Raw genomic sequence first — 57671 nt, 5'->3', positions numbered from 1 at the left:
CGCGGCTGATGCAGGCGCTGCTTGACGCTGCCTTTTCCGACACGACCGGGCCGGACAAGGTTGAGCTGGTGGCACGGCTGATGCTGCATGAACTGACCGAGACGGCGCACGCCCCGACCTTTCTGCCCCTGCCCGTCAGCCAGATTGGCAAACGGGTGGCGGATCTCGCCCTCGAGGACCGCCGTAATCAGTTGAACATTGATGAGCTGGCGGCACGGGCGGCAACCTCGGTGCGCACGGTCAGCCGGCTTTTTCCGGAGGAAACCAGCATGACGCTGAAATCCTGGCGGCAGCGTGCCCGCATCGTGCAGGCTATGGACCAGCTGGGCCGAGGTTATGCCATTGCCCGCGTTGCCAGTGAGTTCGGCTTTTCCAGCACAGCGTCATTCTCCTGCGCCTTCCGGCAGGTCACGGCCATGACACCGACGATGTTTCTTGATTATCCCGGCTGAACTCGACCACCTGGCGTAACGCAACCTCACGCAACGGCAGCCATATCTCACCCATTGCCGATATCGCGGCTTTTGCTAGGATCGACTTATGGCCAACCTCGATCCGAAAGATTTGTCCCACGCCAGAGACCGTCTGCTTGATGTAGCCACGGATCATTTTTGCGCCAATGCGGATGTACTTGGCCTGTTTGTGTCCGGGTCGCTGGCGGCGGGCAGTTTTGACGCCTATTCCGACATAGACCTGCGGGTTGTCGTGCGGCCTGAACGCCACGGCTGGTTCGTGCAAAACAGGCGTAATATTCCTATGGAATGGCCGGGTTTCCTGTTCAATGAATGGATGCCCGGCACCCGCCACTGTGTTTCGCATTTCGCACCATTCAACAAGGTCGATATCTTTTATCTTGATGCAGCGAAACTGGTGCCATCGCCATGGTATCGGCTTCCGGTGATCGTTCTCCACGATCCGGAAATGATCGTGGCTGGGCTAGTTGAGGCATCGCGGGAATTGCCGTTTACCGTCACTGCCGACGAGGTAGATATCTCCATCAGCAAAGGCATTGCGGCCGCGCATGAGACATTCCGGCGGGCAAAACGTGGCGAGCTGGTTTACGCCCAGACCCTGCTGGATGAACTGCGCCACCATATGATCCTGGCCGATGACTGGCTTCATGAGCGCACGGCAGAAACGACTGTGCTCGCCAAGTTTGACCAGCGTGGCAGTGCAGATGTATTGCAGGTGCTTGGCAACTCCTACTGCGCGCTTGAGGCCGACAAGATTTTGACTGCACTTAGTGAATTGGTGGCGAACTATCGATTGCAGGTCCAAGGCCTGCATGCACATTTCAAGCCTCGCCGCCCGATCGACAATGATCTGGCGGCGCTGGATATCATCAGTCAGTGACCTCCGGTTTTCATGTTGTCACTTACCTCCTTGGATATTCTTTATTCTGCGAAACAGGGCAGCACGTCCTCTTCGAAATAGGGCTGCTGGTTGACCCAGAACATGTAGTTCACTTTGAGAAAATCTGCTGCGAAGGCGTGCAGCATCGGCACCAGATTTTTGCGCTTCTTGACGACCTTTTCAGTGCCGGTTTCGCCGATGTAATTGCCATCCTGCACGGCAATGCCAAGCGGCACGGTGAAGCTGTTTTCATGCATCATGGCAAGGGCGTGGTTCAGCTGGTTCTTGCGGGTTACCATCAGGTCGGGTGCGCCAAGGCCAACGCCGATCTGGTTGCCAAAATCATAGATGCCGCGCAGATATCCCTTGTCGTCCCACGGCAGCCACTCATCTGGCATGAAGTTGGCATAGATCATGGTTGTTGATTTTGGGAATGCGGTCTTCAACGCCTGCATGTTGGCCTTAATGCCCTCAATGTAACGAGTGGCCGAGAAGGAATGATCGGACTTGGCGGTGACGCCAATTGCGGTTTCCTGCAGGTTTATGCCTTCAATGCGGCCATCGAATTCCTTGCCGAGTGCCAACAACAGGCTCTCGAAGCGCGCCTGAACAGCGTCGTTCCAGCGTTTGGCCACCCAGCCCTCAAGCTTGCCGTCATCGGTATATTGGCCGGTAACGCCTCCGTCGAATTTGTCTGTCAGCAGGTAGTTCGGCACCGGCTTGTATTCGGGGGAGAATGACGCATCCTGCAGCTGGATGAACAGCTTCTTGCCATGTTGGGCAAGGTAATCGACATCGGCCTTGATGTCGGAAAAGTCATATTGACCTTCGCTTGGTTCAAGGTTGCGCCAGGAATACATGATCTGTGCGCCGGAAAAACGTGCGTTGGTCAGCAGCGGATGGCCCTGGATTGCTTCACGGTCGCGGCTGAAATAGACGAAGTTGCTGATACCATCCGGTTTCACCGGGCATGTGGCCTTTGAATAGGGCTCAGAGGCTTTCAGGTACCGGTTGGCGATGTTGTCAGCGGCGCTGGCAGGCGTGGCGATAAGGGCAGATATTGGCGAGGCAAGCGCAATGGCAAGGCCAAACAGGAGCTTTACGTTCATTGGTTTTCCTATCGAATGAGCAGGCTTTGTGGTGCCTGCCTGGCCTGTCTAGCGTGCATCACCCGCTGGTTCGCCTGTGGTGTCGTGCAGCTTTGGTGCAGATTGTGTGCAGAGATCAGTCGCTTGAAAAGTCTATCTCGAAGCGTGCGCCCTCTTCGTGGCGCATCGGACGCAGCGTTGCGCCGTAAAGATCCAGAATGGCAATAACGATGGCAAGCCCTAAGCCTGTGCCGCCCTCTTCGCGCCGCGTTGTGAAAAACGGCTGGCCAAGCCGGGTCAGATCAACATCGGCAAAACCGCGACCATTGTCGGTGATGATCAGTTGCCTGCCATTGCAATGCAACAACAGCCTGTCGGCACCGTGGTGGCGGGCATTTTGCGCCATGTGGGACAGAATGGTGCGGCCATGCAGCAGTGAAAGCGGCAATGTCGCCTGATCGCTGTTGACGGAAATTTCCAAGCCATCTTCCGCCGGTAACATCTGGGATAAGCGGGTTGCCACATGGCTGGATTGACCTGAAACCTGCTGCCGTGCCCGTGTTATCTCCCGCAACTGGTCCAGCAATCTGGTCATACGGCCACCCTGCTCGCGGATTGTGGCGGCCAGCGAGCGCTGCGTTTCCGGTGGCAGGTCGCCGTCTTCAAGCAGTTCGGCAGCCCCGACGATGGAGGTGACCGGTGATTTAAGTTCATGCGTGACATGATTGGTGTAGATGGTGATTTCTTTGGAGCGTTGTGACAGGCTGCTGGCCATGGTTAGCAAGGCGTCACCTAGTTGCGCTATTTCGGCAATGCCGTAATGGGCAAGCGGCGCAAGGTCGGTATCATCGCCATTTGCAACCCGCCGTGCCTGGTTGCGCAGCGCCAGCAGCGGCCGCAGCACTGCCCACACCAGAAACGACCCGATGATCAGCGCGCCGAGCACCGTCACCGCGGCCAGCGTGAGGAAGGCGGTTGCTTCCTGCGAGGAATAGTTTTCAAGTGGGCGCGGCGTGCGCGAAATATAGACCGCGCCAATTACCCGGTTGGCGCTGATGACGGGGTATGTGATCAACACACGAAAGCCCGTGCCGCGACTGACAGATAAAAACGGCCAGCGGGCATCTGCATCGCTGCGCCAGCGAAGTGCTGCACCCACCTCACCCCGCAGTGCCTTTTCGACCTCTGGCACACTGGCAAAGCTCATCGGTGTGGCCGCTTGCAGATCAAGCCCCTGAAAATCCACAAACACCACGCTGGAAAGCGTTGTGCGACCGGCCCGTTCCGCCAAAGTCTTCAGTCCGTCTGCTATCTGTCGATAGCGTGGACCGAGCGTCTTGTCGGTAGGCATCGCATCCGGCCGGGTCGGTTCAATGGTGTTGACGCGCAGATCCAGCAGCGAATTGAAGGTGCGTGCTTCGGCATTCCAGAAAACGCGCATTGGCGGCGGCAGGTAGTACCCCGGTGTGGCGGCGGCGCCTTCGGTCCTTGTCGCCTCAAAGGCCTGCGCATAGGCGCCAGCATAGATGGCGGCCTGCTTGAGCAAGGCGGATTCAGTCTCGCGCATGAACCAGTTGGTGCCAAGTTGCAGGGCAAAAATTGCCACTGATGGCACGGCCAGCAGGCTGGCGCAGACCAATGTCACGACCAGTGCCATGCGCGGACGCCACTTGTTCGGCACACGGCGGATCAGCGGTCTTGTCATGTGTTTTGCCCATTCGGGCCAATTGTGCAGGGACCAAGCCGCAGGCCGACACCGCGTACCGTCTCGATGATGTCTGCGTAACCAAGTGCGGCGGCTTTTGCCCTGATGTTTCTGACATGGCTATCAAGTGTGCGGCCCGACAGGCTGGAGTTGTTGCCATAGGCTTCTTTGATCAGCATGTTGCGATCCAGAACGAAACCCGGTCGAGCCAGCAGAATGCTGAGGACTGAAAATTCGGTCGCTGTCAGGTCAAGTGCCTGGTGGCGCAATGTGCAGGCATGGCGGTTGAGATCAACCACCAGATCGCCATGACTGATGACTCGGGGACTGACGACGTGGTCCTGCACGGGCCTGACCCGTGCCAATATGGCCTTGATGCGCAGCACCAGTTCGCGCGGCGAAAAAGGTTTGGTGACGTAATCGTCGGCACCCAGTTCAAAACCCAGCACGCGGTCTATTTCGTCATCCTGCGCGGTCAAAAACAGCACCGGCACGTTGGAATTTGCGCGGATGGCGCGGCAACAGGCAAAACCATCCATGTCGGGCATGCCGACATCAAGCACAACCAGATCACAATGATTTTCAGCGATTGCCTGCAGCGCGCCGCGTCCATCGCGGGCTTCCGCCACAGTCATGCCCGCCTTTTCCAGCGTCACCCGTACCACCGAGCGGATGGCGGGATCGTCATCGACAATCAAAATGTCCGGCTTCATCATGCCTCCCGGAACGCGTATTTATAGAGGCATCGCTGCCAGTGCGCCTGATATAACAGGCCGCCTTGCCGCTGGCGAGTTTGAAGGATGGTGCTTTGCTGTTTCAGCGGGTTAGCAGGACTGCGCTGTGCAATTACCCGTCAAAACCAAAGGGCGGCGCATGAAATGCCCCGCCCCTTGTCTCAAAATGTTTGTGCTAAAATAGTCTGAAGCGTTTCCAGCGAAACCGGTTTCCAACTTCGCTGGAGATTCTCTAGTGATGCGAGGCGATCTCGTTCAGGCCCTTGTGACGCGCCATGGCGTTTTGCAGGTCCTGGAGGTTTCTGTTGCCCTCACGGTAGAGATTGAGGCAGATCTCGGCGGCTATGCTGACATCGGGATCATCCTTTGCCAGTGCATAATGACTGCGCCATGCCTGCAATGCAGTCTCGATGATTTTAAAATCCTTGGGTCCAAATGTGGTTTCCAGGAAGGACGACATTTTACTGCTATCTCCACGACGCGCGGGTCAAAAGCCGCTGTGTCGCACTGCCAATGATATGTTGTTGCTTAATCCGTGATGGCATTTAAATTACCGACGGCGGTGGGTAAGCGAAAAGCGGTGGCCAAGCTGGGCGGCAATCATCGGTACGGCTGTCGCACCGGCGGCACCCAACCGGAAACGGTCTACGATGCGACCGAGCACGAAGGTTGCAGCGACCGTTGCAGCAATGCGCATCCATGGGCGATCCTGGCCGATGGCAAGAAAGGATTCCGGTTCTTTGCGGGATTTCAGCGTGGCAAGCTGCTTGCTGAGGTCTGCTACCTGCTTTTGCAGCTGGGCAATTTCGCTCTTCAACTGCGTAGGGGTGAGTGATTTCGCGCGGGTTGTTGTCGTGGTTTTCATCCCTAATTCCTTTACCTTGAGTACGTAAGCGAAACAGCGAAAGCGGCAAGAAGTTCCACACGCTGCGGTATATGTTGGCTTGACGCTACTGGTCCGCTTGATGTTGCCGTCTGCGTGGCCAGGTGTTCGATTCGGCGACGGGATCAGCGAGCGACAGCCCCCGCCTCACATGTGAGACAGGGGCTGCCTTCTTCAGGGGGAGCTTGGTTACTTTCTGTAGGCGAGACCGCCCCAGATGCGACCTTCGTCGCGGTGACGACCACCGTGAACGGCACCAATGTAGGCGGCAACCGCTGCAACAAGGGCAGATGCACCAAGCAGGAAGGCTGTGAGAATGCCGGTGATACGGGCCTTCTCGGCAGCATCAGCTGCTGCAGTCTTGGCATCTTCGACGGCTTTTTCTGCCTGTGCCCGGACTTCAGTCAACTGTTTCTGGGCTTCGTCGATCTTGGCCTGCGCTTCGGTACGCACCGTCTTTACACGCTCTACGGTTTCGGCAACGCGAACTTCTGCATCGGTTGGGCTAAGACCTGTGCGGGCAACGATCTGGTTTGTCAGCCAGATGCGGTCACCATCACTGATTTCACCTGTCGACAGCAAAGTGCCGAGGATACCGCTGACCTGACGCTGGGTGTAGGCCATGTTCTGGGTATCATCCATCTGTGAAATCTGCGGGTCTGTGCGCAACAGAACATCAGTGAAGTAGTCAACCGGGTTGGCCTTGAAGCCGCCTGGCAACATGTCATTGACCGTAGGGGCTGCAGCCTGACCAACGCCCTGTGCAACACCGCCAACGGCACTGCCTGCACCGGAAATGACGCCACCGGCAAGCTGTCCAGCACCCTGTGCCGCGCCGCCGACTGCTGAGCCGGTTGCTTCGATTGCGGTGGCTGCAACATTGCCTGCTGCCTTGACGCCGCCAGACACCAGACCAACCGCCAGAAGCGTTGAAATGATGGTGCCAATGCCCCAGACTACCAGACCATTGATGCCATCACGGAAGGTCAGTTCATCGCGCGATGTCTCTACAGATGGGTGACGCATGCGCCCGGTTACGTAGCCGCCCAGCATGTAAGAGCCAACCATGGAGACAATGACGAACAATGCCGTCAGTACCAGCCATACGGTGCTGATATCGCCGCCATCATCAGCCGTGATGGAGCTAAGTCCCAAAGCGCCAGCAAACGTCGTCAGAACGGCCATGGAGCCGGACGCGATGACGGCGCCAGCAAAAATGGCCGGCCAATCGACATAGCTACGGTTTGGCGTTTCCACCGGGGGAGTTCCCACTGCGGGAGTTTCAACAATGGTGTGATCGGTCATCAGCGTAGTCCCAGGAACGAGAGAATGAACATGACGATAACAACGAGGCCGACTAGATAGATAATGGAGTTCATAGGGTTATCTCCTCTCCTGAACGAGCCTGACCCTCCGCTTGGAAGGCGGATCGCGAACAATTGAAGTGCGAGCAATTCGCTCCCTGCCTAAACTCCCAGATGGTGAAAAGGTTTCAGCATTGTTCAAAAATGCGTGACTGTGCGTGATGACGGACCGTCATTGTCCGCTATCAGACAAAACGTCCTGACATCCTAGAAGTCTATGACAACAGATGGTGCACTGCGTTTTGCCTCACCGTGGAAGACGGCTTCAATATTATTGCCGTCAGGATCAAGCACGAAAGCGGCGTAATAACCGGGATGATAATTCTCGCGCTCGCCGGGCGCGCCATTGTCCTGCCCGCCGTGGTCAAGTGCTGTTTTGTAAAACGCATCCACCGTGGCGCGGTCCTTGGCCTGAAAGGCCAGATGGTGCCGGCCGGTCAACACGCCCAGTGCCGCCGGACTTTTGGCTGAAGATACGACCAGTTCGTCGGCCCAGAAAAAATCCTCTGCCGTTTCGACAACCGGAATGTCGAGTACAGCAAGAACGGCGGTGTAAAAATCCTGACTGACCTTCAGGTCGCGCACGACAAGCTGGATATGGTCGATGAGCCGACCGCGATGCAGTTGGTTGGTTTCCATGCTCATTTCCACCTTTTGTTATCCTCACCAGTGAGAATGCGGCATCTGGGCGTATCCGGCAAGGTGAAAGAGTTGGGCCTGAAACAGAAACGGGCCGGAATGACCGGCCCGCACTGTCTTAATTTTATCCGGCGAAATAACCGAAAGTGATCACCGGGTCTGCTGCGGTTTCCACCCAGATGCTCTTGGTCTGGGTATAGGCCAGAAGCGCGTCGCGACCGCTGGAGCGGCCATAACCGCTTTTGCCAAAGCCACCGAATGGCGACATGACGCTGATGGTCTTGTAACCATTGATCCAGAAAGTACCGGCACGTACCTGGGAGGCAACGCGGTGGGCGCGGGCCACATTCTGGGTCCACACGGCACCGGCCAATCCGTAAGGATTGTCATTGGCCAGCGCGATTGCTTCTTCTTCGCTGTCGAATGGTGTGACGCCAACCACCGGGCCAAACACCTCTTCCTTTGACAGTGTTGCCTGTGGCGCGACATTGTCGAGAATGGTTGGGGCGAAATAATAACCGCCCGTTGCTTCCAGTTCTGATGGTTTGCGGCCACCGGTGGCAAGCGTTGCGCCTTCCTTGAGGCCGGTTTCAACCATTTCCGTGATCTTGTTCCACTGGCGCAGGTTGTTGATCGGGCCGATCTGGGTGGTGTCGAGGAAGGGGTCGCCAACCGGAATGCGCTGGGTGGCCTCGGTATATTTCTCGACAAATTTCTGGTGGATGGAGCGGTGGACCAGAAGGCGCGAACCGGCAACGCAGCTTTGGCCGGCACCGCCGAAAATGGCAGACTGTGCGCCCAAGATGGCGCGGTCTATATCAGCATCGTCAAACACGATGTTTGCAGATTTGCCACCGAGTTCCAGAATGCATGGCACGACATTCTTGGCGGCTTCTGCCGCGATGATCGAACCGGCAAAGGCCGAACCGACAAACACCACGAGGCCGGTCTGCGGATGGGCAATGGCGGCCTGACCGGCCGTTGTGCCCTGCCCTGCGATAACATTGACCAGGCCGCGCGGTGCGCCGCCCTTTTCACACAACACACCCAACAGAATGGTGCTGAGTGGTGTCAGTTCCGATGGCTTGATGACCACGGCATTGCCAGCGCAAATGGCCGGCGCAATCTGCCAGCCGCCGGTGTTGAGCGGCGCATTCCACGGGGTGATCTGCACCACAGTGCCAATTGGCTCATTGCGGGTGTAATTGAGGTGGGTTGTCGGCACCGGAATGACATCGCCATGCAGCTTGTCGCACCAGCCGGCATAATATTCGAACATTTCGGCGACCTTGGTCACCTCGCCCCTGATATCGCGGATCGGGCGACCGGCAGAGCGGCTTTCTACCTCGGCAATCACGGCGGCATTGGCGCGGATCTGGCGGGCGATTTCAAACATCACCCGGCCACGGCCAGAGGCCGTCAGCTTCATCCATTCCTTCTGGGCGGTGGCTGCAGCATCCATGGCGGCGTTGATGACCGCCTTGTCGGCATCCTTGTACTGCGCGAAAACCTTGCCGGTTGCCGGGTCTGTCAGCGCCAGTTCGGTGCCGGAACCGGTGATGAATTCGCCGCCGACGAAGCTGGCAATGTCTTCCGTACCGGTAATGGTTTTGTAGATTTCGCGGATGCGGGCGCCGGGCTCATTTGTCATGTTCAGATTATCCATTGCTATCGCTCCTTAATTGCCTGCTGCCTTGAAGGCGCCCATACGTGTGAAATCATCGCCATCCGTAAACTCGGTGGTACCGGCCCACAGGTTGGCAACGGTTTGTGCGACAGGCAGATCGGCGCCGGTGCTGGCGGCCAGTTCACTGGCAAGGCGCACGTCCTTGCGCATCAGACCCATGGAAAAACCGCTGTCGAAGCGGCCGGACATCACCCATGTCGGGAAATGCACTTCGGAGATCATTGAGCGGCCGGACGCAGCGTTTACGACGCGCAAGGCAGCTTCGGGATCGATACCGGCGGCCAGCGCCAGTTTCAGGCCCTCGCGGGTGGTGACCATGTGGGCTGCGGCCAGCATGTTGTTGACCAGCTTTGCCACGTTGCCAGCGCCGCTTGCGCCAACATGCAGTGCCTTGGAGGCCATGGTTTCAATGGCAGGGCTGGCCAGTGCCACGTCTTCGGCCGTGCCGCCAATCATCATTGTCAGTTTGCCGGACGCTGCACCGGCCGGGCCGCCGCTGACCGGGGCATCGAGAAAGCCATGACCAAGGGCGCTCAGGCGCTTGGCAAGCTCGCGGCTGACATCCGGCTCGGACGTAGAGGTGTCAATAATGACCACCTTGCCGCCCTGGCGTGCTTCCAGCACATCGACATGGTCATTGACCACACCGGCCACATCCTTGGCGGTTGGTAGGGAAAACACCAGAAAATCACATTTTTCAAACAGTTCGCGGATGGCGGTAACTGGCACGATGCCGGACTTTTCCGCCATTGCGCGGCGCTCTGCCGACAGGTCAAAACCCAGCGTGGCAAACCGCGCCACCAGGGTTTGTGCCATGCCCAGCCCCATGCTGCCAAGGCCGACAACCCCGACCGTTTGCCTGTTTTCTTCTGACATTATTCCACCTCGTTTATCCGTTTTTCGCCGCTTGTGCGGTCGATCCGTCGGCAAAGAGGCTGTCATCAAACAGGGCGTTACGGTAGTTGGGCAACCGGGAACAAAGTGTTGCCGGTGAAGCAACACGGGAAGGAAATCAGGCTAAGAGGACGGTGTTATTGCTGGAAAGCGGCCATTTCGGCGGCCAGAAAACTGCTGAGACGTTCCACCGAATTTGGCAGGCGGCGGCGTGCCTTGACCATGAGGTGGGCACTGGCCTGCACCAGCAGCGGGTCATTCAGTTCCACAATGCCAAGTGCACCGCGGTTCAGTTCTGTCGAGACGGCAAAGCGCGGCAGGAAGGTCACGCCAAGGCCCGCCATGACAAAGCGGCGCAGCACGTCGATCGACGGCGTGTCGATGAGTGGCGCGACCGCAATGCCGTGGTCGACGGCGACGCGCGACACCAGCTGGGTGACGCCATGGCCCTTGATCAGCAGCGAATAGGGAGACTGTGTTATGCACTGCGCCAGCGACACCGACTGTTCTTTCAACAGAGGATGGTCGAGCGGCGCAACAAGGCACAGCGGTTGGCGGGAAATGGCCAGCGAGCGGATGCGGGTATCGATGACGGGATTATAGGCAATGCCAATATCGACATCACCATTGGCAACCTCGTCCTGCACCTGATCGGTGCTGCCAAGTTTCAGGTAATAGCTGATGCCGGGATAGACTTTCACGAATTTCGACAGTGCGTGTTCGATAAGGTCGCCCAGAAACCCCTCGCCGCAGCAAATGCGCACCCGCGCCTGCTGGATGCCGCGCAGCTGGTCCAGCTGTTCGGCCAGCACGCCGCTGTCTTCCAGCACACGCTGGGCATGTTCATAAACCAGCCCGCCAGCATCCGTTAGGCCTACACCACGGCTGGTGCGGTCAAACAACGGCAGGCCGACGTTCTTTTCGGTATCGGCTATCTGCCGGCTGACGATAGAGGCTGCCACGCCGAGATGATCGGCGGCACTTCTGATCGATCCGCAGCGGACGACAGCGATGAACATGCGCAAGGCTTTTGCGTCGAGCGTTTCCATAAGTGTATTTTCGTCAAAACGTTAGGCCAGTCAACGTGGGTTCTGTCCATTGCGCCCCGCACGCATAAGCACGAGGCGCTGCTGGCTTAGGCCTTTGCCAGTTGCCCTTCAATCAGTGCACCCCACATGGCCACACCGGTGGGCAACAGTGCATCGTTGAAGTCGAAATAGGCAGAATGCAGGCCGGGGTTACGTCCTTCGCGCTTGGCGCCCAGCCAGAAATAACAACCGGGCTTTTCACGCAGCATGAAGGCGAAATCTTCCGCCGCCATGCTCGGTGGAACCTCCACCACATCCAGTCCCAGCGCAGACTTGGCCGTGGCACGCACGATCCGGGCGCTTTCCGGGTCATTGATGGTGGCAGGGTAACGATATTCGTAATTGAGCGTTGCTTCGCACTCGAAACCTGCGGCAACCGCAGTGGCCAATGTTCTGATACGGTTTTCAATCTTGTCGCCAACCGTTTCTTCAAACCAGCGGGTGGTGCCGCGAATGACCACCTCTTCCGGAATAACGTTCCAGGCGTCGCCGCCATGGATCTGGGTGGCCGAGACAACGGCCGATTCCAGTGGTGAAACATTGCGGGCGGCAATGGACTGCAGCGATGAGACAATCTGCGAGGCCGCAACAATCGGGTCTGCACCTTCATGGGGCATGGCGCCGTGGGCACCGCGACCGACCACCTTGATTTCAAAGGTGCCGAAGGCCGCCATCATGCGGTCATCGCGTGCCACGCACTTGCCCAGCTCCAGTGCCGGCCAGTTGTGCAGGCCGAAAATGCGGTCCATCGGGAAATCTTTAAACAGCCCCTGCTCCACCATGGCGCGGCCGCCGCCTTCATTTTCTTCTGCTGGCTGGAACACGAAATGCACCGTGCCGTCAAAATCCGTCTTGCTGGCAATACGAGCTGCCGCCAATGCCATGGCGACGTGACCATCATGGCCGCAGGCATGCATCTTGCCCGCCACCTTGGAGGCGTAGGCAACGCCGCTCTGTTCAAGAATGGGCAAGGCATCAATATCGGCGCGGATGCCGATGGCCTTTGCTGAGCTGCCCTTGGACAGCGTGCCGACAACGCCGGTTTTGCCGTAACCTGTGTTGACCTTGAAACCCCAGTCGGACAGGTGTGCTGCGATGAAGGCCGCGGTATTGTGTTCCTCAAAGCCGAGTTCGGGGTTTTGGTGGAGGTGGTGGCGCCACTTGATGGCTTCCTCGATGTGTTCGCCCTGCATGATCGGCTCCAGTACACGTGTTTCATTCAAAAAGGCCGCCCGTTGCGGGGCGGCCAGATGTGATTCAAAGGGTGAGCTTACATGCCGGTGAGGCGCAGCGAAATATCCGCAATGATAACAGAGCCGATATAGGTGCCGAACATCACGCAAATGGCGACGATGACGATTTTCCAGCCGGACCGGCGGGCAATGTCAAACTCGCCCTTGGTCAGCGCCAGACCACCATAGGCCAGTGCCGGAGTGGCGAGTGCCAGGAAGTTCAGCGCCTCCACCTGCGCCAGCACCCAGGCGGAACCGGGAATGGCTGGCACCGTGACCAGAATGGCCAGAAGCGACGTCCAGGCAACGCCTGGCAGGCTGAGCGGGATGAACCGCGCCATCACGATGCCGGCGACCGACAGCAGGTACAGAACGACCATGCCGGGCAGCGCCGTCAGCGGGCTTGTGCCGGTTCCGACCCAGTTGGAGATGAGACCGATGACACAGGCAACCAGAAGCAGGACGGCGTAACGTGCCACATTGACCTTGCGTTCATCTTCACCGTGCTGGGGAATGACGTCTTCCATGGATGTTGTGTGCGCCGTGCTCATGCTGCGATCTCCTTGGTCTTGTAGTTCGCCGGGTCATTGGGGCGTGCCTTGCGGTACAGCCAGTCGGTCAGCGGCAGGGCCACGAACAGGCCAACATAAAGGCCGGTGGCGTAGGTCAGGATGTTGCTGGCGGCAGCAAGGGCCAGAATGACGTCCTTGTTGTCAGGCATGATGGTGACGAGGCCGCCGGTGCAGGCGGCAAGCATGCTGCCGGAACCAACGCCGCAGGACATCGCAAGCGCACGGAAATCAAACCAGCCAAGCGAGTGGATCAACGGCGGCATGATGGCAAAAACGAAGGTGCCGATCAGCGTGCCGGTGGCGTAAACGCCCATGGCGCCAGCGCCTTCCGGGCTGTTGAGGCCGTAACGGTCAGCAATCAGCGCAATGTTTGGCTCGCGGTCGATCGAATAGGTCGCACCGATGGATTCGCGGCCCATGCGCAGCAGAAACACCGCAACCGGGAAAGCAACGGCGATGGTGCCGAGGTTGCCGAGTTCCTGAATGACCAGTGCCGGACCAGCTTCGATAATGGCATCGATCTGCGGGCCAACGGTGGTACCGAACTTGGCGATGAAGGGCATGATCGCAATGGTGATCATGGTGCCCGACAGCTTGACCGCGCTTGGCGGAATAAGGGCTGCGGTCTTTTTGAGAATATGGGGGTTAAGGATGATGCCCATCGCAAAGGCATACAGAATTGGCAGGAACACCACCGTGCCAATACCGATCGGCAGGCGTTGTATGCCAATTATTTCCGCGATGATGACAATGCCGATGACCACGCAATGTAGCCACCAGCCATTCCCGGCTGCTTTACTCATGTCTTGTTCCTCTCGTCGATCACGCCGATCTTCTAGTTTTTTGGAGGCGGATAGTCGAGGATTATGGGCGGGGGTTATTTGATTGGTAGTCGGCGTCAGAGCAACGATGCGTTGTTAAGACAGCAACGCCAAAGCCCCTGTGCCGACGCGTGATGCCTGCTGCAAAAGGCTTTTTGCGTCATCCGCCGCGCGGTTGCGCACTCCAGCGGCGCCACTGAAAATTCCAATATCATCAGGCGATTTTTCCACAGGTTCAGGTTTGCCTTGACTCTCCTGTAAATGGGAACATAAATAGAACAAATAGGTGCTGGGGCATCGATCATACGGTCAACATATCAGGTGAAATTTGGCTCTTAAGCAGGAGAACGGGACCGTGCGCCCTGAAAAAAATATCGACGTTGCCGACTATATCCTGTCCTGCCACGACGGTGATCCCAAGGCGGCCATCGAAGCGATGATCGAGGAGATCGAACATCTGCAGCACCAGTTGAACATTGCCGTGGCGGCCATGGGCCATGGTTACACACGCGGCTGGAAACCGGAGGCATCACGCGGGCCGGAACAGGCTTAAAACCCCTGCCCGGCCGTTTGCAATGCCCGCTGGAGGACGAGATTGGTTGCGATTGCAGCCACGGATGATCGACATTTTTCGCCAATAGCGCGATTTGCGTAGCGTTTTACTTAATCGTTTAACGTGTAGGCTTGTTCGCAGTGCTACATATTAGGCGAAGGAATCGCATAGGGGCGGTGCACATGGCACCTGCCTGACAATTGGGGGCTGGATCGGGTGTTTCTGCGTTTAATGCTGTGGGCGGTTGTCGCCTGTCTTTGCTGGTCGAGTAGCGTCCGCGCCGAGATGACATATGAGGTCAGACCAATCAAAGGCGATGCGCCTTATTTGCTTGTCTCGGGCACGTTCGAGCCGTCTGATAATGCCGACCAACTTGCGCTTGAGGTCGCCGCCAGCGGTGCAGAAGGCATCGTTTTTGACAGTGCGGGCGGCGATGTCGCAAAGGCGATGGAGTTTGGCAGGGTAATCCGGTCTCTCGATCTGATGACAACACAGGTCAAAAATGTGGAATGTTATTCCGCTTGTGTCTACGCATTTATGGGTGGTGCCTATCGCTATGCGGGAGAAGGCTCACTTGCCATCGACAGGGCGATGTTCGACGGGAATGACAGCCTCACGACGAAAGAGTCTCTCCACGAGTTTGGCGGCAGTCTTGTTGATTATAGCGTTGAGATGGGTGTCGATCCGAACGTATTAAAACTCGCCGGATCGGTACCAGACGGTAATCCGCACTTTTTGACCGAAAGCGAGATGAAACAATATCTGGTAACAACACTTTTTATCGATGACGATGGCAAGGTTCAGCCGGCACTGGAAACCACACCCAAAACAGCACAAACGCAACGACCCGGCATTGCTCCTTTGCCAGAAACACCAGTCCGTTCTGCAACGCCAGAACAACGGGCTCAGGACATGATGTTGGCCTATCTGCATGCACTGCGCCGGGGAGACGATGAGGCGCTGGATTTTCTGCAAAGGTCCTACGCAGACAAGGTCAAGACCGATGATGGCATGACATCAAAAGCGGGCTTGCTGAAAAAGAAACAGGCATTTTTCAAACAGTGGCCAGTACGGTTTTACAGTTCAGACCTTGGTTTGACGAAAACTGAGTGTAAGGCAACCTGTGCGGTTAGCGCCTTCGTCATGTGGTATTGGAAAAACGCTGCGACTGGAGAGGCCCGCTCCGGAATGTTAGCGACTGTTTTGAACTTTGATCCCAAGACAAACAAAATAATCGGAGATGTTGCCCAACTCAGTGGTGAGCGAGAGGAAAAATTCGGGCCAACCCATATGATCGCTTCCTGGGGTGTTGTTGAAGGAGACTGCCGTCTGCAGTCCGGTGACCCTGCAGAACTCAAGATCGCATGCCAGGTTCAGCAGGAGATTGAAGCGTTTTTAGCGGATATTGGCTGGTGTTACGGCATCGCAGGCAAAGCACGTAACGAGCGCTGGCATGAATGTGCCGTTGGTGGCGCAAACGGGCAGATCAAGGTGCCGCAGCTTTCGGATTATCCTGCAAGCCAGTACAAGGGAAAGTCCGTGTCGCCTGATTTCAAAGGGCGAGACGTCAAGTTTCGTAATGCCGCCACCATCATTCGTGACGAGATGCGTGAAGGGCCAAATTTTGCCGGGCATTACAGGCTTATAAAAATTGATTGCAACAACGAAGGCTGCCCGATGTACTTTGTTGTCAATCACAAGACAGGCAAACCGATTGCCCTGCCGAGACACAGTGATCGGGAGGGAGTGCGTGTCGGTTACCGCCCTGACAGCAGACTTATGTTCATGCAATACATATCTCCGGATAGTGCTGGCTGCATGATTGATGCTGTTGAAATCGCTGAGAGACAGGATGCCAGTTCGAACTGGAGGCTCATTGATAGGCTTGATATTGGTGATGCCAAGGCCTGCGATCGTCCAATCATGAAAAATCTGACGCAATGACATGGACCCGCGACCTCTCGCTTTAGGTTGCGGTTCTCGTAAATTTTGGTCGTGGTAGCGACGTGATCGACGCCATGTTGAATGAGAGAAATTACCGGGTAATTGGGGGCTTGGTCTGGTGTTTGTGCGTTTCATGCTGTGGGCATTTGTCGCCTGTTTTTGCTGGTCGAATAGCGCCCGGGCCGAGATTACCTATGAACTGGTGACGACAGACGGCTTTTCACCCTACCTGGTGATCAGTGGCGAATTTGACGAAGAATATGATGTCGAGCAATTGAAGCTTGATTTCGCCGGATACGGCGTAAAAATTGTCTCCTTCAACAGCGATGGCGGGGATATCATGGAGGCGATGAAATTTGGCAGAGCCATCCGCGATCTTGGCCTCAACACCATTCAGGGCGTCGACAATAGCTGCGCTTCTGCCTGTGTTTACGCCTTCATGGGCGGCATTGAGCGAGATGCCGCCGAGGGTTCGCTTGGTGTGCACCGGGGGATTTATTCGACGGATGAAGACGATGCAGATGTCGATACTGCAATTGAATATATGCAGGAAACAACGGGTGAACTGATCGGCTACCTCGATGATATGGGTGCCAATCCCGCATTGTTGCGGATTTCGTTATCCGTCTCACATGATGACGTCCGCTATCTAACGACCAGCGAAATGGAAAAATATCGGATAACAACCCCTCTCCTGTCCGTGCGCGAGGTGATCGACCGGCCGCCGGTGGCATCCACGCCGCTTTTGAAGGCGCAAGAGGAAAAAGCCCGTCGTTTTATGATGAGTTACATCGAAAATCTGGGACGCAACGACAGACCAGGCATGGCGTTCTGGAACAGGGCCTATGCTGGCGTTGTGGACAAGGGCGATATCGAGGCTGACGGAAAGACACTCAAGGCGGATGTGCTGAAAAAGAGACGGCAACTGTCTGCCGAGTGGCCAGTGCGGGCCTACACGCTGAATGAAGGCATATATCACATCATCTGCGAGGACATCTGCGTTCTGGAGTTTTCTGCGGATTGGTTCCAGAAAAATGCTGCCGGTACCAGCTTCCTTTCCGGGGTGACGATGTACAGCGTGTCCTGGAACCCAAGAACAGAAAAAATCACCGGCGAAATGGACGCGCCCCTGTTTTCCGAGCCGGACAGGAGCAGACCGGTTTCGATGCTGAGCCGTTGGGAAAGAATGGCTCTGGATTGCCGTAAGGGCGACAGACAGACGCGGGAGACGAAGTACGACTGTGACCATCACGTCGCGCTGGAGAAGACGCTGAAGTCCAATGGCTGGTGTTACAGGGCAAAGGGTCAGACCATTTCCCAGTCGCAGTGGTACGCATGCGAGATGCCATCCGTTGAAAAGAAATCTGTCACCTTCAAAGCGTGGCACAAGGAAAAGCCGGAGCCTCAGCAACAGGAGGTGGTATCGGTGCCCAAACCCAAACCGCCTGCCCCACCCCAGGATTTTCTCGAGGTGACCGGAACCAAGGTTACGCTGCCCAAAAGCAAATTTGACGTTCCAGACCGGGAGGACTTTCCCACCGCGCGCTATACCGGGCAAACCCTGAAGCCGGATTTTCGCGATCGTCTCGCCAATGATAAGGCCGCCCAGACCGCAGTCCGCACGGCGATGTTAAGGCGCCCGAATTTTGCTGGTCAATATTCGCTCGTTGACATCAAGTGTTCGAAAAACTGCTCACCATTTATCGTCGCCGATCACAAATCAGGTGTTTTGATCGACCTGCCGGGCAGCAACAAACAGGGTGATGTGAAGGTCGATTACCGCCGCGACAGCCGACTTTTCGCCGTGCAGTCCGTCGATCTCCAATCCAAGAACTGCGTTTTGCAATATTTCACAATTGATGAAGACGCGAACGGCAAGTCCACGTGGACCTCGGTGAAAGACATCACAATCGGCAAAGCGGAGCTGTGCAAACACTCGATCGAGAAAAACCTGTCGGAATGAAAGCCCTTTAGGCGCCGCTTGGTATTGATGCCGTGGTGATTGCCAGTCAGGGCAAGGTTTTCAGGTAGTCCTCAAAACGTTTTCCCTTTTCTGGACGGAAGCGGTCTCCAGTGCGTGTCGCGGTGTCGATACGGTCGACGCGCTCGATGGTGATGTGTTCGCCGATCTGGCTTTTGCCGATAGCCGTGGCCGGGCGGAAGGCATTTGTGCCGGCTGGTTGGGACAGGCCGAGTGTGACGCCTTTCTGGCGCTGATCGAACCCGTCAGCATGGAGTTCGGCACGGTGCTCTGAGGAATAACCGGCGTAGGGTGTGATCCGCCCTCGCCTGCATATCGCAAAAACAAAGCCGCCTCGACAGTTTCGGGGCGGCTTAGGTTTTCAGGAGATCGCTGTCACTTGTTGATGGCAGTGACGGCAAGATTGGTCATCTTGCTGTTGGCCGCTTTTTCCTGGTCGAGAATTTCGCTGAGCAGCACATGTGCTTCTTCATTGCCCAGCACCTTTGCCCATTCACGCAATGAACCGTAACGGGCGATCTCGTAATGTTCGACCGCCTGACAGGCTGCGAGCAGACCGGCATCCAGCGCCACGCCTTTGGCTTCTTCCATGATGCCTTCGGCTTCCTTGATCAGGCCATCGGTCGCATCGCATTTGACGCCTTCTGGCTTGACGTTGATGGTCTTGAACACCTTATCGAGGGTCTTGATCTGGCCCTTGGTTTCTTCCAGGTGGTGGTCAACCGCCTTTTTGAACTCGGCGCTTTTGACCGCCTTCGACACTTTGGGCAGTGCTTTTGCGATCGCGTTTTCCGCGTAGTAGACGTCTTTCAGGGTGTGCTCGAACAGTTCTGCCAGTGTTTGCATGACTTCCTCCGTTGGGTGATGGGGTATCGGTCTGAATGTGCCGATTTGGAGGCTGGAAAACGTGTCGGCGCCCTATTCGTTCCAGAACCGAATGACGTGATTTGGTTGTGTACGCTGGGTTACACCGCGCCGTAACGTAAGGTTACGTAACGCAAGGAGGCAGTGTGAAATATCTAGAAAGCGGTGTTTTGACTTAAACAACCGTTCACCACCCTGTTTGACGGAATATTTGCGTCCGCTGTGTAAGGTGACGTCAAAACAGGGAAAATAAAAAAATGAAACAACTTGCTGTCACATCGAAAATCATCAAGTCAGTCTATTTCAGCCCTGAAGACGGGCAGCTCCGTATCTGCTTCAAGAACGGAGAAGAGCGCAATTTCCGTGATGTACCGGAAGCTGAAGCCACTGCGATGTGCGCGGCACCGTCTCCCGGTCAGCATTACATCAGCAAAATCAGAACACACTATCCGCGCATCGCGGCCTGATCATCTCGGGCAATCGCTGAAACGCAAAAGGCACGCTCAGGTGTGAACCAGTAAGCGTGCCTTTTGAAGTCATTTGGCGGAAACCGCCTCTCCTCACCGCCTGGTATTAGCGGATGCGGATGTTGATGGGCGCGCGACCGTAACGTGCCGAGATATGCAGGTGTATATTGGCTTCTGGCTGGTTGTTGCGCCATGCGCGTGCACCGTGGCACAGAAGCAGATTGACCAGATCCTTGGTCTTGGCTTTTGATCTATTCAGGCCAACGTCAGCAATACGCATTGCCACCTCATGCAGAGGGTGCAAAACCGAGTTACCTCTTTGTACGGGTGCGGTTGTCATTGCTTCAGAGTAGTTTTCGTTGCTCGCCATTTTTGAACCTCGTTACGCAGAACAAGTCGAGGAAGGCACTGGCATGTCGAGAACAACGTCATGCCAGCAGTTGATAATCATTGAAGGGAAGCCCAGCAGCTGATGCCCTTCTTTTTCAATGCATTGCAGGCATTGACTGCTTTGTTCTGGTCAGTGAACCCGCCGAAGCGTGCACGGTAGACCTGAGCACCATCCTTGCTGAAAGCGACGGTGAAGGGGGTTGCGGAGTTGAGAACGTTGCCACCCTTGTCCTGTGCGTTCTGCAACAGGGCCATGGCGGAGTTCTTGTCCGGAGAAGCACCGATCTGGATAACCCAACCGGAAGCCTGGCGGGTGGAAGACGTGGTGACTTCATCAATATCAACAGCAGCAGCCTGACGGCTCTGGGCAATAGCAGCCGGTGGAACCATTGGTGCCGGTACTGGTGCCTGAGGACGGGTTGCAGCTTCCATGGCCTGTACGGCGGCACGGGACGATGTTGGTGCAAAGGCACTGGCAACTTCGTTTTCGTAACGGGCCTGTGGCAGCGGGCCGGCATTTGGCAGATCCATACGCGATGCGGCGGATGCAGCCGAAGCGGAGGCTACAGCGGTGTTACCAACATCAGCAGATGGTGTGTTGGCAATGAGGTTGCTGTTGGCGCCACGTGATGCCTTTGGCAGGTAGGTCGCAACCAGCTTGCGCATCTGTGCATCACGGCTTGCACCCGATGTACCGCCGATAACAACACCAACGATCGAACGACCATCAATCTGTACCGAGGTCACGAGGTTGAAGCCAGCTGCACGGATGTAACCGGTCTTGATGCCATCAACGCCAGCAACGTTGCCAAGCAGGCGGTTGTGGTTACCGATGGTCTGCTTGCCGAACTGGAACGAACGCGTTGAAAAGTAATGGTAATATTGTGGGTAATGCTGACGCAGCGCAATGCCAAGGCGGGCCTGGTCACGGGCTGTCGTCATCTGTGCGGTGTTTGGCAGACCGTGGGCGTTGCGGTATGTCGTGCGGGTCATGCCAAGGGCGCGTGCCTTGTTGGTCATCATGCGGGCAAAACGATCTTCCGAACCGCCAATGAACTCACCGAGAGCCGTTGCCATGTCGTTTGCAGACCGTGTCACCAGCGCCTTGATGGCCTGTTCGACGGTGACGGTGCCACCGGCACGAACGCCTAGTTTGGATGGGGGTTCCTTGGATGCATTGGCCGAAACCGGCACTTTGCTATCGAGAGAGATGCGACCTGCACTCAACGCTTCAAACGTCAGGTACAACGTCATCATCTTGGTCAGCGATGCGGGATAACGCAAGCCATCCGGATCATCGCTGTATAAAACCTTGCCGGTCTTCGCATCAATGACGATGCCAGCATATTTGGGATTTGCAGACGCCTGTTGCACAGAGCACGAGGTCGCAAAGACCGAGGCCAGCACAAACATGAAAACCTTAAGGAAAGACATCGAGGAGCCTTTTTCGGACAATACTCTAACCGTTTTTGGCACAGCTAAACTCACTATTTGCATCTTGATGTTCCGCCCGGACACATCCCCCGCCCGACCGTTCAATTTTTGTGACTTTAGTGCCACTGCGTTACCAACTGGTTTATGAAACGTATCTTTGACCGGTAAAATGAAGCTAAAATTCGCCGAAACCGTTAATTCGATTCAGGTTTTTCGCTTTGAATGCGCTGCTGCAGATAGTTAACGAGGCCGTCGTCCAATGCCTGCCATTGGTTAAGAAGGCTGACCGGAAAACGGTAGAGTACGGTGAGGTCCTGGCCTAACCGCACGTCGCGCTGGCAGTCACCACTGGTGGACGGGCGCTGCGGTGTTGGCATCAGGCAACGCACCACATAATCCGGCAAACCGTCACGTTTTGCGGTCAAAAGCACCTCGTCGCCATAACCGGCGTCCGGTTTGAAGCGGTAAAGTTTCAGCCCAAATTTGATATCCTGCGGCTCACCCTGCACCAGATGTGAATAGATGGCGTCAAACCGGCCGGACATGTCGCGCGACATGGTGCTTTGCGACAGTTGCAGGAAAATAACCGCGGTGCTGTCGGCTTTCGCATCAAACAAGTCCTGGTTTTCTTGCGTGTAACCGGCCAATTGCGGCCAGGTCAGGTACATATCGACCCGCTCGGTCTTGCCAGATTTGCGCTGGGTGTCGAATCGAATCGTATTGGCGGCCAGTCTCAAGCTGTCCTGACCGATGGAAATATCAAAATTGTCTGTTGATGTGGTATGGCCCACCGCCTTGGCGCTTTGCCCGTACCAGCCAACCGCCAGATTGGCGACAGTGGCGGCACCGGCCAGCACGGCAAGAAAGATGACGGACTTCACGAGAAACAGTCCTGAAACCAGCTTCTGTTTTTCCGGCATCCAATCTCCCCTCGCCCTTCGCTGCCTGTCTTACCGTGATGTCTGTGGCCATTTTGAGGGGCGCCAGACTTAAAATCTGCTGCGCCTCGGTTTCCCCAAAACAGGCGGCGATATCTCGCGGCTATGCCTGATACAAAAACACCCCGTCTATCCTGGGGGATAAACGGGGTGTTTGTTTAGCAAAACATGGGTTCAGACCTTATTCGTCCGATGCTTCCGTCTGGGTGTCGGTACCGTCGACAACGGCATCGGCATCAAGTTCCGATTCGACGTCATCTTCACCTTCCGGCTCGCTGATGCGCTCCACGGACACAACCTTTTCATCCTTGGCGGTTGAGAAGATCGTGACACCCTTGGTGGCGCGGCTGGCGATGCGGATGCCGTTGACCGGCACGCGGATCAGCTGGCCACCATCGGAGACGAGCATGATCTGGTCGCCGTCTTCAACCGGGAAGGCTGCAACCAGCTCACCGATCTCCGTGGTCTTGGAGGTGTCCGTTGCACGGATACCCTTGCCGCCACGGCCGGATGTGCGGAAGTCGTAGGAGGAAGAACGCTTGCCGAAGCCCTTTACAGATACCGTCAGCACGAACTGTTCGTGGTTCTTCAGGTATTCGTAACGCTCATCACTGAGCTGACCTTCTTCGGTAACTTCTTCACCCACCAGCGCAATATCGTCTTCATCGACACCGGCTGCACGGCGCTCAGTCGCGGAGCGCTTGAGGTAAGCGGCACGTTCCCAAGGCTCGGCATCCACATGGCCAACAATGGTCATGGAGATGATGCGGTCTTCTGCACCCAGCGAAATGCCACGCACACCAACCGAGTTACGGCCGGCAAACACGCGGACGTCATCGACCGGGAAGCGAATGCACTGGCCAAGCGCTGTGGTCAACAGGACGTCATCGCCCGGCTGGTTGACGACCGGATCGGAGCCACGGCAGGTTTCAACGGACAGGATTTCATCACCGTCCTCTTCCAGCTTCATGGCGATCTTGCCGTTGCGGTTCACCTGCACGAAGTCGGAAAGCTTGTTACGGCGTACCGTTCCGCGTGTGGTGGAGAACATCACATCCAGCGTTTCCCAGGTGGTTTCATCCTCTGGAAGCGGCATGATGGTGGTGATGCGTTCGCCCGGCTGCAGCGGCAACATATTAATGAGTGCCTTGCCCTTGGACTGTGGCGTGCCGACCGGCAGGCGCCAGACCTTTTCCTTGTAGACGATGCCACGTGAGGAGAAGAACAGAACCGGGGTATGGGTGTTGGCCACAAACAGACGGTTGACGAAGTCTGCATCGCGCGTTGCCATGCCGGAACGACCCTTGCCGCCGCGACGCTGCGCACGGTAGGTGGTGAGCGGCACACGCTTGATGTAACCAAGGTGCGATACGGTCACGACCATTTCTTCACGGGCGATGAGGTCTTCATCGTCCATTTCAGGACCGCCTTCGACAATCTCACTGCGACGTGGGGTGCCGAATTCGTCACGGATGGCGATCATCTCGTCCTTGACGATCTGCTGGATGCGAACCCGCGATGACAGGATTTCCAGATAATCGCGGATTTCGTCGCCGATCTTGTTCAGCTCGTCGCCGATTTCGTCACGACCAAGAGCCGTCAAACGGGCCAGGCGCAATTCAAGAATGGCGCGGGCCTGTTCTTCCGACAGGTTATAGGTCTTGTCGTCATTGATGCGGTGGCGCGGATCGTCGATCAGACGGATCAGGCTTTCCACATCTGCGGCCGGCCAGCGGCGGGTCATCAGCTCTTCACGGGCAGATGCCGGATCTGGCGCACTACGGATAACGCGGATAACCTCGTCGATATTGGCAACGGCAATGGCCATACCAACCAGGACGTGGGCGCGGTCACGGGCCTTGCGCAGCAGGTACTTGGTGCGGCGGCTGACGACGTCTTCGCGGAAGGCCACGAAGGCGCGCAGCATATCAAGAAGTGTCAGCTGCTCCGGCTTGCCGCCATTCAGCGCCACCATGTTGCAGCCAAACGAGGTCTGCAGCGGCGTGTAGCGGTAAAGCTGGTTGAGGATAACCTCGGCATTGGCGTCGCGCTTCAGCTCGACAACCACGCGGTAGCCCTGACGGTCGGACTCGTCACGAAGGTCGGAAATGCCTTCAATGCGCTTGTCCTTGACCAGTTCGGCCATCTTTTCAATCATCGTTGCCTTGTTCACCTGGTAGGGAACTTCGGTGATGATGATCTGTTCGCGGTCGCCGCGCATCGGCTCGATGGTGGCACGGCCACGCATGATAACCGAGCCACGGCCGGTTTCATAAGCGGAGCGAATGCCGGCACGGCCGAGAATGAGCGCACCAGTCGGGAAGTCCGGACCGGGGATGATCTGCATCAGGTCCAGCAGGTCAATGGCCGGATTGTCCATCAGGGCAATACAGCCGTCGATCACTTCCGACAGGTTGTGCGGCGGAATGTTGGTGGCCATACCCACCGCAATACCACCGGCGCCGTTGACCAGAAGGTTCGGGAACTTGGCGGGAACGACAACAGGCTCTTTCAGCGTGCCGTCATAGTTCTCGCGAAAATCAACCGTTTCCTTGTCCAGGTCATCCAGCAGCGCATGCGCCGACTTCTCCAGGCGGCACTCGGTGTAACGTTCAGCCGCCGGCGGGTCACCGTCGATCGAGCCGAAGTTACCCTGACCGTCGATCAGTGGCAGGCGCAAGGACCAGTCCTGCGCCATACGGGCCAGCGCATCGTAAATGGCCGAGTTGCCGTGCGGATGGAATTTACCCATCACGTCACCGGTTACACGGGCGCATTTTACGTATTTCTTGTTCCAGTCGATGCCGAGTTCCGACATGCCGAAAAGGATGCGGCGATGCACGGGTTTGAGGCCGTCACGCACATCAGGAAGAGCACGGCTAACGATAACGCTCATCGCGTAATCGAGATACGACCGCTGCATTTCTTCCATAATCGAAATCGGTTCGATTCCGGGAGGAAGTTTTCCTCCGCCAGTAGGGCTATGCTCAGTCAAATCAGATCACATTCTATTTTAAGAATCGGATGGATTTTTATAGCGGAAAGAGCCGCATAGCGCCAATTTCACGGAGAGTTTTGAACAACCTTTTGCGGCATTTGCAAGGTGAAAACGCTTTTGTGGCCTCTGGTTGAGAAAATGCGCGACAAGAAGGCGAGAGTCAGGCAGTTTTCGGGGCGAAATTCATGGCATGACGTAACGAAAGGGACACAAAATGGTTAGCGGAGAAACATTGCTCAATGCCTTGACCACCCTGCTCGTTACGCTGGACCCGCCAGGTCTGGCGCCGGTTTTCCTTGGTTTGACGGCTGGCATGACGCGCGCCCAGCGCTCTCAGGTGGCGCTGCGGGGCACGCTGATTGCCTTTGCCATTCTGGCGGTATTTGCGCTGTTTGGTGCTGCCGTGTTGCAGCTGCTTGGCATCTCGCTTGGTGCCTTCCGCATTGCCGGTGGCCTGCTGCTGTTCTGGATCGCGTTTGAGATGATTTTTGAAAAACGCCAGGAGCGCAAGGAAAAGACCTCGACCATCGCCATCACCAAGGACCACATTCATAATCTGGCGGTGTTTCCGCTGGCCATTCCGCTGATTGCCGGGCCCGGCGCCATTTCCGCAACCGTGCTGATTGCCGGTTCCATGCAGACCTATCTCGACAAGGCCATTCTCTTGGCCGTGCTCGCCTTTACGCTGCTGGTGGTCTATCTGGCGCTGGCCATTGCCGACCGCATGGACCGTTTCCTTGGCAATACCGGCCGCGCCATCCTGACCCGCCTGCTCGGCGTTATTCTGGCCGCCCTTTCGGTGCAGTTCGTGGTGGATGGGATCAAGTCAGCCTTCAATCTGGCGTGAATGGCCGTTTTGCGCCAGAAGTGGACATAGGTGGACAACGGCCATTATGGGGCTGTATTTGGTTATGCTCGTTGCAAACCAGTTTCGACCATCGTTTGCACCATGTCGGCATCACGACGCGGCGGCTCCCCGAAAAGGCGTTTGTATTCTCTGCTAAATTGCGACGTACTCTTGTAGCCCACAGCGAACGAAACAGATGCTGCGTCGGCCTCTTTCGAAACCATCCGGCGGCGGGCTTCCTGTAATCGGATATGCTTTTGGTATTGAAGCGGGCTAAGAGCGGTAACGGCCTTGAAGCGCCGGTGGAAAACGGACTCGCTCATGCCAGCAACCGCCGCCATATCCTCAATGCTGAGTTGCTCAGTGTAATGCTGGCGAATCCAACCCATCGCTCGCCGAATATGGGACAAACGGGAGTCGACACCGGCTATCTGGCGCAACATCTCCGCATGCGGGCTTAGCATCAGCCGAAACATCAATTCATGCTCTAAATGCAGGGCCATTACAGGGATTTCCTTTGGGCGCTCGCAAACTTCTAGCAGCCTTTGCCAAGCGCCGATCAGTTCGGCATTGGCCATGCTGAATGCGAAGCCCGGCTGCAATTGCAGCTCGGGTGTCACCGAAAGGTAGAGCACCACATTCATGATCACGGCGGGATCAAGATTGAGATTGATCGCCAGAAACGGCTTTTCCGGTGATGCCTCTATAATTTGGCCCATGGCGGTGATTTCGGCGGCTACGACCATGGTCTGTCCGGGGCCGTAATCGAACACCTGATCACCAATGATTGTTCTCTTGGTACCTTGCAGCACAATGGACGCCATCGGGTCATAAACCAATGCGCTCAACTCAGTTGGTTGGGTGACACTAAGGATGCTTAGCCGTGGCATGCCGGAGTATTTCACGCCAGCATGGCGTAGCGCCAGAGCGCGGATTTCATCGAGTTTGTCCATGTTTCATCATGGGCGCCTTTGCCTGAAAAGATCAATACCCCGACGGGATCAGGCAATTATTCGAAATCATCAGGCATGGCGAACGTCCTGCAAATGGCCCAGTTTCTTATCACGACAAAAAAGGAAATCGACATGACCACTCCCATCGAACTTGTCTCTGAATTTTGCAATGTCTTCACGACGGATCACGGCAGAACCGCAATCAAGCGCTGGTTCACCTCAAACACTGTTTGGAACAACGTAGGCATTGCGTCCACCACGGGCATGGATGACGCGATTGCATTCATCGAAGAACTCGAGACGTCCATGGGCATCGCTACGGTTCACATTGAAATGCTCGCGATTGCGGCAGACGGCGACCGCGTGCTTACCGAGCGGCTGGACATTTTCGAACGCGCTGACGGCAGCGAGATCGGCAGGGTGACCCTCATGGGCATCTTTGAAATCGAAGGTGATCGCATTGCCGCTTGGCGCGATTATGCGCACCCGAATTCAATGACGATGACGGCTGCCAGCTAGGCGCTGACTGTTCGCCGCACCCTCACCCTCGGAACGCGTTCGCGGGCACAGCCATTCATGTATCTATATGCGTGGTGCATCGATTTCTGCACAGCTTTTGCACCGTGCCATCTCAATAGCTTGGCTGGTGCTAAAGTCAGGTGCATCTTGGCGTCCGCTTTCACCCGATAGCGGACGTCGCTCGTTACGGCGTCATTTGGCGCTCAGCCTGATCTGCCTGCACCTTGCGTTGCACCTCCGCCTGCGCGGCCTGAATGTGCTGGCGCAAAATGGTGACGGCCTCGTCCGTATTGCGGGTGAGATAAGCGCGGTAAAGCGCCTTATAATCCGGCGCATAAAGAATGCAGCTGGCGCGCAGTTTTTCCACCATCATCAGCTGGCCATTGCCGACCGCATGGACCGTTTCCTTGGCAATACCGGCCGCGCCATTCTGACCCGCCTGCTCGGCGTTATTCTGGCTGCCCTTCCCGTGCAGTTCGTGGTGGATGGCATCAAGTCAGCATTCAATCTGGCCTGAACGGCCATTTTGCGGCAAAAGCGCCATCCCCTAATACGCGATTAATCGCTCCCTAAGCTGATTGATAGCGCGTTGAAAGACGGTTGGATCATCCATCGCCCTGGAAAGAACAATTGCACCTTGGATTGAAAGAACGGCCTCCTCCGCAAGGATGTGTGATTGCTCAGCCTCCATGCCCCGCCGAACAAGCGCTGACTGCAATGCGTCTATCCAAGCTGCGAAATAACCTCGGATAGCTTTGGCGAAGAGGTCACGAGTGTTGGAGACCGCCAAAGCACCGACGAGGCACACGCGCTCACCGGACTTGAAATATCTGTCCGTGGAATCGAGCATTTCACCGATAGCCGCATTGGCATCGCTCCCGTTGCGCAGAGGGGAATATACGGCATCCTCGAACCATCTCTCGATTTCGGCGAGTACAGCCTGGACCATCTCTTCCTTTCCGAGTGGAAAAAAATGATAGAGGCTGCCCTTGCCGAGACCGGTAGCCTTGCTGATCAAAGCAAGGCTTGCTCCTTCATAGCCATGTTCGCGGAACACTTCGGCCAATGGGGCTATGGTGTCGGACCTTTCCGCGACCATTCGTGCCATTGTTAAAGGCCCAGATCGCTGAGGCTAGCGTGGTCGTCCGGCCGACGGCCAAGAGGCCAACGGAACAAACGATCGCCTTCCGCGATTGGCATTTCGTTGATGCTTGCATGCCTGTGCGCCATCAGACCGTCCTCTGCAAATTCCCAGTTTTCGTTACCATAAGCGCGGAACCAACGCCCACTGTCGTCACGATATTCATAAGCGTAGCGAACTGCAATGCGGTTGCCAGTGAACGCCCAGAGCTCCTTGATGAGGCGGTACTCGTGCTCCTTGTTCCACTTGCGTTTCAGAAATTCCTGAGCTTCTTGCCGATTTGTCGCGAATTCAACGCGGTTGCGCCAGCGTGTGTCGAGCGTATACGCCAGAGCGACCTTGGCGGCATCGCGGGTGTTCCAACCGTCCTCGGCCAGGCGAACTTTTTCGATAGCGCTTTCAAGAGTGAATGGAGGAAGTGGAGGGCGAGACATGACAAAATCCTTTCCAAGACAACAGATTGTACCGATGAGTAATTTCTTTACTGATCGGTACAATGCTCTTCAATGGTTCGTCTGTCAAGTGGATCTTCATTTGCTTTAACGGATGTTCATTCATTGCCGAGAGCTGGTTTATCGCCGAACTGAACGTCAGGATTTTCATCTATGCCAAAGCATACGCATGAGGTGTGATGACAGCTTTCGGCCGATAGCGGACGTCGCTCGTTAGGGTGTCATTTCGCGCTCAGCCTGATCTGCCGGCACCTTGCGTTGCACCTGCGCCTGCGCGGCCAGAATATGGTCGCGCAAAATGGCGCAGGCGGTATCGCGGTCGCCGGCACGATAGGCGGCCACCAGCCGCTCATGGTCATCCAGCCAGCGGGCGGTCTCCGTTGCCAGTTGCTGATAACCTGTGGCGTGGAGAATGCAGCTGGTGCGCAGCTCCTCTATGATGGCCAGCTGGCGGTGGCGTCCGGCCGGGGCATATAATGTCTGGTGAAACAGCCAGTCACCGGCCTGCCAGCCGGGACGCCCGGCCTCCAGCGACGATTTTTTCAGCGCATAATCAATCTCAACAAGGTCTGCCGCCGTGGCTTGTTTGATGGCACGCGCCAGAAGATCACATTCCAGCATCACCCGCAGATCAAAGATTTCATCCAGGCTGTGGCGTGACAGGCTGACGACGCGTGCACTTTTGCCGGGCAGGACTTCAACGATCTTTTCGCCTGCCAGCATTTGCAGCGCATCACGCACCGGAATGCGGCTGACGCCATAAAGTGCCGCCAGTTCAACCTGCGACAGCACAGCGCCGGCCTCAAATTTTCCGCTGAGGATATCGGCGCGGATGCGGTCTGTCAGGTTCATTAAAGGGTCCTTTGCCAGCGACGTGAGCGTGGCGTGTTATCATGCGTACACATGTATACAAATGTGCAAAAAATGGATCAAGCGAATGATGTCTGGATATTGCGCTGCTCATCATCATCGGCGTTGCGCCGGGACAGGCTTTCGTGGAAAGAGTTGATCATGTCGAGAACCAGCCGCCTGTTTGAAATGCTCAGCGTTCTGCGCGCCAAACGCACGCCGGTGACTGCGCAGGACCTGGCAGACGAGCTTGGTGTTTCGCAGCGCAGTGTCTACCGCGACATTGAAACCCTGCGGCTGCTGGGTGCGCCCTTGGATGGGCAGGCTGGTGTTGGCTTTCTGCTGAAAGAGGGTTTTTTTCTTCCGCATTTTGCGTTTTCAGCCGACGAGCTGGACGCCATACGGCTGGGGCTGGAATGGGTGCAGCAACGCGCCGACCCTGCCCTTGTGCAAAGTGGTGAAAGCGCCATGGCGAAGATATTGTCGGCGCGCAGTGACAAGGCGGCATCAAGCGCCACAGCAGTGCCGTTGATGATACCGGCGACCGCGTCCGAGCGCACGGACCCGGCCCACGTTGCGGCAATGCGTGACGCGATCCGCAGGCAGATGAAGATGTCGATTGATTACAGGGATGCTGAGGGCAGCGTCACGCAGCGGACCATCTGGCCAATTGCGCTGGTTTATTTCGATGATGTGCGCATTCTGGCTTCCTGGTGCGAGCATCGCGCCAGCTTCCGCCACTTCCGGGTGGACCGGGTTAGCGCAGCGTCTGTGTTGAACGAACGGTACCCGGAGCGCCGTCCCGTGCTGATAAAACGCTGGCGCGAGCAGGATCGCGATTGGCGCTCAATGCTGACAGTTTCTGACAAACAGCCACGGTAAACCTGATGTTGAACCCACGCACGGTGTTACATCAAAGGAATAGCCATGGTTACGATCAATCAAACCGCCCTCACCGACTTCCTGTCTGCCAAGGACGATACCCCCATCGTCATGTTGAACCTTCTGCGCTTTGACTCTGATGGCGGGCGGCAGCGGCATTTCGAGTATCTTGAGATGGCAGCGCCGATCCTGGCGCGTTTTGGTGCCAAGATCCTGTTTCGCGGTGATGGCCTGCCAATCCTCACCGATGGCGACGTGAGAATGTGGGACGCAGTTCTGCTGGTGCAATATCCAAGCCGTGCCGCCTTCATGGCCATGGTGGACGACCCGGACTATCAGGTGGCGTTTCAGGTTGGCAAATCAGCCCTTGTTGACATCGTGCTGCAACCGCTGAAGCAGACTGAGGTTCCCGGCTAAAAGCAGTTCAAGGGGTGCCGCGCAGATCGTGACGACAGATCTGCGCCTGCCCCACCATTGATATCGCAGATTTTTTACCCTTGATGGCTCAAAGCGCTTCGGGATAGGTTTACGTCCATATGGACCGCTTATTGTGTGGGGAACTGCCTGACGCAGTGCCACGTCTTTCAAATCCGTTCGAAATCGATTGTGAGTAGATATGACGTTTGAAGAAAGCCTGGATTTTCTAGAAACCTATGAGCCAGACGATTTCCGATCTCTAAAAACCGCCCAGGAAAACTGGAAATCACTGATCAGCGAAGATCGTGGCAACCTTCAACGACTGTACGATATCTACTTTGCGACGATCAAAGCTTTCCTCGGTGAAGATGAAGCTTTGGCCCTTAGCGGTGTGAAGGCCTATAATTTCATTCTTGCATTTTCAGGCACGACAACTGTCGCCAGCCATGGCGGCAAGGAAGAAGCCTGGCGCATTCTGAGCGAGCGGCACGCCCAACATCTCGACCTTCTCAAACGCGCGATCGAACGGCCCAATCGTGTGGTCAGCGAGAAATTCAGCCGGACACGAACGGGAACCTGGGCGGATATCGTGACATCGATGCTCGACCTTTATTATTGGCACAAGCCTTATAGCAACCACGACGAAACGTTGCGAAGCGAAGCAGCCGTGCTGGTGCCCGCGATCTACCGGGCCTACCCAGACCATAAGAGTTTTCTGCTGCCCGACCATTTGATGTTGCATCCCAATGCAGTCACCGAGGCGGGTGAGTTGATCCGGTTCTACATCCTGGAAGAAGGCCAGCAGGAAGCGCCTCTGCTGGTGGACCTTGCTTACGATATGTTCGGGTTCCACAGCGACAAACGCAAGCCGGCCCACGCCCAATCCTCGGCAATCCTGCAGCACGCTCTCAGCGATGCATCGTCCTGGCCGGAGCAACAGCTCAAACAGGTCGTGGAGGAGGTCATCCTCACGCCTCTGGATATCCAGACATATTCTCGCCAAGAGGCTGAAGCTCTCCAGCAATCGACCATCGCCAATTACGAACGTCTGCTGCTGGAAAATAAATATGAAAGCCATCTCGGCACGTCAGCACAAACCTACCGCGAACGCGACGAAAAAACCCTTCAGGCGCATCGTGCAACCCTGACTTTGATCCAGAGTGATTTCGATGCCTGGAACAGGAAACGTCGTGACAAGGCTGTGCAGCGGCTTGCCGTTTCTGCAACAACCCGCAAGGCGTTCAAGGTTGTCGAAACGAAGCTCCCTGCCCCTTATGCTGAGCGCATTGGCGCGCTTCTCAAAGAGGCCGCAGACTATTCAAGCCGTCCGAAACTCTACCCGCCGCACAAGCCGTCGGAAAATCGGTTCAAGGATTTTGGCTTGAAGCTGTTGGTCATCGAAGAGCTTATGTACCGGCAGAAGGTGCTCACGCCGCAATTCGATATCCACCAGTTTGCCAAGGAATATGAGAAGCGGGAAATTTCCGTCGAGATTGACGGCTACGAGATCATCCCTGAGGTCGAGACCTACTTCAAAAACCTGCCCATATCGGACGAACTGCTGGCCAAGGTCGAAACACTGCATCAGTCCAGCGGATTGAACGGTGGTTCCGCGTTTATCTACCACCTCTACCCATTCTGGGACCCCGGCAGCGGCGATGAAGCCATTCCCGTGAGCAACAAGGCGATTACCGATCTTGAGCTTCTGCCAAACCTGAAATCGATCAGCGGACTGGAAAACAGCAAACCTGGTCCGAAGCTGCTGAATGCGCTTGCAGCGCGGGATATCAAGGTTTCGGCCGAAGATTAGCCTGTTGGGTGGGATTTCAACGTAAGAGCATTAGCGACGCGGTCCTGCAGTGGACGATCTTCGGCCGAAGCGGAATGTCACGACATCGCATCGGATAAACCTAATTGGAGCGCTTTGATCGAAAGCTTCAATCGGTGAAGGCTAGATGAGTTCCTGAATGATACTTTCTTACGGCCACTGCCCCACATGGATGAATCCTCCCTTGAGGTTCCCAACGCGCTGCAAATATCGGACATGCGGTGGAAAAACAGTCCACCGTATGATCTGAGGATATTACCGACGTCACGAGTTTGGCTGATGGACTGCGACTGTGCATCTGCGTCGAGGTTGGCGCTAGCGATAGCGCCGAACATATCGAGGACGGCGCAAGGGCATAGGGCGTCGCAATACTGCTAGATGCCGCAGTTCGCCGCCATTGAGGCAATAGTCTACAAAGCTGGCACGTGTTACTGGCGCGATAACGACGTCGTTTGTCACTGGATGTAGCAGGAATTGCCAAAGTACGGGTTCTAGCAGAGAGCAGCCCGCAACTACAAACTGTTCATCTCCGAAATCGATGAATACGGGAGTTTGCAGTGGAGCCCACCTGCGGAAAATTCCGGTCTTCCGGCGCGGGTCTATGTAAAGTGGATCATCTCGTAGAATGGTGGCGAATTCCACAACCGACCGAAAGGCTTCGAGATCGGTTTTGTACCGGAGGCCGTCCACGACCCAGACCATTTGTTTGTAAAACATCTCGCGAGAAAGACGCTCGTCAGGAGAAATTGGGGAGTGTTGAAGCTCTATGACGAGGCCTGTATCAGTCTTCACATCCGCAATGTGACGCTCACCGTCATCTGCATAATGGATGACTTCCTGCCAGGAATCGGGAAACACGCCTTTCCATTTTCGGTGCCATTCGGTTTCCGGTTCCCACCAGTGATCACACTCCAACTTCTGCTTATGCGACCAATGCCATATCCGGAATTGGCCGCACTTGGCGACGACGTCCATTCCGCAGTTCGGGCAACTACCACGGAGTTTTGGCTGCGCCTCTTGGCGTTCCCCATCTACTAATGCGTACCTCAATTTCATGACATATCCCCTCTCGTTCGAATGTGGCCGCGAGGTTCCGGACGATCTTTCACGATGTAAAGACCGTTGGGGTCAAAAAAGCAGTCCGTAGTCAGTAAATGCATATGTGTTTCGCCCCATTTTTTCAGGTCGAGTGTTGCCATTGAGCAACTAAAATTTGACCTGGAATTGGGCGTTTGTCGGTCGCGAGTTAGTGATTGCGAATCAAGTTTTAGCTACGAAACTGTAATATGCGCTGTTCGCAGACTGCATTTCGGCGACAATTCCTATCTGATACTCAGGATACATCCGGTTCGTCCTGACGTCGGCGGCCGATAATTTGCTCGATCAGGCGGGGTTGAGGCGTCCGGCCGAACCTATTTTCGATAAACCGTGTTTGGCTCTCATCGACAGCCCAGACAAACCGCATAGCGCCTTCGACCACCTGTCGATTGCATTCTTTCACGAGGCCCGTCTGATCTACCCGCAGTAGGTCTTTTAGAAACTGGGTGTCGTGGGACGCGATGAAAAGCAGACGGGGTCCGATTGGCAGCGCGATATGACCTTGCTCACCCTTAAGATTGTTAGAACGGATGACCGGACGATCCGATGTCATCAGTCGAGGTGCGGAAGCTGGCGTTTCCAGCACTCGCCACTCCATGTTGTTGATCTTCTTGCCTACGCTGTCATGCTCAAGAAGCGAGTGCAGTGTTTCGATCATGTACCGCTCTTTAGTGGCGAGAGGCTGACTGTCGAGGAATTTCGAGAAAGTCTCTGGATCACGCTGAGTTCTCGCTGCCTGATATGTCGCTTCGGCCTCAGCGTCAGTGCGGGAGAAGTCGTCATGCCACCACTTCCGGAATGCGTCGATGTCCTCAGGGCAGCGCAACAGCAGTGACATCATGAACCGTGTCCATGCTGTTCTGCTTTTGGCATTCCAAGGCGCGTTATGCCCATATCGGTACAGCATTTCGAGCGCATCGGCTGTCATGGTGTCAGTGGTTTTGAAATACTTCACTTCCAACTGCTGCGCTAGCTCAGGCTCGAAGCCCTTCATTTCATAAAGCCGCTCTTCGTAGCCAGTACGCTCAGGCATTTTCGCTTTAGCGACGATTTTCCCGCCGTGAACTTTCGCGAACTCGGTGACTTTGGGATCGGCCCAACGGCTCAGATAGAAAGCCGGGATATAGTGGTGTTTGGTCGGTGGATTGTCTGATTTCATGTAACTGACAGTACCAATTCGAGAAGCCTAAAACCAGTCAATGTCCTCATAGCCGGATACTCTGCCTAGCGAGCCCCTCTGGCTTTCTATCGCCTCCGTATTCCCAGAGCTTCCCACCTGATGTATACACGTATACGAATCTTGCGACAAAGGATTGACCCATGGCACATGACTATACATCCACCATCATCTGGACCGGCAATCGCGGCAGTGGCACCAGCAGTTACCGCGCCTATGACCGCACCTGGGATGTGGCCGTGCCTGGCAAGGCGGTCATTCATTGTTCCAATGATCCGTTGCTGGGTGGCGACCCCACCAAGATGAACCCGGAAGACCTGCTGCTTTCGGCTTTATCGGCCTGCCACATGTTGTGGTACCTGCATTACGCCTCTGAGGCCAAGGTGGTGGTGACGGCCTATGAGGACAGCCCTGTCGGGACAGGTGAAGTGGAAAAAAGCGGTGCCGGGCGTTTTACCTCAGCCGTGTTGCGGCCACGCATTACCGTACTTGATGGTACCGATATCGAGGTCGCGACTGCCATTCACCACCGCATTCATGAAGTGTGTTTCATCGCCCGATCGGTGAATTTTCCAGTGAGTTATGAGCCAACATTTGTGTTTGTGGCCAAGCCTGAAAGCTGAGATTGCACAGGATGTGCAGGCAATAAAAAAGCCCGGAAGCGTTTGCTTGCCGGGCTTTGTTGATGAGCGTTTTGTCGATCAGAACGGGATATCGTCGTCCATGTCGTTGGAGAAGCCGCCCGCAGGCTGGCCGCCGCGTGCACCACCACCGCCGCCGCTACGTGCTGGCTGCTGGTCGTAACCACCGCCATAACCGCCACCGGAGGAGCCGCCGCCGTAATCATTTCCGCCGCCGCCAAAGTCGCCGCCACGGCTGCCACCGCCACCACCTTCACCGCGACCATCCAGCATGGTCAACGTGGAGCCGAAGCCCTGCAGCACCACTTCGGTGGAGTAACGGTCATTGCCCGTCTGGTCCTGCCATTTGCGGGTCTGCAGCGCGCCTTCGATGTAGAGCTTGGCGCCCTTCTTGACGTATTGTTCAATAACCTTGCAAAGACCTTCGTTGAACACGACAACCGTGTGCCATTCGGTCTTTTCTTTGCGTTCACCGCTGTTGCGGTCACGCCAGGTTTCGGAGGTGGCAATACGAAGATTGGCAATTGGGCGTCCGTCCTGGGTGCGGCGAATTTCCGGGTCCGCCCCAACATTACCGATCAAAATTACCTTGTTTACACTGCCTGCCATCTCGTTATCCTTGCTCCGTGCATTTTGCCCGGAAAACTTTCTTTTCTAAAACTGGTGAGATCATAGACCATAGAGGTGGCCAATGGGCACCTTTACCGCCACACAATCCACAAGGAATGTTTGCATACAATTCACCGGGATTGCTTTCACGTCAAGTTTGTTCTTTCTTTGTTCCAATAAATCTCTATTATCCAGCGGAACAGAATCGAAAAGCAGCTATTCCATACGATTAAACTCGACACTGGGCTTGGCCGCACTACATAAGTGCCCGACCCTGCCCGCCAACATATATTCCGAGCCTTGTCATGAGCGAACTGAAAACGATTTCCATCCGTGGTGCACGAGAACATAACCTGAAAGGGATTGATCTCGACCTGCCGCGCAACAAGCTGATCGTGATGACGGGACTGTCCGGCTCCGGAAAATCATCGCTGGCATTTGACACCATCTATGCCGAGGGGCAGCGCCGCTACGTGGAAAGCCTGTCGGCTTACGCGCGCCAGTTTCTGGAAATGATGCAGAAACCGGATGTGGACCTGATCGAGGGTCTGTCGCCGGCCATTTCCATCGAGCAGAAAACCACCTCGCGCAACCCGCGCTCGACGGTGGGCACCGTGACCGAAATCTACGACTATATGCGCCTGCTGTTTGCGCGTGTGGGCGTGCCCTATTCGCCAGCCACCGGCCTGCCGATTGAAAGCCAGACGGTGAGCCAGATGGTGGACCGTATTCTGGCGTTTGAGGAAGGCACCCGTCTTTATATTCTGGCGCCAATCGTGCGCGGCCGCAAAGGCGAATATAAAAAGGAAATGGCCGAGCTGCAGAAAAAGGGCTTTCAGCGCGTCAAGGTCGATGGCCAGTTCTATGAAATTGCCGATGTGCCGGCGCTGGACAAGAAATACAAACACGACATTGACGTGGTGGTGGACCGTGCGGTGGTGCGCGCCGATATGGCAAGCCGTCTGGCAGACAGCCTTGAGACATGTCTGCGGCTGGCCGATGGGTTGGCGATTGCCGAATTTGCCGACAAGCCGCTGCCAGCCGAGGAAACATCGGCCGGTGGTTCTGCCAACAAATCCCTGAACGAGACCCATGAGCGGGTGCTGTTTTCGGAAAAATTTGCCTGCCCGGTGTCCGGTTTTACCATTCCGGAAATCGAGCCGCGGCTGTTTTCCTTCAACAACCCGTTTGGTGCCTGCCCAACCTGTGACGGTCTGGGGTCGCAGCAGAAGGTGGATGAAAATCTGATCGTGCCGGAACCAAACCGCACGCTCAAAGACGGCGCGATTGCCCCTTGGGCAAAATCGACCTCACCTTATTATAACCAGACGCTGGAAGCGCTGGGCAAAGCCTTCGGTTTCAAGCTGTCCAGCCGCTGGTCGGACCTGTCGTCGGCGGCCAAGGGCGCCATTTTGCAGGGCACCGAAGACAAGATCGAATTCCAGTATGAAGATGGCGCACGCTCCTACAAGACCGTGAAGAATTTCGAAGGCATCGTGCCGAACCTCGAACGCCGCTGGAAGGAAACCGACAGCGCCTGGGCGCGTGAGGATATCGAGCGTTACATGTCGGCCGCACCCTGCCCGGCCTGCGCCGGTTACCGCCTGAAGCCGGAAGCGCTGGCAGTGAAAATCAACAAGCTGCATATTGGCGAAGTCACGCAGATGTCGATCCGCACGGCGCGCGACTGGTTTGAAGTTCTGCCTGAGACGCTGAGCGCCAAGCAGAATGAAATTGCCGTACGCATTCTCAAGGAAATCCGCGAACGTCTGCGCTTCCTCAATGATGTGGGGCTGGATTATCTCAGCCTGTCGCGCAATTCCGGCACGCTATCGGGTGGTGAAAGCCAGCGTATTCGTCTGGCATCGCAGATCGGCTCGGGCCTGACGGGTGTTCTTTACGTGCTGGACGAGCCATCGATTGGCCTGCACCAGCGCGACAATGCCCGCCTGCTTGATACGTTGCAGCACCTGCGTGACATCGGCAATACGGTGATTGTGGTGGAGCATGACGAAGATGCCATCATGACCGCCGATTATGTGGTCGATATTGGCCCGGCCGCCGGTATTCACGGTGGTGAGGTCATTGCCCAGGGCAGCCCTGAAGCCGTGATGAACAACCCCAATTCGCTGACCGGTAAATATCTGTCGGGTGAAATGGGTGTGCCTGTGCCGGCGGAACGCCGCAAGCCGAAAAAGGGCAAGGAAATCAAGGTGGTTGGCGCACGCGGCAACAACCTGAAAAATGTCACGGCCTCCGTGCCGCTTGGCGTGTTTACGGCGGTCACCGGTGTGTCCGGCGGTGGCAAGTCCACCTTCCTGATCGAGACTTTGTACAAGTCTGCGGCACGCCGCGTGATGGGTGCACGCGAAATTCCGGCCGAACATGACCGTATCGATGGCCTCGAATTCATCGACAAGGTGATCGATATCGACCAGTCGCCGATTGGCCGCACACCACGCTCCAACCCGGCCACCTATACCGGTGCGTTTACGCCAATCCGTGACTGGTTTGCCGGTCTGCCAGAGGCCAAGGCGCGCGGTTACCAGCCGGGCCGTTTTTCGTTCAACGTCAAGGGCGGTCGCTGCGAGGCCTGCCAGGGCGACGGCGTCATCAAGATTGAAATGCACTTCCTGCCGGACGTGTATGTGACCTGCGACGTCTGCCACGGCAAACGTTATAACCGCGAAACGCTCGACGTGACCTTCAAGGGCAAGTCGATTGCCGACGTGCTGGACATGACGGTTGAGGAAGGTGTCGAGTTCTTCTCCGCGGTTCCGGCGGTGCGGGACAAGCTGCAGTCGCTGTTTGATGTGGGCCTTGGTTACATCAAGGTCGGCCAGCAGGCCAACACGCTGTCTGGCGGTGAAGCGCAGCGCGTGAAACTGGCCAAGGAGCTGTCGAAACGCTCCACCGGCCGCACGCTTTATATTCTCGACGAGCCGACCACCGGCCTGCACTTCCACGACGTCGCCAAGCTCCTGGAAATGCTGCATGAGCTGGTCAATCAGGGCAACTCCGTTGTTGTTATCGAGCACAATCTCGAGGTCATCAAGACCGCCGACTGGGTGATTGATATCGGCCCTGAGGGCGGTACCGGCGGTGGTGAAGTGGTTGCAACCGGCACACCGGAAACCATTGTCAAGGAAGAGCGCTCCTATACCGGCCACTTCCTGAAGGAGCTTCTGGAACGCAGACCGGGCAAAACCCGGGTGGCGGCAGAATAAGGGGAATTGTCATGACGGCTTCATCTGGCACGATCAGAACCGGCATTGGTGGCTGGACCTTCGATCCGTGGGAAGGCACTTTTTATCCGGAAAAACTGGCCAAGAAACGGCAGCTGGAACATGCCAGCCGCCAGTTGAGCGCCATTGAGGTCAATGGCACCTATTATGGCAGCCAGAAGCCGGCAACCTTTGCCAAATGGGCCTCGGAAGTGCCAAACGGTTTTGTGTTTTCGCTGAAAGCCAGCCGTTATGTCACCAACCGCAAGGTGCTGGCGGAAGCCGGTGACTCCATGGAAAAGTTCCTGACGCAGGGTCTGACCGAGCTTGGTGACCATCTTGGTCCAATCCTGTGGCAGTTTGCGCCAACCAAGAAGTTCGAGCCGGATGATTTTGCGGCGTTTCTGGCACTGCTGCCGCAAAAGCAGGACGGACTTACTTTGCAGCACGTGGTGGAGGTGCGCAACGAAACCTTCATGGCGCCAGAGTTCATCGACCTTCTGGCCAAACATAAGGTGGCGGTTGTCTGCGCCGACCATCACGATTATCCGCTGCTGCCAGATGTGACGGCTGATTTTGTCTATTGCCGCCTGCAAAAGGGCGAGGACGATATCAAGACCTGTTACCCGGAAAAGGACATCAAGGATTGGGCTGGCCGGTTGAAAACCTATGCGGCGGGCGGTGTGCCCGATGACCTGCCGCTGGTGGCACCAGACCGCAAACCGGAACAGAAAAAGCGCGACGTCTTTGCCTTCTTCATCACCGGCGGCAAGGTCAATGCACCGAATGGTGCTCAATACTTGGCCAAGCAGGTTTGATGGTTGATAGTGGGTGATGCCTCATCGGCGGCATGAACCCCTCACCTGAAAAATCTATCACTTAGCAAGCTAAGGTGATGATTTTTCTTCCTCTCCCACAAGGGAGGAAAGGGCGCTGAGTGATGCTCCACCCTCCCTCTTCCCTGTGCTCGGGCTTTGCCCAAGGGATGTCACAGGGATCCAGTCATTCCCACTCTTGGGGATGGGAGAGTCTATTTGTCGCGCCGACGCGCTCCGCTGGATGCCTGTGACAAGCACGAGGCATGAGGGCTGGGTGTTGGGACTGTTGGAGCTAAACAGGAAGCGTCGTGCAAGCACATGACCCCTCACCTGAAAAATCTATGACTTGGCTGAAGCCAAGACCATGATTTTTCGTCCTCTCCCCCAGGCGTAGAGGAAAGGCGCCACTACCCCAACCTCAACCAGCAGCTTTCAGCGATGTGGCCTCGAAGTCGATTGCAGCGAAGGCGGCTTCGATAACCTCTGGCCCCGCGCCCGGCTTGGTGGCGTCTGACGACAGGATCTGGCGGAAGCGGCGTGCGCCGGCAAAACCCTGGAACAGGCCAACCATGTGGCGGGTGACGTGGTTGAGGCGACCGCCAGTGGCGATATAGTCGGCTGCAAACGTCATCATGGTCTGGCAAATCTGCTGCCAGTCCGGTGCTACAGCCGGTTTGCCATAGATGACGTGGTCGACATCGCCAAGAATATTGGTGTTGTGGTAGGCCGCGCGGCCCAGCATAACGCCATCGACGTGCTCAAGATGTTTGCTGGCCTGAGCGAGATCGGAAATGCCGCCATTGATGCCGATGAAGGTGTTCGGATTTGCCGCTTTCATCGCATAGACCAGGTCATAGTCCAGCGGCGGAATTTCGCGGTTTTCCTTTGGTGACAGGCCCTGCAGCCAGGCTTTTCGGGCGTGAACCCAGATGGCATCGGCACCGGCCTCGATTATGCGGCTTATAAAATCCGGCAACACATCTTCGGGGATCTGGTCATCCACGCCAATGCGGCACTTTACGGTAACAGGCAGGTCCGTCACCGCTTTCATGGCCGACACGCAGCGCTGCACGGTTTCTGGTTCACGCATCAGGCAGGCGCCAAATGTGCCGGACTGGACGCGGTCCGATGGGCAGCCAACGTTGAGGTTGATCTCGTTGTAGTTGTATTCCAGCGCAATTTTGGTGGCTGCGGCCAGTTTCTCCGGCGCAGAACCGCCCAGTTGCAAGGCAACCGGATTTTCCGCATCATGATGGCTCAGCAGCTTTTCCTGCCGGCCGTGGATGATGGCATCGGCAACAATCATCTCCGTATACAGCAGCGCATGATGCGACATCTGACGGTGCAGATATCTGCAAAATTTGTCAGTCCAATCGATCATAGGTGCAACGGCGAAGGTTTTTTCGCGGTTAAGATACTGATTTTTCATTATTTTCCAAAGTCGTGCCAAAGCGCTGGACAGGCCGCGCTACGATGTTTGGCCACTGTCTAACACAGCTCAGGCCTTGAATCCAATGAAAGGATAATTGGCGTGGTTTCCACCGGGATCACCATGTGGTTACCGGTATGGTCGCAAAATTTTCGGTTGAGTGGTGGAATTATTCCACTCTACCTAAAATTGGATATTGATTTTTCCAAATAACCTTTGCTAGAAACCTGTCGTATATTGCATCATGTTTTTAGGTATTGCTTTTTTAGCAGCGTCCACCCCGGCCTTTTGGCTGGGGTTTTTGCTTTTAAGGGCGTGCGATGAGAAACAATATCCGGATAACGACCTGTCAGAAGCTGCGTAGCGACTGCGACAGCGCAGTGCTGATAAGGGTGTTGGCGTAAAAGCCTGATGACAGGATGATGGCAAAGGCGGCAAGTGCCGGGCCCCAGTCGCGCAGAACCGTTGCGGTCCATGATCTGGACTTGGAACGGGCTGCATCGATAAGCGACTTCATGGTTGCCATACCCTGAGAAATTTGGGATCTGGCGGAACAACCCGCAGGCTGTAAAAAGGTTCCGATAATTCTGCGCGGTTGCAAATGATGTGTTTGCTGACCGGAGTTTTTACCCCGCCCCCGTGATGTGACGGGCGGGGGTATGGTGATGTTGGCCGTTATTAGCGGCCGCGCGCCGAGACTTACGAGACCAGCACTGGCTCGTGCTGAACGCGGAAGATGACATTGCCGGCACCGGCGATATCGCTTGCAACGTTAATTGCGCGGTAAAGGTCCTGCCGGGTTTCCACCGTTCCGCTCAATACAACGCAGCCGCCTTCAACCGTGACAACGATATTTGTACCGGAGAAGTTTGGCAGATAGTGCAGTTCTTCCTCGATTGCGGCGCAACGGGCCGTGAGATTTCCGCCAGCGCCAAAGCTGAAGGCATTGGTATCGTGAAGAGTGCTCAAAAACATCGCGTGGCTCCAATTCAAAGATGAACGTCAGATGAATGAACTGTTATCTTACATTCATGTTCCGTTCAGAATCTTAAAAATTTACGGTTTTTACGCAAAAGTGAACGGTATGTTACAAAGCCGCAGCGCGGTAATAACGCGGAACTTGATTTCGCGTTGCAGCGGGGCGGTGTTATTTAGGGGCTGACCAGCTGTTTTCGTTGGTTTTTTCGACATCTGTGCGTCGACCTCCATCGAGCGTTACCAGGGTGATGCCGCGGCTCTGTCATCACGTAGTATTTCGCATTTGCGATATTCCGGAGGCTGTTTCAGGCCGTTTTTGCTGCCACATTTGGCATGTTGCCCGTTCATATTCAGATTTCGCGTTAACGAATCTGTTCATGTTGGAGTGATTCGAAAACTGTGATCACACCCAATTTCCCCGCCTGTCGCAGGACCGCGTGACCGCCATTTCTTGGCGGAAAGAGCTTTTTGGTAGCGTAGACGTGCGTCGACTGGATATCTGTGTCAGGCACAGCAATGAGGATCGGTTGGTGTTGGGACCGCTGGAATCGGGTCAACCATATCCTCAACGTCATCCTCGCCCTTGAGGCGAGGATCCAATCATGCCAACCGCATTCGTTTCGTTTGGCGAAATGGGGTTAGATACTTGGGACAAGCCCAAGTATGACGGTGGGTATGGCTGAGGCAGAACAGAACCCCTCACCTGAAAAATCTATCACTTCGTAAGCTGAGACAATGGTTTTTCCTTCTCTGCCACAGGGGTAGAGGTAAAGGCGCCGAGTGACGGCCCAATCTACCCACTCCCACACTTGTTGCGGGAATGCAGCCAGCTTCAGTCTTGGGCGCCAAATGCAATAGCTGCGCAAGCCAAGGATTGCCGCGTATCAGTCCTGCCGAACAATCGTGCCGATGGTGTTGACGAGAATGCGCGCGGCTGTCAGCGCCGAGAGACCATCCACATCGGCTGGCGGGTAAAACTCGACAAGGTCAAAGCCTGCGATCCGCGCCTTTTTGCCGACCCCTGAAATCAGGTCGATGATTTGCGTATAGGTCAGCCCGCCCGGCGTGCGGGCCGCGACTCCTGGCATGATGGCGGGATCGATGCTGTCGCAATCCAGCGAAATGACCACGTTTACCCCATCAGGAATATGGCTCAGCGCCGCTTCAACGCCGTGGCTCTGCATGTCCCGCGCAGTGACAAAACGGCTGCCATAGGCAAGCGCGTCGTCAACATCGCTTGCACGCGCACTGCCCACACTGCGCAGGCCAACCTGCACCATGCCGGCCACCTCAGGCATTTCGCTGGCGCGGCGCATCGGGCTGGAATAGCCGTAACGCTCGCCCCTCACCTCGTCGCGCCAGTCAATATGCGCGTCGATCTGCAGCACCCAGATCGGGCCTCGTCCGGCAAAGGCCGACAGAAACGGAATGGTGACAGAGCAATCCCCGCCCAAAAGGATCGGCACGGCCTTCTGGTCCAGCACCTGGCGGGTCTGCGCTTCGATGCGCGCGCGGTTGGCGGCATTGTCGTGATGGATGGTGTTGATGTTGCCAATGTCGATGCAGGACACCGGCTTGCCATCAAACAACGGCCCGCCCAGATCAAAATCGAAGTGTTCGGTCAGCGGCGCGTCTTCCTGGGACGCAGCCCGGATTGCATCCGCCGCCAGTGCATGGCCGGTATCTTCACTGCCCGGATAGGCGCTGCCAAACCCTGCCCCAAACAGCACGATGCGGGGCGTCTGTCCACCGCCGTCGATGTCCTTGAGTTCATTGCCAAGGCCCAGAAACCGGTTCGAGACGCTCATATCGCTGCTCCAGACTGCACTTGCATAGGTCGTGCAGGTTACGCTGAAAGCAGTTGGTGAAGGAAGAGGCTGCCACTCAACGGCGTACATTGCTGCCACGCTAATTCGAAAGTTTGGTTCGACCCGCACTGGGAACGTAGGCTAATCATCGGTATTGTTATTTCTGGCGACGGATGGTCTTTGTCGACGTGGACTTACGATGAGTCTACCTTTCGAATGCTCGGATTTATGGGATTCGGGTGATAAAATAGTTATCTTTGCTGGAGATAGGCTCCACTTTCTTAAAAGTTCGAAACTCCGTTAAACGTGATGCGGCTGTAGTTTCAGACTTTTTTGTCTGTAAGCGTCTTTGGTATAGGAACGCCGGTTACCACTTCCTGTAGCGTTATCGTTGAAGCAGGCACACGTATAAACTTCATCTGTTCGCGTCTCGCGCGATGCCTTGCGAGGAAGGTTGAAATATCCATTCTGGGTCCCCAACTGCGGCCATATCTTATGCTGCAGAGATCAAGAAAGAGTGTTGCAGGTCCTGACTTCCTAGAGTTAATAAGATCGAAGAAAATTAACAAACCTATAGCGACCAATGGAATAGAAATAAACGCAAAGGCGAATTGTATTGATTTGCCGTTTATTGATGCAGTAACAGCAAAAAAGCCAATTACGCTGCTCATGACGGATGTACCGGATGCCCATATTCGTAGGAACGATGGAGCTAAAGGTCGGATAGGTGCAAGTTGCGCAACCTCGTCGTCAATCTCCACAGACGCTAACTTGGGAGGGCTCTTTCTCCACTTTACGCATCTCAAAACCTTGCGGGCTGCCTCAAGATATAAGTTCATTGAGGCTGCAAATAGATCAGTGCCATACACGACAGCGACATTAAAACGAATAGCGAATTGTGATTTCGCAAAACATGTTAAGTTTGATCCCACCATTCGTTCAAATGGACCAATAGCCTCGCTTTGCCAAAGGGTTTCCGAATTGAAGCTATCTTTCGCAGGGAGCAAAGCTCGAACGACCTCAGAGTCTGACATCGCCAATCTGACCCAAGTAAATTTCGCAATCAGAAATTCGAAATATTGTTTGTGTGCGAAGCGTAGGTTGCTTGGCCCGCCGACCGGATCGGGTACGAACAGACCAGCCGAGGCGACATCTGTGCAAACCTTCTCTAAAAATTCTTCACGGTTCTCTGACGCAAGGCGAGCTGAAACCAACTTAGCTTCCTCGAGTGTTGGGCTCCTTACTTCGGACGACTGCATTGCGCGGAGAACATTGTCGAAAACCCGCTGAATTACTTGATCAAACTGAGAGCGGGAGATCGTGTTTCGCAAATCGCCAACCGCCATCTCCCATACTACAGCTAGAGTTAGGGCTTCCCTAATGGCGCGGGGCAGCAGCAGATAGCTTCCAAGGGTTGGCGTCTGAAAACTAGCTCTATCATTTTCCAACTCCGCTTCTTTTCGCGCGTAAACAGCAGACAGGTATCGCTCCAGCAGCATTGAGCCGGTAATATCAAGGCCGGATCTCTCAGCGTTTTGTATTTCCGGCCAAATGGTGGCTACGACCGGCAACATCGATGGTCGCATAACGATTTCGCGGAAGTCCGGATGATCGTTGAATGTATTCTTGATCCCGACGCGTATTTCATCTGGATAGGCACGACACGCGCTGACCACGTCAACCTCGTCAAACATTTGAATGGCATACATTTCTGTAAATGCATTCGAGGCAGCGCCAGAGTTCTCATCGATTCGTAGGGTAGAGTTGCGCTCAGATTGATCAATAAAAAAATTGGGTCGTCCAGTGAACAAGATTTTGGATCCGGGATAAGCGAACCGCCAAAGCGCGTTAAAATGCTCATGACGTTCGAATTGACGACCAGCGTTTTTCAGTTCGTCAAACCCTTCAAATATTAAAACTGCTTGGCCCGATCGGATTAATGCAAAGAGCTTTTCAGCTTGAAAGCCGTATCTGGTCCCCCACTGTGCAAGAAAATCTATTGGTGGTAATTCACCAGGGCTCTTCCCGCGCAGTTCAATCAACAACGGAACTCGCTCGTTAACTGCGAAGCCACCTAAAAACCGCTTCGCCCAGTCGACGCAGAATTCCAACATCGCAGTACTTTTGCCTTGGCCATACTCGCCAGTAATGGCGAGGTGCTTACGCCCTCCTTCAGTTACCCAATGATCGATGACGTCTCTCAGGTCTATTGTCTGACCATGTGATGACATGACCTTAGCCCGTACGAATGTCTCTGCTAGCGTCGCTTGAGTTCCACCGACGGTGTTCTGAGTGAATTGCTTAATAAGCTGTCGCGCGTAACCGTGGAGCGGCAGACCCGCGCGAACCAGACTCGCATAACCCCACAAAACAACATTTAAATCCTCTAACTGTATGTGGAGTGGGGAGTCACCAATGAATTCTTCAACTACAGCATTTATAATTGAGTACTTGCTCGGTTGAAGTATATCGATACGTCTGCGCAATTCTTCGGTTGTCGGTCGGGTGTGAAATATCATAACGAGCAGCTGTGATTCTTTTCCAGCCTCTGGACCGAACATTGTACCGACCCAAGTATTCGATTGTTGCCGCCAAGCTCCCTCGTCTATGGAAGCTTCCGGCAGATGGTTCAGGAATGCCATCCGAGCAAGTTCGTTGAAGTCAACCGCATTTGGAGCCGGAGCAATTTGTTGCTTCCAATCCACCAACCTCCGATCAACGATTGGATCGTTCTGTTTAGAGAGCTTCGAAGAGATTTCTGCCACGGCGAGAGCGACAATGTGGTTCGCCTTTCCCTCCTCCTGCAATCTAACAGCATTCATTGTCAGTGGGCCTTCCCATGAACTTAACGCTCGTTGTGCAAACCGCGCTATGAACATGATTGCTGTGGCGCCGAAAGCCGCAACTACGAACTTCTCGATTAGTTTAGCCCAATAGCTTGAGGCTAACACATTTGCATTGTTCTGAGGAAATCCAAGGACGCTTAGGACATCTATGGCAACTCCAAACCAATCGACCGCCATCAGAGCGCCGAGCGTGGTCATTGCCAACGCCGAAAGCGTTAATACGGTATAGAAAGCGAACCTAGGCTTCGAATGCCGCGCGTTCCACTTCATCCAAATTATGTAGGCAGCGAGTGCGACTGCGATTGCGGCGAAAACAATGGTTAAAACTACAGCGATGTTCATAGGATCCTCTAGGCAACTGCCCTACCCATGGTTGAATTTTCGGTTTTCGTCTAGCGGGTGATAATCGCATCATAGCTTTTCTTCGAGGCGCATCACCCCACAAGATGCCTTCGACTTCATGACAAGAAGAAATGCCCGTGGCTTGATGACTAGGTTTGAATGACCTGATCTGGCTGGCGCTGGCTGAAGGCAAAGAATGAACTGACATGACGATGACGATGGCGACACATCAGCGGAAATCCGGTCTGTTTTTGATTGCCGGTTCAGGTCTGTTGGCTGTGGCGCTGAGTCATTGTGAAGGGGCAATGGGCATGTCCGTCAGAACCGCCACTGCCCCTCACCTGCCCGATCACCCGATCAGAACTTGACCTTCCAGCCGGAGCGCAGCCACACGGTTGGGTCGTCGCCCTGCGTCGTGACATTGACGCTCATGGAGGCTGTGCCGCCGGCGACATCCACTTCCGCGCCCAGACCACCACGCAGCCAGAACTGGTGGGTTTTCTGTCCGTCGAAACTGAAGTCTGACAGGCCAATGATGGTGCCGCTGGTGGCGGCGGTTTCATTTTCAAACCGGTAAGCGGCTTCGGCGCGGGCCAGAAGGCGGATGTTATTGTCCAGCGTGTGTACGCCATCCACACCGGCGCGCAGCACCGTGCTGTGGTCGCGCATTTCATCAAACATGGCCGGGAAACCACCGCCGGTTTCGGTGTAGGCATCCAGCCTGGAGCGGGCATGTGTCAGGCTGGCATAGGGTGTGAGATTCCAGTCATTGACGGTGGCGGCATTCAGCCAGTCCAGGCGCAGTTTTGCCGCCCAGCTTTCTACATCCGTTTCACCCCTGGAATAATCCATCACGCCGCCATTGTTGTAACCGCGGTTGATGGTCAGTTTGCCCGGCGCGTAAAATGCGCCAATGGTGGCATAGACATTGCCGGCAACCGGAAGCGTGACTTCGGGCGAAATGTACAGGCCCTTGCTGATGTAATTGCCGCCGGTTTCGATGTCCTGATCGGAATAAACACCACCAAAGGTCATGCGCGCCGTGGCGCCGCCCTCAAGACCAATGCCGTAACCGAAATCGCCAAGGCCAAAGCCGCCATCGCTGGCCGCGCCATTGTCATATCCGATGTCCGACGTAACCCAGACGGATTGTTGGCCGGCATCGAGCAGGTTGCGCATCGGCTCACCATGTGCGCCGTTGAGAATGGTGCCGGCAAAACTGAGAGCAACGCTGGCAGATGGTTTGGCGGCCAAGGAGCTGGCAAATTCTTCCAATTCGATTATGCCGGTGCCTTCTGACGACAGGCGTGCAATAAAGGCGGTTTCCTGCGTTGTAGACCCCACAATGATGGTGCCATCAGCGCTGACGCCGCGTGCCACATCGGTGAAATCCTGGGCCACGGTCGCGCCATTGCTGCGCAACCAGTCCTCCACCGAAATCATGCCTGTTTCATTTGTCCAGCGGAAGGCGCGTTGAATGTTTCCAATGCCATTTTCGGCAGAACCAACGACCACGGAGCCATCAGCATTCACCGCCTGTGCGGAGGAATAAGTGCCGTTGTTCAGTTCGCCGATCCTGTCCATCAAACCGGACTCTGCTGTCCAGCGGAAGGCATGTTCCAACTCGTTATCTATCACATATCCAACAATGACAGACCCATTATAATTCACGCCTCTGGCCGCAGACGCTATTGTGCCGAGGCTGACCATCTGGTCCTCCTCAGTCCAGCGGAAGGCGCGGTCGCTCATGTTCTCATTCCATGCCTGTCCGATGATAACCTTGCCATCGCCGCTGATACCGTTGGCGCGGGAAAAACCACCGTCAACGAGGCTACCAAGGCTCTCTATCTGGTCATTTTCCGTCCAGCGCAGAGCGCGGATCTTGCTGGGGCCGTTATATGCGCCATCGTCACCATAACCGACAATAACAGCGCCGTCGGCACTGACGCCGGTCGCACGCGACTCTCGCCCATCATTCAGGGTGCCAAGGTTGCTGATAACGCCATTTCTCCAGACAACGGCGTGGGCATATCCGTTGTCAGCATCCGCATTGCCCACAACGACTGTGCCGTCCGTATTGACAGCCTGTGCGCTGGCGAAAGTCCCACCTTGAAGGATGCCAAGATCGACCATGCCGGTTTTGCTCCTGGACCAGCGAAAGGCGCGGTCATCCTGACCACTGTACAGCGATGCAGAACCCACGATGACCTTGCCATCGGCGCTGATGCCATTGGCCACGGAATATCGACCGTTCAGCAGTGTTTTGAAATCCAGATAGCCTGCTTGCCCCTCAGCCCCATGGGCAATGCCTGCCGCAAAAAGCCCGCAGCCGCTGGCAAGCAGGGCAAGTGCCGTTGATGTCTTCAAGACGTTTGCACGCAGATGAGTGCCGATGCGGCTCAAATTATATACAGTATTCATAAAGTAACAGGTTCCCCATTCCGGTCCGCCAAGACCGAAAACCCTCAAGTAGAATCGATTTTAAATAAATCAGTACTTGCGATGTTGATAATCACTGCCTTCAAGTCAACTGGATTTCAGCCACTTAAAGTAGTGATTGACGATGGCACACCTGCCCTGCGCCAGGCTTGTGTTGCAACTGTTGCGATTACTTGGAGTCTGATTTTGACTTCGCACCGCCTGGCGAACAGCGTATTCTAATACATGGTCTTCTGGTAATCTTCTTCCAACCCTGCATCGATCTTGCGCATCTCCTCCTCGCCGGGTGCACCCGTGGTTTCATCCAGTATCATCTTGATCAAGGATGGCATTTGGTGGCGGTCCTGCCGGTGTTCTGGTTCCCATATGCGCGAACGCCTGAGCGCCTTTGCGCAATGCAGAAACACTTCGTTGACCCGCACCACGATTGCGAGTGTGGGAACGCGGTTGTTGACCGACATGGTTTCGAGAAGTTCGGGCTGCGTGACCAGTCTGGCAATACCGTTGACACGCAGCGTGTCATCAAAGCCGGGTATCATAAACAGCAGCCCCACGGCCGGGTTGGCGATGATGTTTGACAGGCTGTCCAACCGATTGTTTCCCGGACGATCGGGTATTGCCAATGTTTGATTGTCGAGGATTTTCACGAAGCCAGCCGGGTCGCCACGGGGGCTGACATCGGCCCGGCCATCCAAATTCTGCGTGCCGACACAAACAAACGGTGACCGGCGGATGAATTCCTGCGCGTGTACACCAAGCGTTGGCTGAAGTTTTTGAACCGCAAGCGCATGTGTTGGCGGATAAAGCGCCCGCAATTGCTCTTCACTTGTGATGGCAGAACCGTGTTGCATCGTTCCCTCCTCCCAGAGACTGGATGCAGAATGAGGTACGTACCTCAGATTTGTCAAGCGTTTCCTGCAGCAAGAGAATGCAGAGGTTCTTGCGCAACCTGCGTTGGCAATTCCGGCCAGTCGACGGATCTCTGTATTTCCTCCAACGGCCGGGGTGGTCAGCAGCACATATCTGTTTCGCAAAGAGTATAAAACCAAGGGCACGCACACCGGCTGCTTTGGCACGACAGCCAAAATAACCTGCTGCGGCGGCAGCTTTAAAACCACTGACGGCAACGGCAAGCTGACACGGGTTGTCATCAGCCTTAAAGATGGCAAACCCGTCTCAATGTCCTGGCAATAAAGGACAAAACCGCCCTCTTCTCGTTGCAGAGAGAGGGCGGTGTCACTTACTGGAGATATTTATGCGACGGGGCGATATCGTTCGGCTGGAACGGCGTTTCCGAGGCTGGGGACCATCGCCTTGCGTGCGCCATCAAGGGCCTCCCACAGTCCCACATCATGCAGCGGCGGGATCGTTACCGGTTCGCGACGGTCAAAACCAACCAGAGCCGCATCCACCAGATCGCCCACTTCCATGACATTGCTCATGCTGTTGACGTCAGCGCCAACATGGCCCCAGATTTCCGTGCGGGTTGCTGCGGGAAGCACGGCCTGAACGTAAACGCCCTTGGGCCCAAGTTCCTGCTGCAGCCCCTGCGACAGGAACAGCACGAAAGCCTTGGTCGCGCCATAAACCGTCATGTTAAATTCTGGTGCGAGACCAACCACCGAGCCGATATTGATAATGGCGCCCTCGCCTGCCTGCACAAGACGCGGTGCGATGGCGTTGGCAAGCCGCACCAGTGCGGTGGTGTTGAGTGCCATCAGCCTGGTCAGGTCATCGGCGCTTTGTTCGATAAAGGCACCGCCGACCGCCATGCCGGCATTGTTGACGAGAATGCCGATGCGCGCGTCGTCCCGCAATCTGGTCTCGACCTGTGCCAGATCCGACGTCTGGGTCAAATCGGCCTTGATGATATCAATCTTCACGCCGGTTTCCTGGCGCAGACGGCTTGATAGCGCCTCCATGCGGGCCACGTCTCTGGCCACCAGCACCAGATCATGTCCGCGCCGTGCGAAGCGTTCGGCATAGGTTGCGCCAATGCCGGTTGAGGCACCCGTTATCAGAACTGCAGGAATTTCGCTCATTGGATTGCTCTTTTCTCACATCGATCTTATATTCATGATGGTTGTCATGATTGAATTTAAATATGATGACCATCATATAAAAGTCAACTGTCGTTGCGGAGAATTTTGGACATGAAGGTCAGCCGGGAACAGATGGCGCAAAACAGAGGCCGTATTCTTGAGGTCGCCAACCAGCTGTTTAAGGACAAGGGGTTTGATGCGGTCAGCGTTGCCGAGGTGATGAAGGCAGCTGGCCTGACCCATGGCGGTTTTTATGGCCACTTCAGTTCAAAGGATGATCTGGTGGCCCAAACGATCAGTCACGCCCTGGCTGCAGACAGTGTTGCCGGCGGCGGCTTTAATGATTTCGTTGGCTCTTATCTGTCGCCACGTCACCGCGACAACCCCGGCCAAGGATGCCCGACAGCCGGTTTGGCCGCCGCCATTCGTCACCAGACACCGGAGGCACAGACCGCGATGACCGAGGGTCTGCGCGCCCAGATCAACCGCATTGAGCAGGCGCTTAAAAACGCTGGTTCAACCGAGACCCGCCGCGCCGCGATTGGCAGTTGGGCAGCAATGGTGGGTGCCGTCATTCTGGCCAGAGCGGTCAATGATCCGGAACTGTCGGATGAGGTTCTTGCGCAGACCCGCGCCTGGATTGATGAGCGTAGCGAATAAACAGCAGTGGCTATAAAACCACGGATGGAGCGGCACCCTGCTTTCCGCCGCTCATTGTCACCGTCAGGAGACTGGGCGCTGTCTTCGGAACAAAAGGCGGTTGCGTTCTGGAAGGTGGCGCGCAAACACAAAACCCGCCTTCTGCAACACCCTTTGCGAGCCGCCGTTTTCCGGATGGGCCATCGCCCAGACCTCGGCAAGTTCAAGCTGCTGATCGGCAACGGCGAGTGCTGCGCCGACAAGTTCGGACGCGTAACCCTTGCCCCAAACATCAGGGCGAAAGTAATATCCCACTTCGAAATTCCAGCCCGGATCGAATGGATCTTCGTACAGGCCACCCCAGCCGATGATGCGCCCATCTTCGCGGCGCACCACCACCCAGGGCGCACAGCCATCCCGGCGTCTTCGCCACTCGTGAACCATCACGCGCCGCTGGCACTCCCGCAGCGTTTTATCGCTGTGGGTATGTTGCATGGCCACCGGATCTCCCAGAAATTCAAACAGTTCTGCAATGTCTGCCGTGCGGGATGGGCGTAAGATCAAACGTTCAGTTTCCACCATGGCTCCGACATGTCTCTGGGCGATAACAAGACAAACATCGTCAGTGCGCCGCATCCGTCAACTGATTTTCTCACCCGTTGAAAAGCCTAGAGCAATCTATACCCTATCGATGCGCGGACGAATGCTGAGGTTGGAGACGAGGTATGGCCGGGTGGATCGGTTCTGTGAAACAATGGGCACGCGCCATCAAGCGTGATGTCATTGCCCTGTGGATCGCAGCGCGTGATCTGAAAACGCCGATAGCCGCGAAACTGGTTGCTGGTGCGGTTGCCGCTTACGCGCTGTCGCCCATCGATCTCATCCCAGACTTTATTCCGGTGCTCGGTTATCTTGATGATCTGCTGATCGTGCCACTTGGCATTTTATTGGCTATTCGCATGATACCGCCCGACTTGATGACGGATTTCAGGCAACGCGCCGCGTTACAGCAAAACAGGCCAAGCAGCCGTGCGGGGCTTGTCGCCATCGTGTTGATCTGGCTTGCAGTGTCGGCCTTGGCCGGTTGGGCGGCCTATCGGTATGTTTATCCGGCTTAAGACAACGACCAACCCGCACACTTGTTATCGTCAGGGTTTTTCACGGTAGCGGGCTCGCGGGCGGATGAGTTCGCCGCTTTCCTGTTGTTCCATGGCGTGGGCAATCCAGCCAACCAACCGGCCGGTGGCAAAAATCGTGAAGGCGGCCGTGTCGGGCAGGTTCTGCGCCTCGCTTAAGGCCGCCAGTGCTGCATCGATATTGGGTGGCAGGCCCAACTGATCCGACAGTGATGTTATGGCGCTGACCACCGCGCCCTTGTCCGCCAGGCGATTGAGAATGATCCGCGCCCGCGGATCACCATCCGGATAAAGCGGATGCCCAAACCCGTAGCTGTAGGGTGGCTGGTTGGCATGTTGCGCCAAAAAGTCCTGGGTTTTGCCACGCATGGCCGCCTGTAATGCACGCCGTGCCAGCGATGCGACGCCGCCATGGCGCGGGCCACTGAGTGTTGCAAGGCCTGAAAGCAGAGCGGCTGGCAGGCTTGCCCCCGTAGAGGCTGCAACCCGCACCGCGAAGGTGGATGGGTTCAGCTCATGATCGCTTAACAACACCAGCGCGCAGCGCAGATTGTCTAACCCGGCTGCATCAACACCCCATGCCTGCCCCAGCCGGTGATGGATCGGCCCGGTGGCCTGAACACCCAAAAGCGCATTGGTGACGATGGAGACCAACCTGCCGCCATGACGCGCAATGGTGTTGGCCGCACTGTCGTCAAGATCAGCGGCTTGCGGCACCTCATGAGCGAGTGCTTGTAACGCCCTGCCCAGTGGGCCCAGCGCAGCATCAGACCCAGCGGACGGATCAGGTGCATAACCGCTGACGAAGTCGGTTGGTTCAGCACCCCAAAGATGGGCGGCGACGCCTTCAACTGTCAGGTGTTCGGCACAGTCGGCAATTGATTTGCCCCGCAGCCACAACATACCATCGCGCACTTCCGTCAGCGAGGTGGTGAGAACCGGCTCTCCCCAGCGGATTGCATGTTCTGCAATCTCGGCCCTCGCCCGTGGCCTGCGGCGCAGCCGGGCCAGATCTTCAACATCAGACTGTTTGTAGAGACTGTGGCGGGCATCCTGCGCATCGGCCTCGGCACGCAAAAGACCACGGCTGACATAGGCATAGAGGGTTTGTGGTTTGACCCCCAGCATGTCGCAAGCCGTTGCGGCGTCGATCCAGTCTGATTTTTTCATATTGATTATGTTGATCAAGATTTACGGCGTGTCAATTGCGCGGCACCATCTGCTGACCATATCCGCCGACCATGTGAAGGAGATGCAAAATGGCTGATGATTTCAACCGGCAGATCAACGAAGCGCTGGGCCTGGATTTGGCCGACGATATCAAGGTCGTGCAACGCGGCAGCGGCGAGCTTTACGCCTGCTTTCGGGTGTCTGACATGGCCGAGGCGGCGGTGACGGCAGCAACGCGTGAACTGGCCGCTTTGCTGGGCGCGACGGACATTTCAATCGACCGGCGCTTGTGCCTGTTGTGGTTTGGCATGACGCTTCGCCCTTCGGGCTGGAGCCTGCCATCGGCCTGGGACCCGTTGGCGGGAGATTACCAGGCCGCAGACGGCTGGATACGCCTGCACACCAATGCCCAGCATCACCGCGAGGCGGCGTTGCGGGTGTTGAACTGTGATCCTGACAAGGTGCGGCTGACAGAGGTGGTAGCCGACTGGAAAAAGAACGATCTGGAAGACGCGGTTGTCAATGAAGGTGGTGCAGCCGCCGCCATGCACAGCCTTGCCGAATGGGCAAACCACCCGCAGGGGCAGCAGGTGCGCAGCGAACCGCTGATTGCCTGGCATCAGACTGGTCATGGGCCAAAACTTTCGGGTCTGCGCGGCCGCCGCGTGCTGGACCTCACCCGCATATTGGCGGGACCTGTGGCAACGCGTTTTCTGGCCGGTTTTGGTGCGGATGTTTTGAGGCTTGATCCGCCCAGCTGGCATGAGCCGGCGCTGGAACCGGAGGTGACGCTTGGTAAACGCCGCGCCGGTCTGGACCTGCATGTGGCCAGCGACCGAGAGATTTTTGAACGGCTGATTGCGCAGGCCGATGTGCTTGTTCACGGCTATCGCCCCGGCGCGCTCGACAGGCTTGGTTACGACGCCGATACACGGCAACGCCTGTCTCCCGGCCTGATCGAGGTCAGTCTGAATGCCTATGGCTGGGGTGGCGCGTGGAGAGAGCGGCGCGGCTTTGACAGTCTGGTGCAGATGAGCTGCGGCATCGCTGATGAGGGCATGCGACGGGCAAAGGACACAAAACCGGTGCCCCTGCCCGTGCAGGCTCTAGACCACGCGACAGGATATCTGATGGCGGCGGCCGTTCTACGCGCATTGCGCCATTGCCAGTTAACGGGCGACAGACTGTCTGCCCGGCTTTCCCTTGCCCGGACAGCCGGCCTGTTGGTGGATGGCGGGGTGCGTGACTTTCACGGCAGCGCCATCAACGACACGACAGACGACCTATGTCACGACTTGGAGACAACGTCCTGGGGGCCAGCAAAACGGCTGAACTTCCCGGCCAGTGTTGATGGCAAACCGCCGGAATGGCCACGGCCTGCCGGGTTGCTGCGGGTGGATGATGCGCGGTGGTGATGGGCGTATTTGTTGGAAGAGCCCCGATTCAGACATCGAATCAGTAGCTTTTGTCTAAAGGTTTGTACAAGGCTGACAATTACTGCTTGTATTTGACAGCCATTCCTTGCGATGCTGCAGAGGCTTGCCAACAAATTCATCCAGAGTCTAGTTCGCAATTGCCTACTTTAGTGTCGCTCGGTCAACTGCGTGTAGCTAGCGCCTTGTTGGAGCAATCTACTTGCACCCAGTTGATATTCGGCTTAGCAACTCTTCACAAGAGAGTTTGTCGGTGAGATAGAGGTTAGCCTGACTTTACTGATGCTTCTTAAAATTAATACTCTGGAAAAATCGGCCAATCTAC

53 protein-coding genes and 1 pseudogene (1 of these 54 cut by a window edge) are annotated in these 57671 nt (G+C 55.9%); 19 read left to right on the top strand and 35 right to left on the bottom strand.

Annotated features, from left to right (window positions below; all coding sequences use genetic code 11):
• Together PYL13_RS10500 and PYL13_RS10495 are read left to right on the top strand one after the other, a co-directional pair.
• Positions 1-452, top strand: the 3' portion of a protein-coding gene (locus PYL13_RS10500) for an AraC family transcriptional regulator (protein ID WP_275641271.1). 358 nt of this gene lie to the left of the window's left edge; the window shows 452 of its 810 coding nt (coding positions 359-810); its start codon lies off the left edge, out of view; it ends in the stop codon at positions 450-452.
• An 88-nt stretch (positions 453-540) separates the two neighbouring features.
• Positions 541-1353, top strand: a complete 813-nt coding sequence (locus tag PYL13_RS10495) for a nucleotidyltransferase domain-containing protein (protein ID WP_275641270.1) — start codon at positions 541-543, stop codon at positions 1351-1353.
• 41 nt (positions 1354-1394) lie between these two features.
• Here the strand turns inward: PYL13_RS10495 and PYL13_RS10490 are convergent, their stop codons facing one another.
• The 13 genes from PYL13_RS10490 to PYL13_RS10430 form a co-directional block, all read right to left on the bottom strand.
• Complete coding sequence (locus PYL13_RS10490; RefSeq protein WP_275641269.1) at positions 1395-2462, bottom strand: hypothetical protein; 1068 nt, start codon at positions 2460-2462, stop codon at positions 1395-1397.
• A gap of 115 nt (positions 2463-2577) precedes the next feature.
• On the bottom strand, positions 2578-4146 hold the full coding sequence (locus tag PYL13_RS10485; protein ID WP_275641268.1) for a histidine kinase dimerization/phospho-acceptor domain-containing protein: 1569 nt from the start codon (positions 4144-4146) through the stop codon (positions 2578-2580).
• Positions 4143-4859 (bottom strand): response regulator transcription factor, encoded by a 717-nt coding sequence (locus tag PYL13_RS10480; RefSeq protein WP_275641408.1) that lies wholly within the window; start codon positions 4857-4859, stop codon positions 4143-4145. The genes PYL13_RS10485 and PYL13_RS10480 overlap by 4 nt, the downstream gene beginning before the upstream one ends.
• Positions 4860-5112: 253 nt before the next feature.
• Positions 5113-5340: a hypothetical protein gene (locus PYL13_RS10475; RefSeq protein ID WP_192491059.1), complete on the bottom strand. Its 228-nt coding sequence runs from the start codon at positions 5338-5340 to the stop codon at positions 5113-5115.
• A 90-nt stretch (positions 5341-5430) separates the two neighbouring features.
• The gene (locus tag PYL13_RS10470) at positions 5431-5745 is read right to left on the bottom strand and encodes a hypothetical protein (RefSeq protein ID WP_250985420.1); all 315 of its coding nucleotides are present in this window, start codon (positions 5743-5745) and stop codon (positions 5431-5433) included.
• A 207-nt stretch (positions 5746-5952) separates the two neighbouring features.
• Positions 5953-7068, bottom strand: coding sequence for a hypothetical protein (locus PYL13_RS10465; protein ID WP_275641267.1), 1116 nt, complete (start codon positions 7066-7068; stop codon positions 5953-5955).
• 266 nt (positions 7069-7334) lie between these two features.
• Positions 7335-7766 carry a VOC family protein gene (locus PYL13_RS10460; RefSeq protein ID WP_275641266.1) on the bottom strand — a complete coding sequence of 144 codons (432 nt, stop codon included), beginning with the start codon at positions 7764-7766 and terminating at the stop codon, positions 7335-7337.
• A 124-nt stretch (positions 7767-7890) separates the two neighbouring features.
• Positions 7891-9432, bottom strand: a complete 1542-nt coding sequence (locus PYL13_RS10455) for an aldehyde dehydrogenase family protein (protein ID WP_275641265.1) — start codon at positions 9430-9432, stop codon at positions 7891-7893.
• Positions 9433-9444: 12 nt separating this feature from the next.
• A complete protein-coding gene (locus tag PYL13_RS10450; RefSeq protein WP_275641264.1) occupies positions 9445-10395 on the bottom strand; it encodes an NAD(P)-dependent oxidoreductase in 951 nt (316 codons plus the stop codon).
• An 89-nt stretch (positions 10396-10484) separates the two neighbouring features.
• Complete coding sequence (locus tag PYL13_RS10445) at positions 10485-11396, bottom strand: LysR family transcriptional regulator (RefSeq protein WP_275641263.1); 912 nt, start codon at positions 11394-11396, stop codon at positions 10485-10487.
• Between the two features lie 86 nt (positions 11397-11482).
• On the bottom strand, positions 11483-12640 hold the full coding sequence (locus PYL13_RS10440; protein ID WP_441296664.1) for a M20 aminoacylase family protein: 1158 nt from the start codon (positions 12638-12640) through the stop codon (positions 11483-11485).
• Positions 12641-12705: 65 nt separating this feature from the next.
• Entirely contained in the window at positions 12706-13218 is a 513-nt protein-coding gene (locus tag PYL13_RS10435; RefSeq protein WP_192491066.1) for a hypothetical protein, read from the bottom strand.
• Positions 13215-14042 carry a DUF3100 domain-containing protein gene (locus PYL13_RS10430; protein ID WP_259146256.1) on the bottom strand — a complete coding sequence of 276 codons (828 nt, stop codon included), beginning with the start codon at positions 14040-14042 and terminating at the stop codon, positions 13215-13217. The genes PYL13_RS10435 and PYL13_RS10430 overlap by 4 nt, the downstream gene beginning before the upstream one ends.
• A gap of 373 nt (positions 14043-14415) precedes the next feature.
• On the opposite strand from PYL13_RS10430, the gene PYL13_RS10425 reads away from it, so the two are divergent.
• The 4 genes from PYL13_RS10425 to PYL13_RS10410 all read left to right on the top strand — a co-directional run bounded on the left by PYL13_RS10425 (position 14416) and on the right by PYL13_RS10410 (position 18812).
• A complete protein-coding gene (locus tag PYL13_RS10425; RefSeq protein WP_250985413.1) occupies positions 14416-14613 on the top strand; it encodes a hypothetical protein in 198 nt (65 codons plus the stop codon).
• 216 nt (positions 14614-14829) lie between these two features.
• Positions 14830-16557 carry a hypothetical protein gene (locus PYL13_RS10420; protein ID WP_275641262.1) on the top strand — a complete coding sequence of 576 codons (1728 nt, stop codon included), beginning with the start codon at positions 14830-14832 and terminating at the stop codon, positions 16555-16557.
• A gap of 118 nt (positions 16558-16675) precedes the next feature.
• Entirely contained in the window at positions 16676-18520 is a 1845-nt protein-coding gene (locus PYL13_RS10415; RefSeq protein ID WP_275641261.1) for a hypothetical protein, read from the top strand.
• A gap of 154 nt (positions 18521-18674) precedes the next feature.
• Complete coding sequence (locus PYL13_RS10410; RefSeq protein ID WP_275641260.1) at positions 18675-18812, top strand: hypothetical protein; 138 nt, start codon at positions 18675-18677, stop codon at positions 18810-18812.
• A 101-nt stretch (positions 18813-18913) separates the two neighbouring features.
• On the opposite strand, the gene PYL13_RS10405 is transcribed toward PYL13_RS10410, so the two are convergent.
• Complete coding sequence (locus tag PYL13_RS10405) at positions 18914-19384, bottom strand: YciE/YciF ferroxidase family protein (RefSeq protein WP_192491071.1); 471 nt, start codon at positions 19382-19384, stop codon at positions 18914-18916.
• Positions 19385-19659: 275 nt separating this feature from the next.
• Here PYL13_RS10405 and PYL13_RS10400 point away from each other — a divergent pair, with 275 nt between their 5' ends.
• A complete protein-coding gene (locus tag PYL13_RS10400) occupies positions 19660-19869 on the top strand; it encodes a KTSC domain-containing protein (RefSeq protein WP_192491072.1) in 210 nt (69 codons plus the stop codon).
• A gap of 106 nt (positions 19870-19975) precedes the next feature.
• Here PYL13_RS10400 and PYL13_RS10395 read toward each other — a convergent pair whose 3' ends face one another.
• The 4 genes from PYL13_RS10395 to gyrA all read right to left on the bottom strand — a co-directional run bounded on the left by PYL13_RS10395 (position 19976) and on the right by gyrA (position 25626).
• A complete protein-coding gene (locus PYL13_RS10395; protein ID WP_192491073.1) occupies positions 19976-20239 on the bottom strand; it encodes a hypothetical protein in 264 nt (87 codons plus the stop codon).
• A 77-nt stretch (positions 20240-20316) separates the two neighbouring features.
• Positions 20317-21693 (bottom strand): D-alanyl-D-alanine carboxypeptidase, encoded by a 1377-nt coding sequence (locus PYL13_RS10390; protein ID WP_409515531.1) that lies wholly within the window; start codon positions 21691-21693, stop codon positions 20317-20319.
• A gap of 194 nt (positions 21694-21887) precedes the next feature.
• A complete protein-coding gene (locus PYL13_RS10385) occupies positions 21888-22613 on the bottom strand; it encodes a hypothetical protein (protein ID WP_275641259.1) in 726 nt (241 codons plus the stop codon).
• A 199-nt stretch (positions 22614-22812) separates the two neighbouring features.
• Positions 22813-25626: a DNA gyrase subunit A gene (gene gyrA, locus PYL13_RS10380; protein ID WP_275641258.1), complete on the bottom strand. Its 2814-nt coding sequence runs from the start codon at positions 25624-25626 to the stop codon at positions 22813-22815.
• A gap of 217 nt (positions 25627-25843) precedes the next feature.
• Between gyrA and PYL13_RS10375 the strand changes: the two genes are divergently transcribed.
• Entirely contained in the window at positions 25844-26476 is a 633-nt protein-coding gene (locus tag PYL13_RS10375) for a MarC family protein (RefSeq protein WP_192491077.1), read from the top strand.
• 62 nt (positions 26477-26538) lie between these two features.
• Here the strand turns inward: PYL13_RS10375 and PYL13_RS10370 are convergent, their stop codons facing one another.
• Positions 26539-27429: an AraC family transcriptional regulator gene (locus tag PYL13_RS10370; protein ID WP_275641257.1), complete on the bottom strand. Its 891-nt coding sequence runs from the start codon at positions 27427-27429 to the stop codon at positions 26539-26541.
• A 132-nt stretch (positions 27430-27561) separates the two neighbouring features.
• On the opposite strand from PYL13_RS10370, the gene PYL13_RS10365 reads away from it, so the two are divergent.
• Positions 27562-27948, top strand: a complete 387-nt coding sequence (locus tag PYL13_RS10365; RefSeq protein ID WP_275641256.1) for a limonene-1,2-epoxide hydrolase family protein — start codon at positions 27562-27564, stop codon at positions 27946-27948.
• 376 nt (positions 27949-28324) lie between these two features.
• Positions 28325-28465, top strand: a pseudogene (locus PYL13_RS10360) (MarC family protein); the annotation flags it as partial.
• A gap of 30 nt (positions 28466-28495) precedes the next feature.
• Here the strand turns inward: PYL13_RS10360 and PYL13_RS10355 are convergent.
• The 3 genes from PYL13_RS10355 to PYL13_RS10345 all read right to left on the bottom strand — a co-directional run bounded on the left by PYL13_RS10355 (position 28496) and on the right by PYL13_RS10345 (position 30393).
• Complete coding sequence (locus PYL13_RS10355; protein WP_275641255.1) at positions 28496-29056, bottom strand: TetR/AcrR family transcriptional regulator; 561 nt, start codon at positions 29054-29056, stop codon at positions 28496-28498.
• Positions 29057-29058: 2 nt separating this feature from the next.
• Complete coding sequence (locus PYL13_RS10350) at positions 29059-29523, bottom strand: nuclear transport factor 2 family protein (RefSeq protein ID WP_275641254.1); 465 nt, start codon at positions 29521-29523, stop codon at positions 29059-29061.
• A 231-nt stretch (positions 29524-29754) separates the two neighbouring features.
• Entirely contained in the window at positions 29755-30393 is a 639-nt protein-coding gene (locus PYL13_RS10345; RefSeq protein WP_275641253.1) for a GntR family transcriptional regulator, read from the bottom strand.
• Positions 30394-30552: 159 nt separating this feature from the next.
• Here PYL13_RS10345 and PYL13_RS10340 point away from each other — a divergent pair, with 159 nt between their 5' ends.
• The 3 genes from PYL13_RS10340 to PYL13_RS10330 all read left to right on the top strand — a co-directional run bounded on the left by PYL13_RS10340 (position 30553) and on the right by PYL13_RS10330 (position 33499).
• A complete protein-coding gene (locus tag PYL13_RS10340) occupies positions 30553-31272 on the top strand; it encodes a helix-turn-helix transcriptional regulator (RefSeq protein ID WP_275641252.1) in 720 nt (239 codons plus the stop codon).
• Positions 31273-31317: 45 nt separating this feature from the next.
• Positions 31318-31689 (top strand): DUF1330 domain-containing protein, encoded by a 372-nt coding sequence (locus PYL13_RS10335; protein ID WP_275641251.1) that lies wholly within the window; start codon positions 31318-31320, stop codon positions 31687-31689.
• A 199-nt stretch (positions 31690-31888) separates the two neighbouring features.
• Positions 31889-33499, top strand: coding sequence for a DUF6892 domain-containing protein (locus tag PYL13_RS10330; RefSeq protein WP_275641250.1), 1611 nt, complete (start codon positions 31889-31891; stop codon positions 33497-33499).
• Positions 33500-33832: 333 nt separating this feature from the next.
• Here PYL13_RS10330 and PYL13_RS10325 read toward each other — a convergent pair whose 3' ends face one another.
• Together PYL13_RS10325 and PYL13_RS10320 are read right to left on the bottom strand one after the other, a co-directional pair.
• Positions 33833-34573: a competence protein CoiA gene (locus PYL13_RS10325; protein ID WP_275641249.1), complete on the bottom strand. Its 741-nt coding sequence runs from the start codon at positions 34571-34573 to the stop codon at positions 33833-33835.
• Between the two features lie 277 nt (positions 34574-34850).
• Positions 34851-35774 (bottom strand): DUF4238 domain-containing protein, encoded by a 924-nt coding sequence (locus tag PYL13_RS10320; protein ID WP_275641248.1) that lies wholly within the window; start codon positions 35772-35774, stop codon positions 34851-34853.
• A gap of 161 nt (positions 35775-35935) precedes the next feature.
• On the opposite strand from PYL13_RS10320, the gene PYL13_RS10315 reads away from it, so the two are divergent.
• Entirely contained in the window at positions 35936-36415 is a 480-nt protein-coding gene (locus PYL13_RS10315; RefSeq protein WP_275641247.1) for an OsmC family protein, read from the top strand.
• A 78-nt stretch (positions 36416-36493) separates the two neighbouring features.
• On the opposite strand, the gene PYL13_RS10310 is transcribed toward PYL13_RS10315, so the two are convergent.
• A complete protein-coding gene (locus tag PYL13_RS10310) occupies positions 36494-37042 on the bottom strand; it encodes a single-stranded DNA-binding protein (RefSeq protein ID WP_192491087.1) in 549 nt (182 codons plus the stop codon).
• Between the two features lie 305 nt (positions 37043-37347).
• On the opposite strand from PYL13_RS10310, the gene uvrA reads away from it, so the two are divergent.
• Positions 37348-40269 (top strand): excinuclease ABC subunit UvrA, encoded by a 2922-nt coding sequence (gene uvrA / locus PYL13_RS10305; protein ID WP_192491088.1) that lies wholly within the window; start codon positions 37348-37350, stop codon positions 40267-40269.
• 11 nt (positions 40270-40280) lie between these two features.
• The gene (locus PYL13_RS10300; protein ID WP_275641246.1) at positions 40281-41084 is read left to right on the top strand and encodes a DUF72 domain-containing protein; all 804 of its coding nucleotides are present in this window, start codon (positions 40281-40283) and stop codon (positions 41082-41084) included.
• Positions 41085-41502: 418 nt separating this feature from the next.
• Here PYL13_RS10300 and dusA read toward each other — a convergent pair whose 3' ends face one another.
• From dusA to PYL13_RS10260, 8 genes are all read right to left on the bottom strand, one after another.
• The gene (gene dusA / locus PYL13_RS10295) at positions 41503-42513 is read right to left on the bottom strand and encodes a tRNA dihydrouridine(20/20a) synthase DusA (RefSeq protein WP_275641245.1); all 1011 of its coding nucleotides are present in this window, start codon (positions 42511-42513) and stop codon (positions 41503-41505) included.
• A gap of 349 nt (positions 42514-42862) precedes the next feature.
• The gene (locus PYL13_RS10290; protein ID WP_192491156.1) at positions 42863-43030 is read right to left on the bottom strand and encodes a hypothetical protein; all 168 of its coding nucleotides are present in this window, start codon (positions 43028-43030) and stop codon (positions 42863-42865) included.
• Positions 43031-43212: 182 nt separating this feature from the next.
• Entirely contained in the window at positions 43213-43488 is a 276-nt protein-coding gene (locus PYL13_RS10285) for a BON domain-containing protein (RefSeq protein WP_192491157.1), read from the bottom strand.
• An 887-nt stretch (positions 43489-44375) separates the two neighbouring features.
• Positions 44376-45299, bottom strand: coding sequence for an agmatinase (locus PYL13_RS10280; RefSeq protein WP_275641244.1), 924 nt, complete (start codon positions 45297-45299; stop codon positions 44376-44378).
• Positions 45300-45622: 323 nt separating this feature from the next.
• Positions 45623-48487: an NACHT domain-containing protein gene (locus tag PYL13_RS10275; protein WP_275641243.1), complete on the bottom strand. Its 2865-nt coding sequence runs from the start codon at positions 48485-48487 to the stop codon at positions 45623-45625.
• 357 nt (positions 48488-48844) lie between these two features.
• Entirely contained in the window at positions 48845-50908 is a 2064-nt protein-coding gene (locus tag PYL13_RS10270) for an autotransporter domain-containing protein (protein ID WP_275641242.1), read from the bottom strand.
• Positions 50909-51144: 236 nt separating this feature from the next.
• Positions 51145-51777, bottom strand: coding sequence for a pyridoxamine 5'-phosphate oxidase family protein (locus PYL13_RS10265; protein WP_275641241.1), 633 nt, complete (start codon positions 51775-51777; stop codon positions 51145-51147).
• A gap of 402 nt (positions 51778-52179) precedes the next feature.
• A complete protein-coding gene (locus PYL13_RS10260; protein WP_275641239.1) occupies positions 52180-52968 on the bottom strand; it encodes an SDR family NAD(P)-dependent oxidoreductase in 789 nt (262 codons plus the stop codon).
• 111 nt (positions 52969-53079) lie between these two features.
• On the opposite strand from PYL13_RS10260, the gene PYL13_RS10255 reads away from it, so the two are divergent.
• Positions 53080-53628: a TetR/AcrR family transcriptional regulator gene (locus PYL13_RS10255; protein ID WP_275641238.1), complete on the top strand. Its 549-nt coding sequence runs from the start codon at positions 53080-53082 to the stop codon at positions 53626-53628.
• Positions 53629-53691: 63 nt separating this feature from the next.
• On the opposite strand, the gene PYL13_RS10250 is transcribed toward PYL13_RS10255, so the two are convergent.
• Positions 53692-54189 carry a GNAT family N-acetyltransferase gene (locus tag PYL13_RS10250; protein WP_275641237.1) on the bottom strand — a complete coding sequence of 166 codons (498 nt, stop codon included), beginning with the start codon at positions 54187-54189 and terminating at the stop codon, positions 53692-53694.
• 143 nt (positions 54190-54332) lie between these two features.
• Between PYL13_RS10250 and PYL13_RS10245 the strand changes: the two genes are divergently transcribed.
• Positions 54333-54725 (top strand): YkvA family protein, encoded by a 393-nt coding sequence (locus tag PYL13_RS10245; RefSeq protein WP_275641236.1) that lies wholly within the window; start codon positions 54333-54335, stop codon positions 54723-54725.
• A gap of 30 nt (positions 54726-54755) precedes the next feature.
• On the opposite strand, the gene PYL13_RS10240 is transcribed toward PYL13_RS10245, so the two are convergent.
• On the bottom strand, positions 54756-55913 hold the full coding sequence (locus tag PYL13_RS10240; protein WP_275641235.1) for a citrate synthase family protein: 1158 nt from the start codon (positions 55911-55913) through the stop codon (positions 54756-54758).
• Positions 55914-56002: 89 nt separating this feature from the next.
• On the opposite strand from PYL13_RS10240, the gene PYL13_RS10235 reads away from it, so the two are divergent.
• Positions 56003-57328 (top strand): CoA transferase, encoded by a 1326-nt coding sequence (locus PYL13_RS10235; protein WP_275641234.1) that lies wholly within the window; start codon positions 56003-56005, stop codon positions 57326-57328.
• Positions 57329-57671 lie beyond the last annotated feature (343 nt).

The organism is Agrobacterium sp. Azo12, assembly GCF_029193765.2.
Classification (GTDB): domain Bacteria; phylum Pseudomonadota; class Alphaproteobacteria; order Rhizobiales; family Rhizobiaceae; genus Agrobacterium.
This window is presented reverse-complemented; position numbering and strand designations above follow the sequence as displayed.

Coding starts and splice junctions, on each gene's coding strand:
- PYL13_RS10330 (WP_275641250.1), top strand. CDS start 31,889: ATGACGTTTGAAGAAAGCCTGGATTTTCTAGAAACCTATGAGCCAGAC.
- uvrA (WP_192491088.1), top strand. CDS start 37,348: ATGAGCGAACTGAAAACGATTTCCATCCGTGGTGCACGAGAACATAAC.
- PYL13_RS10355 (WP_275641255.1), bottom strand. CDS start 29,056: ATGGCACGAATGGTCGCGGAAAGGTCCGACACCATAGCCCCATTGGCC.
- PYL13_RS10435 (WP_192491066.1), bottom strand. CDS start 13,218: ATGAGCACGGCGCACACAACATCCATGGAAGACGTCATTCCCCAGCAC.
- PYL13_RS10320 (WP_275641248.1), bottom strand. CDS start 35,774: ATGAAATCAGACAATCCACCGACCAAACACCACTATATCCCGGCTTTC.
- PYL13_RS10375 (WP_192491077.1), top strand. CDS start 25,844: ATGGTTAGCGGAGAAACATTGCTCAATGCCTTGACCACCCTGCTCGTT.
- PYL13_RS10325 (WP_275641249.1), bottom strand. CDS start 34,573: ATGAAATTGAGGTACGCATTAGTAGATGGGGAACGCCAAGAGGCGCAG.
- PYL13_RS10255 (WP_275641238.1), top strand. CDS start 53,080: ATGAAGGTCAGCCGGGAACAGATGGCGCAAAACAGAGGCCGTATTCTT.
- dusA (WP_275641245.1), bottom strand. CDS start 42,513: ATGAAAAATCAGTATCTTAACCGCGAAAAAACCTTCGCCGTTGCACCT.
- PYL13_RS10455 (WP_275641265.1), bottom strand. CDS start 9,432: ATGGATAATCTGAACATGACAAATGAGCCCGGCGCCCGCATCCGCGAA.
- PYL13_RS10430 (WP_259146256.1), bottom strand. CDS start 14,042: ATGAGTAAAGCAGCCGGGAATGGCTGGTGGCTACATTGCGTGGTCATC.
- PYL13_RS10245 (WP_275641236.1), top strand. CDS start 54,333: ATGGCCGGGTGGATCGGTTCTGTGAAACAATGGGCACGCGCCATCAAG.
- PYL13_RS10260 (WP_275641239.1), bottom strand. CDS start 52,968: ATGAGCGAAATTCCTGCAGTTCTGATAACGGGTGCCTCAACCGGCATT.
- PYL13_RS10400 (WP_192491072.1), top strand. CDS start 19,660: ATGAAACAACTTGCTGTCACATCGAAAATCATCAAGTCAGTCTATTTC.
- PYL13_RS10485 (WP_275641268.1), bottom strand. CDS start 4,146: ATGACAAGACCGCTGATCCGCCGTGTGCCGAACAAGTGGCGTCCGCGC.
- PYL13_RS10450 (WP_275641264.1), bottom strand. CDS start 10,395: ATGACAGCCTCTTTGCCGACGGATCGACCGCACAAGCGGCGAAAAACG.
- PYL13_RS10315 (WP_275641247.1), top strand. CDS start 35,936: ATGGCACATGACTATACATCCACCATCATCTGGACCGGCAATCGCGGC.
- PYL13_RS10370 (WP_275641257.1), bottom strand. CDS start 27,429: ATGGACAAACTCGATGAAATCCGCGCTCTGGCGCTACGCCATGCTGGC.
- PYL13_RS10285 (WP_192491157.1), bottom strand. CDS start 43,488: ATGTTTTTGAGCACTCTTCACGATACCAATGCCTTCAGCTTTGGCGCT.
- PYL13_RS10475 (WP_192491059.1), bottom strand. CDS start 5,340: ATGTCGTCCTTCCTGGAAACCACATTTGGACCCAAGGATTTTAAAATC.
- PYL13_RS10405 (WP_192491071.1), bottom strand. CDS start 19,384: ATGCAAACACTGGCAGAACTGTTCGAGCACACCCTGAAAGACGTCTAC.
- PYL13_RS10335 (WP_275641251.1), top strand. CDS start 31,318: ATGGTTACGATCAATCAAACCGCCCTCACCGACTTCCTGTCTGCCAAG.
- PYL13_RS10445 (WP_275641263.1), bottom strand. CDS start 11,396: ATGGAAACGCTCGACGCAAAAGCCTTGCGCATGTTCATCGCTGTCGTC.
- PYL13_RS10345 (WP_275641253.1), bottom strand. CDS start 30,393: ATGAACCTGACAGACCGCATCCGCGCCGATATCCTCAGCGGAAAATTT.
- PYL13_RS10465 (WP_275641267.1), bottom strand. CDS start 7,068: ATGACCGATCACACCATTGTTGAAACTCCCGCAGTGGGAACTCCCCCG.
- PYL13_RS10470 (WP_250985420.1), bottom strand. CDS start 5,745: ATGAAAACCACGACAACAACCCGCGCGAAATCACTCACCCCTACGCAG.
- PYL13_RS10350 (WP_275641254.1), bottom strand. CDS start 29,523: ATGTCTCGCCCTCCACTTCCTCCATTCACTCTTGAAAGCGCTATCGAA.
- PYL13_RS10265 (WP_275641241.1), bottom strand. CDS start 51,777: ATGCAACACGGTTCTGCCATCACAAGTGAAGAGCAATTGCGGGCGCTT.
- PYL13_RS10240 (WP_275641235.1), bottom strand. CDS start 55,913: ATGAAAAAATCAGACTGGATCGACGCCGCAACGGCTTGCGACATGCTG.
- PYL13_RS10270 (WP_275641242.1), bottom strand. CDS start 50,908: ATGAATACTGTATATAATTTGAGCCGCATCGGCACTCATCTGCGTGCA.
- PYL13_RS10235 (WP_275641234.1), top strand. CDS start 56,003: ATGGCTGATGATTTCAACCGGCAGATCAACGAAGCGCTGGGCCTGGAT.
- PYL13_RS10385 (WP_275641259.1), bottom strand. CDS start 22,613: ATGCCGGAAAAACAGAAGCTGGTTTCAGGACTGTTTCTCGTGAAGTCC.
- PYL13_RS10275 (WP_275641243.1), bottom strand. CDS start 48,487: ATGAACATCGCTGTAGTTTTAACCATTGTTTTCGCCGCAATCGCAGTC.
- PYL13_RS10340 (WP_275641252.1), top strand. CDS start 30,553: ATGTCGAGAACCAGCCGCCTGTTTGAAATGCTCAGCGTTCTGCGCGCC.
- PYL13_RS10290 (WP_192491156.1), bottom strand. CDS start 43,030: ATGAAGTCGCTTATCGATGCAGCCCGTTCCAAGTCCAGATCATGGACC.
- PYL13_RS10250 (WP_275641237.1), bottom strand. CDS start 54,189: ATGGTGGAAACTGAACGTTTGATCTTACGCCCATCCCGCACGGCAGAC.
- PYL13_RS10495 (WP_275641270.1), top strand. CDS start 541: ATGGCCAACCTCGATCCGAAAGATTTGTCCCACGCCAGAGACCGTCTG.
- PYL13_RS10480 (WP_275641408.1), bottom strand. CDS start 4,859: ATGAAGCCGGACATTTTGATTGTCGATGACGATCCCGCCATCCGCTCG.
- PYL13_RS10280 (WP_275641244.1), bottom strand. CDS start 45,299: ATGAGCGTCTCGAACCGGTTTCTGGGCCTTGGCAATGAACTCAAGGAC.
- PYL13_RS10300 (WP_275641246.1), top strand. CDS start 40,281: ATGACGGCTTCATCTGGCACGATCAGAACCGGCATTGGTGGCTGGACC.
- PYL13_RS10460 (WP_275641266.1), bottom strand. CDS start 7,766: ATGGAAACCAACCAACTGCATCGCGGTCGGCTCATCGACCATATCCAG.
- PYL13_RS10310 (WP_192491087.1), bottom strand. CDS start 37,042: ATGGCAGGCAGTGTAAACAAGGTAATTTTGATCGGTAATGTTGGGGCG.
- PYL13_RS10490 (WP_275641269.1), bottom strand. CDS start 2,462: ATGAACGTAAAGCTCCTGTTTGGCCTTGCCATTGCGCTTGCCTCGCCA.
- PYL13_RS10395 (WP_192491073.1), bottom strand. CDS start 20,239: ATGGCGAGCAACGAAAACTACTCTGAAGCAATGACAACCGCACCCGTA.
- PYL13_RS10390 (WP_409515531.1), bottom strand. CDS start 21,693: ATGTCTTTCCTTAAGGTTTTCATGTTTGTGCTGGCCTCGGTCTTTGCG.
- PYL13_RS10365 (WP_275641256.1), top strand. CDS start 27,562: ATGACCACTCCCATCGAACTTGTCTCTGAATTTTGCAATGTCTTCACG.